Here is a 51468-nt window from a genome sequence, read left to right as displayed (position 1 = left end):
GAGTGGCCAAAGGGAGCAGACTGTAAATCTGCCGGCACTGCCTTCGATGGTTCGAATCCGTCCCCCTCCACCATATTGAAGAAGCCAGCTCATTGAGCTGGCTTTTTTCGTTTCAGGATCTTGATAGCATAGTCCTACTACAACGAACCTTTCACTCCTAACCGAAACTCTGCTCGATTGAATACCTATCACAGTAAATAAGTGATCAGAAATAGCGTAGGGAAAATGCTTGAGAACAAGGCGCAGTTATCGAGTATTTTAACAAGCTAGAATGACCAGTTATTTACTACGATTGGTATAACCTATACTCAATCTCACTAAAGCAACCAACCCCATGTGAAACTCCACAAACAAAAGGCTGAGGAGCAGATCTTTACCCTACAAACAATGTACTAGCTATTTTGATTTTGTTAGTTCGTATGGCCTTAATATGAATGTTCAATATAAATAGGAAAACACTTGAGGACTTACTAGAAAAAGTGGGCTCGCAAAATTACCAAACGGACTCAATTAGTGATGTTTGTATAAAAACACGTACAAGAAATATAAATGATAGATACAAAAAATCCCGAAGGGGATGCGGGATTTTTACTAGTGGCTAAATTGGTTTAAAGGTGACTAGCCTTGAATACCAACGATTAACCATGGCGCATTAGGCGCAGTCAAGTCACGCTCTAGGTGCCAGATATCTTCGATTTCTTCTTCAACACCTTCTACTGTGTCACGGTAACGACCGCTAAACTGCAGACTAAGCTGTGCTTTATTTGCATCGTAATCAGCACGGACGATCTCCGCATCAACGTACATTACGTCAGTATGCTGCTCACCGTCGAGCTTCGCGCGCTCTGCTTTTAGGTCTTCAAACAAGCTTGGAGAAACATATTCTTCAATAGTTTCTAGCTGGTTGTGATTCCACGCACCTTGCAGGATTCGATAGTGTTCACGAGAACCATTAATGAACGCTGCTTGGTCAAAACCCGGTGGGTAGTTATGTGGTACGTCTGTTTGAGCGCCAAAACCACCAAAGCCACCATTATTTGTGTTTGGTTGTTGCTCAAAGTTTTGCATGTTTGGTTGCTCAAACTTAGATGCGTTGCCACCAAATGCAGGCTGTTGACGATGCTGGTTCATACTGCCCTGCTTCGCACCTAGCATACCGCGCATTAGTTTAAAGATGACAAAGGCAATCAAACCAATAATTAGGATATCCATAAACTGGATACCTTCAAAAGCACCGCCAAAGAATGCAGCAAGTAGACCACCAGCAAGAAGTCCGCCTAGCAGACCACCCATAAGGCCTTTCTTACTTGAAGACTTTGTCGTCTGATCTTTGCCGACCGTATTGGTGTTTTGTTGCTGTTGTTTCGGTGCTGGTGCGGTTTTGTAGCTCTTACCGAAAGACTTACTGCCACCAAACTTCTTCGCTTCCGCGATAGGCGTTACAGCAACGGTAAACATCAACAAAGCAACAATAGAAAATAAACGTTTCATCGTTATCCTTAAAGTTAGCTATCTAAGATAGTGCCCCATTTTCAAGACGAAACAATCGTTGTTTCAAACAGTAGCACGCCAAAGATGATTTTTAAGTCATCATACTCTGTATACCGATTGATGAAAATAGCTTATAGAAGCTGACATGTATCAGAATATTGCCAAAAATGCAGACTGCTCACACTGCTTACAATTCAGCTGAAGGCGCTTGATCAATGTAAAAAAAGTATGGAATAAGTTCACTAATACTCCAGATTGTTTTACTTGAATTAGAATCAGTGACACAGCTCAGAATCCTACACCTTGAGGGCACTTGGACACATTGCCTTGTTGACGGTTAATAGGTAGCTGACTATCATATTGAACGATGTTCAATAAAGTAGTTTGAGAGTATGGCGCGCAGAAACGATCACACCCGAGAAGAGTTAGTGAATTTGACGTTAACAACGGTCAAAAACTTTTTAGATGAGAATTCTTACCACGAACTCAGTCTTCGTAAAATCGCTAACATGATTGGTTACGTGCCAAGCACATTGGTAAATGTTTTTGGTAATTATAATTTGTTGTTGCTTCATGTTGTCGCTCAAACTTTAGATGAGTTATCTCAAGAAGCACGCAAAGCGACTAATGACAGCAAAGACTCCCATCAAGCGCTTTTTGAACTCGCTTATTGCTACCACGATTTTGCTCAAAAACACCCATACCGTTGGCAGTTAGTGTTCGAACACAACATGAATGGAGCAGAACTTCCGGAATGGCATGCCAAACGTATCGATGGTATGACGGGAATGCTAGAGTCACTATTGGCTCAAATCGCACCACATCGTACTGAATCCGAAGTGATTCAAGCGAGTCGAGTCCTTTGGTCTGGCGTACATGGCATTACTTTACTCAGTGTTGATGATAAGTTTTTCTCTAGTGAACCGATTGATGGCAAAGAATTGATCAGTAATCTTCTTTCTAACTACCTCACGAACTGGTAACAAAGGATTATCCATGTCATCCGACAGACAGCCGTCGTTACTTACGCAGAGAAAGTTCCTGCCCTATTTCATTACTCAGTTTTTTGGCGCTTTCAACGACAATATTTTTAAAAACGTTTTGCTGTTGTTTGTCGCATTCGCTGGCTCCAGTGCACTACCTATTTCGAGCAATTTGTTCATCAACCTTGCGGCAGGCTTGTTCATTCTACCGTTCTTTCTGTTCTCTGCTTCCGCTGGCGTATTAGCCGACAAATATGAAAAGTCATGGTTTATTCGTAAGGTTAAACTATTTGAAATAGCCATCATGCTCTTGGGTGCCATCGGATTCATAACCGAAAGTTATGGTGTGCTTTTATTGCTACTGTTTTTAATGGGCACACAGTCAGCATTTTTTGGCCCAGTTAAATATGCCCTTTTGCCTCAAAAGTTAAATGCTAAAGAGTTAGTGCCCGGCAACGCTCTTGTTGAAGCTGGTACCTTTATCGCCATCCTTATTGGCACCTTAGGCGCTGGGATTATAGCCTCTGCAGACAACGCAAAATACCTTGCCGCATTTTGTGTCGTGATCTTCGCATTGTTAGGCTACTTGTCGAGCCGCTCAATCCCCTTTGCTGCAGCCAGCGCGCCCAATCTCTCTTTTCGTTGGCAACCATACAAGCAAACCAAACACACGCTCTCTATCGCCAAATCCGATCGAGTTGTTTTTCAATGCATAATGGCAATAAGCTGGTTTTGGTTTTTAGGCGCCGCATATCTAACACAATTCCCGAATTTCACTAAGATTTACCTAAATGGCACCGAGAGTGCGGTGTCTTTCTTGCTCGCTCTATTTTCCATTGGTATCGCGCTAGGGTCGCTACTTTGCAATTGGATCTCAAACCATCGTATCGAAGTCGGTATTGTGCCAATTGGTGCCTTTGGCATTACGGGATTTGGGTACCTAATGGCCACTTCCATTCCCAATGATCTACCTATTTTCCATAACTTTGTAGACTTCTTTAGATATGAGCCTTTTTGGCCATTATTTTTCTACCTATTGATGATTGGCGCTTCGGGCGGTTTGTTTATCGTGCCGCTTTACGCATTAATGCAGCATCGAGCAAAGGAAACCGAACGTGCTCAAGTCATCGCAGGGCTCAACATTTTTAACTCTCTGTTTATGGTCGGCAGCGCTGTCTTAGGTATTGTGTGCCTAAGTGTAATCAAGATGACAATTCCTCAGCTGTTTGCATTGTTAGCCATTTTAAATTTCTTAGTTGCCGCTTACATCTTTTTGCAAATTCCTATTTTTGTAGTTCGCTTTGTCATGTGGATGCTTACGCACACCATCTATCGAGTTAAGCATAAGAATCTACACAACCTACCCGAGCATGGTGGGGCATTGATTGTATGTAATCATGTAAGCTACATGGATGCATTGCTACTTAGTGCAGTATGCCCAAGGTTGATTCGTTTTGTGATGGAGGAAGATTACGCCAACCTACCTCCATTAAGGCGCTTTTTACGTCGAACTGGGGTAATTCCAATTTCAGCGAGTAACAGAAGCTCTATTAGACGTGCATTTAACGATGTGGAAGCCGCGCTAAGCGAAGGTCATATCGTCTGTATTTTCCCTGAAGGAAGATTAACTTCAGATGGTGAAATGAATGAATTCATGCGCGGTATTGATATCATTCTACGTCGTAGCCCAGTACCCGTCATACCTGTTGCACTTAAAGGCTTATGGGGAAGCTATTTCAGCCGCGCAAAAGGTCGCGCATGCTGTGGCTTACCGACTCGATTTTGGTCAAAGCTAGAAATTGAAGCAGGACAACCGGTGCCACCAAATGAGGCAACGGCAAAAACAATGTTCGATAAAGTGCATCAACTCAGAGGCGACTGGCGATAAATACACTTGAACACATGTTTAGGATAACTGAACATGTGTTCAAATCATTAAGACAAACTGACCACACCCAGTGCGATATACTCTCCCTTTCATTCACAACAGCGAATAAAAACCTTGAATAGAAACTACCTCCTGTTTGGATTGGCGTTACTTTTTTGTTTAACCCCCCTTGCCTCCTCTCCTATTGCTCTAGTTATCGGTTTTCTACTCGCAAGTTTTGGTTTTGTGCCTTCCGAGCTGCCCATCGCTTCTTTTACTAAAAAGCTGCTGTCTTACTCGATTATTGGCTTAGGCTTTGGCATCAACTTTGAGCAAGCACTTGCAGTCACATCGGATGGTATCGGCCTGATCATCGCCACTATTACAGGCACACTGATCATGGGCACTCTCATTGCCAGGGTAATTAAATTGGAGCGAGTAACCGCTTACTTAATCTCATCAGGTACTGCAATTTGTGGTGGTAGCGCAATTGCTGCTGTGGCACCGGCGATTAAAGCGAAAGACGAGCAGATTGGATTAGCACTGGCAACGGTATTTGTCCTGAACTCCATTGCACTCTTTGTGTTTCCTGTGATTGGACATGCTTTAGGGCTAGATCAACACACGTTTGGCACATGGGCTGCGATTGCCATTCATGACACATCTTCTGTTGTCGGGGCTGCCTCGGCCTATGGGGAAGAAGCACTAACGACGGCAACAACATTGAAACTCGCGCGCGCTTTATGGATCATTCCTGTTGCTTTGATCAGTGCCGTCATCTTTTCAAGAGGCCAAAAAGAGAATGGAAAGAAAAAACTAGCTATCCCTTATTTCATTTTTTGGTACTGTGCAGCTATCGCGTTTAGCGACTTCTTTCCTCAATTTGAAATGGTCTATCACGGCATTTTCATTGGAGCAAAGCAAGCGTTGGTTGTATGTCTGTTCTTGATAGGTTGTAGCATTTCAATTTCAAAACTAAAGTCTGCTGGAGCTAAGCCACTGTTGTTTGGTGTGACTCTGTGGGTGTTAATTTCGACCACTTCTCTAAGTTGGTTACTGTTTTAGATATTGGTGGTCTGCTTATCGCGTTGAGGGGACGGTATTTCCCGTTTGCTATTTTTGTATATAACGACCAACGCAATAGCGATCAAAAATGCCGTTAGCTCTGCAAGAGAGCGGGCTAGCCCTTCACTACTTATCGCGATACCAATTTGTAGTGCTACTGCCGCAATTAAAACTAGCTTTGCCATCCTGAACCTTATGCATTTTCTCTCCACGAAGAAGCATAATTATGATTCAGAGTTATAAGGATACGAAATTCTCTTTATGACTAATACATAGCAAAATTGACTAATGCTGAAGTGATGACAGTAGCCACTCTTTCACGGCCTTACGTGAAATTTTGATCCCACCTTCTAGTAGAGTTAGTGGCATTACATGGTATTCCACTGGCCATTTAAACTTCTCTAACTTTGATTGTAAGTGCTGGTCATACTCCGACTTGCTGCGCAATCCATTGGTCTGAATCACAGCTACTGGTCTATGACCAAACTCCGCGTCTTCGACTGGAACCACTATACTCTGCACTACACCATCAATTTGGTTCAAAGCGGCTTCAATCTCTTCACAATGGATATTCTCACCACCAGAGATAAACTGATTGTCGGCACGGCCGATTATCTTTAATTCATCACCTTGCCACTCGCCAAGATCCTTGCTGTAAAACCAGCCTTTCTCATCCAGAAATGGGGTAACATGTCCTTGATGGAAATACCCTGCCGCTAATGTCTTACCGCCAATAAAAATGCGTTGGTCAACTAATTTTATCTTACGGTGCTTCAATACATGTCCAGCATTACTGGTGCTGTCAATTCTCTTTGCGGTAACGGTAGAGGCCGCCTCCGTCATCCCATAACCTAACCATGTCTCAATGCCTTGCCCTGTTGCTCGTAGTGCCAACTCGTGATCAACGTGGCTGCCGCCCAGTAGCACATGTGTCAATGACAAATGTGCATCATCATCCAATAACCGTTTGAGCTGAGTCGCAACCAAAGAAGCGTGTGATACGCCCTGAACATCATCAACAAGTTTCCCTGAACCGACTTTTAGTGTTGCTCCGACATATAGCCAACGATAGACAATCGCTAATCCAGAGACGTGATACAGCGGAAGCGATAACAGCCAAGCATCTTGCTGAGTGAAAATGAACTCCTGCAACAAGCCCTCTGCAGACGCAAGATGCTGTCGATGTGTATGAACCACAGCTTTAGGCTCACCTGTAGAGCCAGAAGTAAATACTACTGAAGCGAGCCGGTCATGATGATAGCTATCTTCAGTCAACGAATCACTCTCTTGCGGTGATACTACAGGCGGTGAAAGCAATGTTGCCTTGAGTTTTTGTATATCATGTTCAGAAAAGGTCGAAGCGCATTCCTGAGAAAACCAGATAAACCGAGTTTGATCAGGCCTGTAAAGTGTAGCAAGCTTACCCTGCAACTTATCTAGTGGTTGTTCCATGGTCAGCGCAGCGAGCGCGCCTAACTGTTTGGAGGCAAGATAAAACAACAGTGTTTCTACTTGGTTCTTGCCAACCAAAGTCAGCACATCCCCCCGAGTTACACCCAAGTCATTCAAATAGTGAGTGTATTGGTCAATACGCTTCGAGAGTTGTTGCCAGTTTAAAACTTCTGTTGATGTCTTGAGTGCAATAGAAAAAGGGCTCGTTTGAGCCCAATATTTCCATGGTGCCTTCGCAATATTGTCTACGCAGAATGCCACACAATCTCCTGGTCTTTTAGAGGAAGAACGGGAAGTTCACACTTAGGCCAGCCCTGCTCTAGCTGAGCTTTGAATAAGCCAATCGTATCCAAACCTGGAACTTCATCAGGCAGCTGCCATTGGGCAAAGCGCGCTAATTGAGTTAAACCGAGACTGGATTCAATGCTCGAGCTAATCACTGCTTTCATCCCTAGTGACTTCGCTTTCTCTATCAGTGTAATACAAAAATCCACTGAACCAATGAGTGTGGGTTTGATAATGATCGTTTTCACTCCAGTTAGATCTTCAAGACGGAAATCTTCACGACGAACCGCATCTTGCAATGTTTCATCCCAAGCGATAGCAATACCAGTATTAATCGCAAAAGAGAGACTATCGCCAGGAGAGCGGCACGGCTCTTCCAAAAAGGTAATGCGCTGACGCAAAGACGGAGTAATGTATTTAGCAAACTGCTGCGCTCTTTCTGGTGTCCAAGCGCGATTGGCATCGAGTCGAAGCGTTAATTGAGGGATTGATTCAAGAAAAAGGTTCACAAGCATGCCATCGCGAATTGGCTCATAAAGTCCAACTTTCACCTTAGCGACTTTCTCACCTTCCATTTCGTTCAGCTTTGGAATGAGCTCATCTGGGTCGCCAGTGCATAGTGGCGCTGTTTGGTATTTACCTTGTTGTGGTAAGCCACCAGCTAATTCAAGCTGTGCCATCGATAAACCAAACGCAACCGACGGGTACATATTGGCATAATCCACATCCAACTCTGCTACCCAACGTTCCGCCTGTTCTTGTAGCTGAACACCCGCATCTTCGGTGCTCTCTAAACTAAAACTAGGAAGAGGAGCGACTTCTCCAAACCCTATTTGGTCACCTTCAGAAAGCGCAACAACATAACCAACACGTTCGGTTAGCTTGTTGTCACGTAGGATGACACCACTATCCATGGGCAAGCTATAACGATAAATTTTCGCTTCACGCATAATTCAAGTCCTATGTAATGCCTTATATTTGAGCGTTCTGACGAGCAATCCCACCAGCCTCCCAGAGGGCGAGGCGCTCAGGAAAAAAGGAACAGAGGAGCTAACACGCTCCTCATTTAGACGGATTATGGGTTGCGAGGGAATTTATCGAAGTCTGGGCGACGCTTCTCGTTAAAGGCGTTACGACCTTCTTGGCCTTCATCAGTCATGTAGAACATCATCGTTGCGTTACCCGCTAGCTCTTGCAGACCCGCTTGACCATCACAATCTGCGTTTAATGCAGCTTTCAGGCAGCGCAATGCCATTGGGCTGTGCTGTAGTACTTCACGACACCAACGAACGGTTTCTTTCTCTAGATCCGCTAGTGGTACAACTGTGTTTACTAGGCCCATGTCTACCGCTTCTTGAGCATTGTAGAAACGACATAGGAACCAAATTTCGCGAGCTTTCTTTTGGCCTACGATGCGAGCCATGTAAGATGCACCCCAACCGCCATCAAATGAACCCACTTTAGGGCCTGTTTGACCAAATTGAGCGTTGTCAGCTGCAATCGTTAGGTCACACATCATGTGCAGAACGTGACCACCGCCAACAGCCCAACCCGCTACCGATGCGATCACTGGTTTTGGACAAGTACGAATATCGCGTTGGAAGTCCAATACGTTTAGGTGATGCGTACCTTGGTCATCTTTATAGCCGCCATAGTCGCCACGGATCTTCTGGTCGCCGCCAGAACAGAATGCGTCTTCACCTAGACCTGTCAGAATGATCACGCCAACACCAGAGTCGTAACGCGCATCTGCCAACGCATCAATCATCTCTTTTACCGTTTGAGGACGAAACGCGTTACGCACTTGAGGACGCGCAATGGTGATTTTCGCGATACCATCTTCAGACTTATGGTAATGAATGTCCTCGTATTTCTCGCCGCAATCTTTCCATTGAACCGGAGCGTAAAGTTCTTCTTCAGAAATGCCTACTGTTTTAGCCATGGTGATTCCCATTGTTCTCGTTACTCTCACCAAAGTGAGACTGAATTATTTGCTTGGTATGTATCGCAAACTGTTTGGGCTGCTCTTGATGGACGTTATGACCAGCGCCTTCAACTTGTCGATACGCCAACCCGCTATGTTGTGCCAGTTGGCTAAATTTTTGGTCTTTCTCACCACACAAGTAATACACTGGTATGTTCTGCTTTTGCAGTGAGGGCAACAAATATGCCTGTTTGGCTAACGATGTCGCCATCAACATATTCGCCACCGCTGAGCCAAGATTATCACTTCGCTTCGCAATGAATGTTTGTCTTTGCTCATGGTTTAGTGAAGAAAACACCGCTTGTTGGTACCAATCGTTCAAAACACGTTCAAGTGGTTCAGTTTTGAAACGCATTGCCCAGCGAGCATCATTCTCTAATCTCACCTGTTTCTCTGACTCAGTTTGAAGCCCGAAGTTTCCCCCTTCAACAATCGCGCCCGCAATATTGAGATCTGGAAAGCATTGATGGGCAATACCATGCATCGCAATGCGGCCGCCCATAGAGTAACCAATCAAAATAAGTGGTTGTTGTGAGGGAAATAATAAAGATAGTGTGGAACCAAGAAGTTTGCAGCAATCATTCAGATCGCTGCAAGAAATAGATTGGCTGTGCCCATGACCAGGGAGGTCAACCGTAACACGTTCATACTCGGGTAACGCGTTGATACACGATTGCCAATCTTCACCGCTACCAAGCAAACCATGCAAAAACACCAAAGTGGGCAACGTTCTACTTTGGTGTTTTTCTAATACAGGGAAACGTTCAAAGTAAAGCATTCAGACTCTTATTAAATGCCTTGAGTGTCTCAGCAGCTTGATTAGGTGGGGTTTGAACCTCGACCAGCAACGTTCCTTGGCGGTGACATAAATGCTCTTTTACAGATGATTGGAATTGCTCCAGTGTAGAAACATGCAAATACGCCAAACCAAACTGCTTTGCCGCGTGTTCAAACTGATAACCATGAGGCATTTGATAATATGTCGTCCTGCGCTCTGGTGGTACTGGCAACATATCAAAAATCGCACCGCCGTCATTATTAGTAACAACAAGTACCGCCGGCAGTTTATTGTGAGAAAATAGCGCCAGAGAATTGAGATCATAAAGTGCTGCTGTGTCACCGATATACATTAGTAACGGATTACCTCTTGCCCGTTGCACGCCTGATGCCGCAGCAAACAAACCGTCAATCCCTGATGCGCCTCGATTAGTGAAAACCTCTACACCATCCAATTTTCCGTACATATCAACAAGCCGAACAAACAAGCTATTACCCAAGAAAACATCTACGTTCTTTGTGCGCTCGTTGATGTCTGCTGCCAACGCAATTTCGTCAATGGCAGACGCTGAATCAGATAGGAAGGCTTCTTCGATACGTTGATGAACTCGCTTAACGTCATTCGCTAACCTATCAGCCCACCCAGCAAATATTGACTTCTCAAAACTAATGCGAGAAACCCACGTTTTAGGAGGCTCAACCCAGTGCATTTGCGCCAGATGATTTTGGTTATTCCGGTCCATACAAGGTGAGACATACCAATACTGAACGTCTTTACTTTGTTGATTTTTCGATACTTGTTTATCAATCCATTGGTTCAAACGTTTGGAGATGATTCGGCTACCAAATTGGATAATAAGTTCACAAGATTCAAGCTCGTTTGCGAACTCGGGAAGTTGAAGCCATACATCGTAATACGCCCAATCCGAACTGAGACCACTTTGCGGGTCTGCAAGTACTGGCCATCCCATCTTTTGTGCAAATGCCTGCGCCGACTTCGCTTGTTCAAGCGGTAAGCTGCCAATTACAACCAAGCCTTTTTTGTCTGAAAAAGGCGGGATGTTCGCCTGTGACAAATGGCTAAAACGCTGAGTATAAGTGCCGCTTCCTTTTCGCCATCCGGCGACCGAATCTAAGTAGGTTTGATAATCCGCTTTTGCGCCGTTGGAATACAAAGGCTCTGGAAATGCACAATTAATATGAACGGCACTACCCTGCAATTGCTGAGTAAACATCACTTCGTCAACAGAGGTCAGCAACCAGTTAAGCGACGTTGCTAAATTTGGGCTTGGTAAATTCAAACTGGCCGAAACATGATGTGAAAAAATACCCAATTGATTTATCGCTTGGTTTGCACCACAGCCGACAAGTTCTACTGGACGATCTGCTGTCAGCAGCACCAGTTTTTCACCAGTAAGTTTGACTTCGGCAACCGACGGTAATAAGTTCGCCACTGCCGTACCAGAGGTAACGATAATTGCCACGGGTTCCTGAGTAGCTTTCGCTAAACCAAGAGCCATAAAGCCCAATCCACGCTCATCAAAATGAGTATGAATGGAAAAGTCGGACTGTTCTGCCGCTTCTAAAGTTAAAGGCGTAGAACGAGATCCGGGAGCGATACAAACATGCTTAACGCCAAATCGCTGAAGCTCAATCAATATGGTTTCTGACCAAACTCGATTGAGCACCGCTTGGTCATGACTCATGATGCGACTCCCAATGGCGGATGATCAGAAATCAGCGTAAGTAACGTCGACATTTTCTTATCAAGTTCTGCCCACTCATGTTCTGCAATGGAGCCTGGAACAATCCCTGCGCCCGCAAACAGTTGTACTTGCTCACCGAGCACAAGCGCACTTCTGATTGCGACACAAAACTCTGCACGCTCATGGCTGATGTAACCCATAGAGCCTGCATACCAGCCGCGTGCAAACGGCTCATTATCAAGAATAAACTGCATGGACTCTTGTCGGGGTAAGCCAGCAACCGCCGCTGTTGGCTGAAGCGCCGATAACAACTGAACACCATTTATCCCCGCTCTTAGACTAGCGTGAATATTTCGCTTAAGGTGCTGCACTTTTCGTAGTCTGACCAAACTCGGTTCAGCTTCCACTTCAACCATTTCAGAATGCGGTGATAGACGGTCAATGATGTCGTCCACCACATACTGGTTTTCGTTGAGGTTCTTTTGGTCTTGGGATAACCAATTCGCCAACTCCATATCTTGAGTGGCATTGTCTCCCCGACCAATCGTACCTGCTAACGCTTCGGTATGTAGCTCATGCCCTACGCGAGAATACAAACGTTCTGGCGTAGACCCCATAAAACTGTGCTTACTGTCTAAGCTCAGCATGAAATGGAAGCTATGATGGTTATTTAAGTAACTTGCTTTAAGTAGCTGTGCAGCACTTAATGTGTTATCAAGCTGCACGGTAGAGCGACGCGCTAAAACCACTTTCTTAAAATCATCATTCTCTATACCAGTCAGAACCTTATGAACTAACTCATTCCATTGAGGCTGACTTGGCGTATGAACAATAGAGCGGATGTGAGACGAAATTGGAGCTAAGGTCGCGACCTCACAAACCAGTTTATTCAACCCAGCTAGAGTTCGCGCTTTGTCTTCTGAAATATTAACTGCGAGAGACCACTGTTGGTCAAAACGAATTAACTCAATTTGAGGCAAAAAGAAAAAAGAAGGCATACAGCGACGATTCTTCTCATGCTGTCCATCAAAAGAGCGCCCGCCCCAGACTCTTTGCCCTTCACCTAGAATGGTATAAGCAGGACCTGGCTCAACAAAAGCGTGCAATTGCCCTAGTGCAACGACCTCTTCACGTGTATCGCGGGACTGCCAATAAAACTTAGGGAAAAGTGGTTGTGCATCAAGCCAATCAATAAATGAGAAATTAGGTTTCTCGCTAAGGGGCTCGACCAGACGTGTTTGATTGCCTTCCGATTGCTGAACTCGCTCGATAATTCTCTTTACGGCTTGATGGAACTGTGACAAATCAACCTCGTTGTATGTGAGGATAAATGGTAACTGACGGCTACTCTAAGTTTAGACCCAAAGCAAATCAAGGTCGTATGCGATCTTTTGCAAAATCCTGTGATAGCAAGCGAGCAAAACTTAACCAGCAGACAGATTATTTACAGATATATATTCTAATAAAAAACAAATTATTGTATTTTAATAAAGAAATTAACGAATTTTTAGGAATTAAACAATGCAAAATATCGGGATGTCGTCAAAACTCGACAATGTCTGCTACGACATTAGGGGTCCTGTACTCAAACATGCTAAGCGCATGGAGGAAGAAGGGCATAAAATCCTAAAGCTAAACATTGGTAACCCTGCCCCATTTGGTTTTGACGCCCCTGATGAGATTTTAGTCGACGTGATTCGTAATCTGCCGACTTCTCAAGGCTATTGTGATTCCAAAGGTATTTACTCTGCTCGTAAAGCTGTGGTCCAACACTATCAGCGTAAAGGTATACGCTCGCTAGATGTCGAAGATGTGTATGTAGGTAACGGCGTGTCTGAGTTGATCGTAATGGCCATGCAAGCGCTATTAAACAATGGCGATGAAATGCTGATCCCAGCACCAGACTATCCGTTATGGACAGCTTCAGTTGCACTATCTGGTGGTAAGCCGGTTCATTATCTATGTGATGAAAAGGCTGACTGGTACCCAGACCTTGAAGACATCAAAAAGAAAATCACACCAAAGACACGTGGCATTGTTCTGATCAACCCGAACAACCCGACAGGTGCGGTATACAGCCGTGACTTCCTACTTGAAGTGATTGAGATAGCACGCCAGCACAAACTGATCATTTTCGCAGATGAGATCTACGACAAAGTGTTGTACGACGGTGCAACACATACCTCAGTCGCCACACTCACTGAAGACGTGCTAGTTATGACATTCAATGGCCTTTCAAAAGCCTACCGTGTTTGTGGTTTCCGTGGTGGCTGGATGTTCCTAACGGGGCCTAAACATCTGGCTCAAGGGTACGTGAATGGCTTGGAGCTGCTTTCATCGATGCGTTTATGCGCAAACGTACCAATGCAACATGCGATTCAAACCGCGTTAGGTGGATACCAGAGTATTAATGAACTGATTTTACCTGGCGGACGCTTATTAGAGCAGCGCAACCGAGCGTATGAACTGATCAATCAGATTCCTGGTGTTTCTTGTGTCAAACCTAAGGGTGCGATGTACCTCTTCCCGAAAATCGACACTAAAATGTACAACATCAAGAACGATCAGCAGATGGTTTTAGATTTCTTAAAACAAGAGAAGGTCTTACTGGTGCAAGGTTCCGGTTTTAACTGGCCAAAACCAGACCACTTCCGCATCGTGACACTACCGCACGTTGAAGATCTAGAAATCGCTATTGGACGTTTTGAAAGATTCCTATCAACCTACAGCCAGTAATGAATCACTGGTAGTAATTAGTGCTGATCTCTCATATGCTTAGAGGAACTCCTAGTGAGTTCCTTTTTTTACACCAGAAACGGAGAAAGCCATGAAAGAAAGCCATTTTTTCGCCCACCTGGCTCGAATGAAGCTGATCCAACGCTGGCCTTTAATGCGGTCCGTCTCACCAGAAAACGTTTCAGAGCATAGCTTACAAGTTGCTTTTGTCGCTCATGCCCTTGCCCTAATTAAAAACAAAAAGTTCGGCGGCAACCTTAATCCAGAACGCATCGCTATTCTTGCCATGTACCATGATTCCAGTGAAGTATTAACGGGTGATCTTCCAACTCCAGTGAAGTATTACAACCCTGAAATTGCCAAAGAATATAAGAAGATAGAATCGGCAGCGGAACAAAAATTACTCTCAATGTTACCGGAAGAGTTCCAAGATGATTTTGCCCCCTATCTTCTTTCTCACTCTGCTCACGAAGAGGACGCAAAAATCGTTAAGCAAGCCGATTCCATCTGTGCCTATTTAAAATGTCTCGAAGAACTAAGCGCCGGTAACCATGAGTTCGCTCTGGCAAAAAAACGCTTAGACGTCACTTTGCAAGAACGCAGAACGCCTGAAATGGATTACTTTCTCAATACCTTTGCCCCAAGTTTCGAATTATCGTTAGATGAAATCAGTTAGCTTACGGAGATAATCGTGTCGTTTGAATTACACCCGCAATGGCAAGAGCGCCATGATGATGAGCATAAAATCCGTCGAGACGACCATCGGAGCCCGTACCAACGAGACCGAGCGCGCATTCTTCACTCGGCTGCATTTCGACGCCTACAAGCAAAAACCCAAGTACACGGTAATAGCTTGGAAGACTTTCACCGCAGCCGGTTAACACACTCCTTAGAAGCGTCGCAACTCGGGACAGGTATCGTCGCCCAACTAAAGAAAAAACAGCCAGAGTTCCGTGATCTATTACCATCAGACAGCTTAATTGATTCATTATGTTTAGCGCACGACATCGGGCATCCTCCATACGGTCATGGGGGAGAAGTCGCTCTAAACTACGTAATGCGCGAACATGGCGGCTTCGAGGGGAACGCCCAAACCTTTCGTATCGTCACTAAGTTAGAGCCTTATACCGAGCATTTCGGAATGAATTTATCACGCCGCACACTGCTTGGTTTGATTAAGTACCCTGCCCTCATTAGTCAAACACGCTCCGTCAAGTTACCTCAACCAGCCGAACATCAACGTAAACTAAAAGCAAAAGATTGGAGCCCAGCTAAAGGCATTTATGATTGTGATAAAGACTTATTTGATTGGGTAATTGCACCGCTTTCTGACAACGACAAGGCATTGCTTAGTCTGATGCGTTCAACGCCAGAATCGGAGTTTGAGCACAGTAAAACGCGTTTTAAATCACTCGATTGCTCAATCATGGAGCTAGCAGATGATATCGCCTACGGTGTTCATGATTTAGAAGATGCAATCGTACTTGGTATGGTGACACGTCAGCAATGGCAAGAAGGCGCAGCAAGTCAATTAGCGGACTGTGGCGACCCGTGGTTTGAAGCTCATATCGATTCCATCGGACAGATGCTATTTAGCGGGAAGCACCATGAGCGGAAAGATGCCATCGGTGGTATGGTTAACGCGCTACTGACCAGCATTTCAATCAAAGCGGTGGATGAGCCGTTTAATAACCCGTTACTGTCTTGGAATGCGTGTTTAGAACCACAGATGGCACGTGCACTTGACGTACTCAAGCACTTTGTCAGCACCTTCGTTATCCAAGTCCCGCAGGTCCAGATCGTTGAGTATAAGGGTCAGCAAATTATTATGGATATTTTTGAAGCGTTAACAGCAGACCCAGAGCGCTTACTACCCGTTCATACAAAAGATCTGTGGTGTCAGGCGAAGAGCGAGAGCAATAAGATGAGGGTCATCGCCGATTATATTTCTGCAATGACCGATGGTCACGCACAAAAGCTACACCGCCAACTTTTCTCTTCCATCGTTCTTTAGTAACACTCAACCTTTCAAATAATTCTTTTCAAAAACGCCCGGAGGCATCTGGGCGATTTGGAATTCGATCATATTTTCAAAGGCACGCATAAGCGGTGCAAAGTCGCGCTCGGGTTCAAGCAAGCGAAGCGAATGATAACCAGCCTCGACTGTCGATAAGCTATTCTCAGAGGGCGCCTTACGAATGGTGTAGTGCCCTTGTAGTTGCTTAGGCAACTGCACGGTTGGGAGTGGATGTAAGTTGCTTGAGAGTTGCCACATTTTGTACGCTTTTTTCCACGTACCATCGAGCAAAATCAAACGTATTTTCTTAGATACACTATGACTCGCTTGAGTGATTTCAGAAATGCATCGTGACTCTTCTGATGGGTAAAGAACAAAATGTTGATATGACTCATCCGCTAATAAGTGATTTAAGGCATCATCACAAGAAAAGTCCTCTCCTATCAAACAAATACAGTTATCTAAACTCAAATTGAGAATCCGTGCCGTACCAAGCGGACGATGTTCTTCACTCGTGTGCTGAAGAATGATAAGTTCTACCTCGCTTGCCAGCGGTACAATCCATTGGCAAATACACGCTTTTTGCGATTTTCCACAACGAGAACAATAACGAGACATAGAGTGAACCTTTATACCTTGCTGAGTATTATCAGCGTGATCTGTTTGATACTTCAATTTGAACCAATGGCAAGCCTAACCGAGTGGCACAGCTACAATATACGCCATGGTGAATGGTGGCGAATCGTAACAGGAAATCTCACACATACCAACTTTGCGCACTTAGGAATGAACCTCGCCGGATTGTGGATCATTACTTTTATTTTTCGCCCAAGCACTCGTAACTTCCTTATCGTTTTTCCAATCTTATGTGCATGTGTTGGTGCGCTGAATTTGTTTACCAACATGTCGGTATACGTGGGTTTATCCGGCGTATTACACGGATTGTTTGGATTTTGGGCGCTCAGAGAAGTCTTTGAAAGCAGAAGAAGCAGTGTGTTGTTAGTTGGAGGACTAATCGCCAAAGTAGCATGGGAGCAGGTCTATGGCCCATCCAGCAGTACTGCTGAGCTTATCGGTGCAAACGTTGCTATTGATGCTCATATGTTTGGCGCACTCGGTGGGTTAGTAATGGCTTTACTGGAAAAAGGCCTTCGCCGTCGTTTATTCGGATAAAAAATCCCGAACCACGAAAGAGGGGCTGGTTCGGGAAAGCAGTAATAGGGAAACAGATATTGTTCTGAATTCAGACTCAATATCTGCAATACATCAAGCTACAGTAAAATGCGGTCTTCGTTTTTCTTAACTGTCGCTTCACCTATGCCTTTTACGCTCTTCAAATCTGCTGCCGTTTTAAAAGGGCCATGTTCCTCGCGGTAGTCCACTATACTCTGCGCTTTCTTCTCACCTATACCTTTCAACATGGTCGCAATTTCTTCAGCAGTGGCCGTGTTGATATTTACAGTAATTTCAATTCCTTCATATTTGTCAGTGGCTGAATCCGCAGCCATGCTAAAAGGTGCAAAAACAAATAAGCACAATGTCAAAATCCATTTCATATTGAACATACAATCTCCAAAATAGTAGGCTAAAAACAGTCGTCGAGAGCGAGTCACTATCAAGTTTGCAATGGAAAGCAATATGGTTATGCATTTAACAAACTGAGATGACCCGGAATTCACAACGGCCGCTATCACTTAAACGCGCACTAATTTAAGTAATGCCTATTGATGATTGAAGTTCATAAAGACAAAAATAAAACGGACCGCTTATGCGGTCCGTTTTATTCAACATACAAATTACACTAATTGTGCTTAGTTGCTCACAACAAAGTACTCAATGTCAGTATTTGCACGCAGTACGGCTAGTACAGATGATAAATCTTGCTGAGAAGATGCACGCTGCATTTGCATCGCAACTTGATCTTCTAACTCACTATCTAGCTCTGCGTTTACAGCATCAAGCTCGATGATAATGATGTTACCTTCAAGATCTTTAGACTGACCGTATACTGGTTTACCATCGACTGGTTTTGCCATCGCGAATACCGTTGTTGCCAACGGAGAACGACGATCTACTGTCTCTTGTTCACCAAAGGCAAGATTGTTTTCAGCAAGCACGTTCGTCTTACCTTCTTTCAATGCCGCAACGACTTGTGTTCCAAGTTCCATCGCTTCTTGCTCACCTTTAACACGAGATAGCTCTGCAACAACCTGATCTTTCACTTCTTCTAGTGGAAGAACTGTCTCGTCACGCGCATCTTCAACACGAACAACGATAATATGCTCAGGCGCAACTTCGATAGCTTCAGAGTTTAGGCCATCTTCTTTAACTTCAGGGCTTAGGATAGCTTGCATTACCGCAGGGCTACGAAGCACTTCAGGTGCATCAACCTGAGAAATAAAGTCCGTTCTCTTCACTTCTTGGTTAACCGCTTGAGAAGCATCATACAATGAGTCTGGGTATTCAAACGCTACGCGCTCAAGCTCATTTTGCAACTCGTAGAATTGATCGATCGCTTGTTGGTCGACCATCTCTTGTTTGATTTCAGCAGCGACTTCTTCAAATGGCTTCGCCACAGAATCTTTTAGCTCTTCAAGCTTGATAATGTGATAGCCAAAGTCCGACTTTACTAGACCCGACGTATCGCCAGGATTCTTCAGTGCGAATGCCGCTTCTTCAAAAGCAGGGTCCATCACATCACGCTCAATCCAACCTAGGTCACCACCGTTTTCAGCGCTGCCAAAATCGTCAGATTTCTCTTGAGCAAGCGTCGCAAAATCTGCACCCGCGTTTAGCTCATCTAGGATAGCTTGCGCTTTTGCTTCATCGTCCCCTTCTACAAGAATGTGAGCGACACGTCGTTGCTCTTCTGAAGAGTATTTGTTTAAGTGCTCGTCGTAGTACTTTTTCACCTCAGCATCAGAAACATTAACTTGTTCCTTTAGCGCTTCAGCTGACAGTTCGATGTAAGAGACTTTAACCTGCTCTGGGCGTGTAAAGTTGTCTGGGTTTGCTTTGTAGTACTCTTGAATTTCTTCGTCGGTCAATTCAATATTTTTCGCGAACTCCGCTAAGTCGATCTGAATCGTGCGAATATCACGAGTTTGAGTGAACAGCTTGCCTTCTGCTTGTACTTCGCCCGGCAGAATAAATTCACTGTTTTGTAGCGCATTCAGCAGTTGCTCACGAACCAATTCACGACGCATGTACTCAGCAAAAGAGTCTGGCGAAAAGCCTGCACGACGCAAAGAAGCTTGATAGATCTCTTGATCAAACTGACCATTAGATTGGAACTGAGGCATGTCTAGAATCATGCTACGCACTTGAGTGTCGCTGATTCGCAGACCCAAAGCTTCAGCTTGTTGGTCAAGCAACACGTCATTGATCATTCGATCTAAAACGGATTTGCGGAAAGATTCAACATATGCAGGGTCAGCCAGCATTTGAGAGAAGTAGTCACCCAACTGAGCTTGCATACGGTTACGCTCATTTTGGTATGCCATCTCGAACTCACCACGAGGAATCTCAGTGTTACCGACTTTCGCTGCAGAGTTGTTGCTACCACCAACGATGTAGCTACCTACACCTGCAAATACGAAAGACAGGATGATAAGTCCAAGGATAATTTTGACCGCGATGCTATTCACGCCTTCGCGTAGTCGATCCATCATAATTTAACTGCTCTCCACAATTGAAGCCTACTGCTTCTATCTAATAGAAATAATGGCGCAATAATATCAGAAAAAGAAATGCGCATCAGTATGATGCGCATAATTTAAGAAAGTTCGGCTCGAAGTTTGTAAATTTTTGTTCGAAACTTATTGTTTGAGCAAAAGTTAAGCAAATGGCCGGTTACAGAAATAACGCCGTGATTAGTTACAAGCGTCTTTCAGTGCTTTACCAGCTTTGAAAGCTGGTACTTTTGCTTCTGCGATTTGGATTTCTTCACCAGTTTTTGGGTTACGACCAGTACGTGCAGCACGAGTGCGAACGCTGAATGTACCAAAGCCAACTAGAGCGACTTGATCACCAGATTGAAGAGTTCCGCTTACTGCTTCGATGAATGCATCTAGAGCACGACCCGCTGACGCTTTAGAAATATCTGCATTTTCTGCGATTTGTTCTACTAACTGAGTTTTATTCACTGTAATTTCCCCTTTGTGTCATCTGTGATTATTTTTGTGATGACTTTCGTTCCATTGTTAAGAAAATATGCTCCACCCCTTATTCATCAAGGGCTGACAGCTATCGAAACTAACTTAGCGCCCAAAAAAAACGCTGACAAGCCTTTTTGGGCTTATCAGCGTAAACTTTTACTTATTTTTGCTACACATCACTATTTTTGAGACTCAAACTCAACGCCCGTCGGGTCTCGCTCTAGTGCGACTTTCAGTACTTCATCAATCCACTGTACAGGGATAACTTTCAGATCAGCGATAACATTATCAGGAATCTCTTCCAAATCACGCTCGTTATCTTTTGGAATTAGCACTGTCTTAATGCCACCACGGTGTGCCGCAAGTAACTTCTCTTTTAGGCCGCCGATAGGTAGAACCTCACCACGCAGTGTGATTTCACCCGTCATCGCTACTTCTGCTTTCACAGGATTGCCTGTCAGAGAAGAAACCAATGCCGTACACATTGCTGTACCCGCACTTGGGCCATCTTTTGGTGTCGCGCCTTCCGGCACGTGTACGTGAATATCTTTCTTCTCGTAGAAGTCAGTATTGATACCTAGCTTTTCTGCACGAGAGCGAACCACTGTCATTGCTGCTTGGATAGACTCTTGCATCACATCACCAAGAGAACCCGTTTGTGTCAGCTTACCTTTACCTGGCATTGATTGAGTTTCAATCGTTAATAGATCGCCACCCACTTCTGTCCAAGCTAGGCCAGTTACTTGACCAATTCGGTTACTTTCATCCGCTTTACCGTAATCGAAACGTTGAACACCTAAGTACTCTTTTAGGTTGTCCATCGTTACCGTTACTGACTTGATGTTCTTATCCAACAAGATGTTCTTCACTGCTTTACGGCAGATCTTAGAAATCTCACGCTCTAAGTTACGGACACCCGCTTCACGCGTATAGTAACGAATGATGCCAATAATTGCAGAATCTTCAATGACGATCTCATCCGCTTTCAAGCCATTACGCTTCACTTGTTTATCAACAAGGTGACGTTTTGCAATGTTCAGCTTCTCGTCTTCGGTGTAACCAGATAAACGAATAACTTCCATACGGTCTAACAATGGGCCCGGGATGTTCATCGAGTTCGATGTCGCAACAAACATAACGTCAGAGAGATCGTAATCCACTTCTAGGTAGTGATCGTTGAACGAGTTATTCTGTTCAGGATCAAGCACTTCTAGTAGAGCCGATGCCGGATCACCACGCATATCTGAAGACATTTTGTCGATTTCGTCCAATAAGAACAGCGGGTTCTTCACACCAACCTTCGACATCTTCTGGATCAATTTGCCTGGTAATGAGCCGATGTAAGTACGACGGTGACCACGAATTTCCGCTTCATCACGCACACCACCCAACGCCATACGAACATACTTACGGCCTGTAGCTGAAGCAATTGAACGACCAAGAGATGTTTTACCGACACCAGGAGGACCAACAAGACAAAGGATAGGACCTTTTAGCTTGTTGATACGGTTTTGAACAGCCAGGTATTCAAGGATACGTTCTTTGACGCGTTCTAGACCGTAGTGATCTTCATTAAGAACCTCTTCTGCTTTCGCTAAGTTTTTCTTAACTTTTGAGCGCTTAGCCCAAGGAACGCTGACCATCCAATCGATGTAGCTACGAACCACTGTTGCTTCAGCAGACATTGGAGACATCATCTTAAGCTTTTGCAGCTCTTGCTCTGTCTTTTCACGTGCCTCTTGAGGCATTTTTGATTCGTCAATCTTCTTCTGTAGCGTTTCGAACTCGTCTGGTGCGTCTTCCATCTCACCAAGTTCTTTCTGAATCGCTTTCATTTGCTCATTCAGATAGTACTCACGCTGAGATTTTTCCATTTGCTTTTTAACGCGACCACGAATTCGTTTTTCAACTTGCAGCAAGTCGATCTCTGATTCCATCTGGCCCATCAGGAATTCCAGACGCTCAGTAACGTCAACAATTTCAAGTACTTGCTGCTTATCTACCAACTTCAACGGCATATGAGCCGCGATGGTATCCGCTAAGCGTGCAGCTTCGTCGATACCATTAAGTGACGTTAGCACTTCTGGTGGAATCTTCTTGTTTAGCTTAATGAACCCTTCAAACTGATTAATCGCGCTGCGAACAATCACTTCTTGCTCACGCTCATCCAATTCTGGCGTAACAACAAATTCAGCTTCAGCTAAGAAGAAGTCACTCTCTTTAAAGTGATTGATTTTTGCTCGCTGCTGGCCTTCGACCAATACTTTTACTGTGCCATCCGGAAGCTTCAAGAGCTGGAGAATGGTGGCTACCGTACCTACGTCAAATAGGTCGTCAACCGTAGGCTCGTCAGTATCCGCTTGCTTTTGTGCCACAAGAAGAACTTGTTTGTTGGTTTCCATCGCCGTTTCTAGACAGCTAATCGATTTCTCACGACCAACAAACAATGGAATAACCATGTGTGGGTAGACCACTACGTCACGTAGAGGTAGTACCGGGATCTCGATACGCTCGGAACGTTCCAAGTTCATATAATTCTCTCTTCCGCTTTCACGTTTAACGTATTACTTAAGGCAGTATATGGGGGCTAATTGTTTGGATTCAATAAGAGAAATAAAAAAAGGAGGTAATTACTTACCTCCTTTTTCATTATGGCTGAATTTACTCTGCTCCAGCTGCCTGATTGTCTGCGTTACTGTAAATAAGCAGTGGCTCTGACTCGCCATTAATGACGGACTCATCAATCACGACTTTACTAACGTCTGTTGCAGATGGTAATTCGTACATGGTTTCAAGTAGCACGCCTTCAAGAATCGAGCGTAAGCCACGAGCACCTGTTTTACGCTCCATTGCTTTTTTCGCGATAGCGCGCAGCGCATCTTCACGGAATTCAAGTTCAGCGTTTTCCAGCTCAAACAATGCTGCATATTGCTTGGTCAGTGCGTTCTTCGGTTCACATAGGATCTGAATCAACGCTTCTTCATCAAGCTCAGTCAGTGTTGTTGTTACAGGTAGACGACCAATGAATTCTGGAATGAGGCCGTACTTCACTAAGTCTTCAGGTTCAACTTGAGTAAATAGCTCACCTACCGTCTTCGATTCATTCTTCGAACGAACTTCAGCACCAAAGCCAATACCTGTACCTGTTGCAACACGCTGCTCAATCACTTTGTCTAAGCCAGCAAAAGCACCACCACAGATGAACAGGATCTTAGATGTGTCCACTTGTAGGAATTCTTGCTGAGGATGCTTACGACCACCTTGAGGTGGAACCGATGCAACCGTACCTTCGATAAGTTTTAGTAGCGCCTGCTGAACACCTTCACCAGATACGTCACGCGTAATAGATGGGTTTTCAGCTTTGCGTGAAATCTTATCAATTTCATCAATGTAAACGATGCCGCGTTCCGCTTTAGCTACATCGTAATCACATTTTTGCAGAAGCTTTTGGATGATGTTTTCAACGTCTTCACCTACGTAACCGGCTTCGGTTAGTGTCGTCGCGTCTGCCATTGTAAATGGCACATCCAAGAATCGAGCTAATGTCTCCGCAAGTAGTGTTTTACCGCTACCTGTAGGACCAATTAGAAGGATGTTACTCTTACCAAGCTCCACACCTTCGCTCGTTGTATCACCATTGCGTAAACGCTTGTAGTGGTTATATACCGCAACTGCGAGCACTTTTTTCGCGTAATCTTGCCCGATCACATAGTCATCAAGGTGTTCACGGATCTGTTTTGGCGTTGGTAACGCTTCAGATTCTTTCTTAGGGAGAACATCCTTGATTTCTTCGCGAATAATATCGTTACATAAGTCGACACATTCGTCGCAAATGTACACTGACGGACCTGCGATTAGCTTGCGAACTTCGTGCTGACTTTTGCCGCAGAAAGAACAGTACAGCAATTTACCGCTGCCACTTTCTTTGCTTTTATCTGTCATTCGCTAACCTCTTAGCCTTTACTCTTCATGAATGAGTGTATATCAATTTTTGCCAAAATGCGCTGGCTAATTACTCGCCACGGTGGCTTAACACTGCATCCACGATACCGTATTCCACAGCCTGCTCTGATGACATGAAGTTATCACGATCAGTATCGCGCTCAATGACTTCAAGAGGTTGGCCTGTATGTTCTGCTAACAACTTGTTTAGCTTCTGTTTAATCGTCAGGATTTCCTGAGCATGGATTTGGATATCAGAAGCTTGACCCTGGAAACCACCCAATGGTTGGTGGATCATTACACGAGAGTTAGGCAGTACGTAACGCTTACCTGGCGCACCACCTGCAAGCAGGAAGGCACCCATTGAACATGCTTGACCCATACACACAGTGCTGACATTTGGCTTAATGAACTGCATGGTATCGTAAATAGACATACCAGCTGTTACGCTGCCGCCTGGCGAGTTGATGTATAGGAAAATATCTTTATCTGGATTTTCAGATTCTAGGAAAAGTAGCTGAGCCACGACAAGGTTTGCCATGTGGTCTTCCACTTGACCCGTTAAAAAAATCACGCGCTCTTTCAGCAGACGTGAGTAGATGTCGTAAGAGCGTTCGCCTCGGGAAGTTTGTTCAACCACCATTGGTACTAGCGCGTCCATAATTGGCGACATTGCATTTTTTTCTTGGTAGCTCATATTCTTATGTCCCTAAAATAAATGGCCCGGATGATGACTATCATACGGACCATTGTTAGCAGAATAGTTAACGTTAAGTCAACCTTCTACGCAAGATATTGCTTATTAAGCAGCAGGTTGTTGTTGGTTAAGTAGCTCGTTGAAGCCTACTTCTTTCTCAGAAACCTGTGCTTTAGCGATGATCGCGTCGATTGCTTGCTCTTCTAGAGCTACGTTGCGCATGTTGTTCATCATTTCTTCGTTTTGCTCGTAGTAAGCAATAACTTCTGATGGATCTTCGTATGCAGTAGCCATTTCTTCGATTAGAGCTTTAACTTTCTCGTCGTCCGCTTTTAGCTCTTCAGATTTGATTACTTCACCTAGTAGAAGACCAACAACTACGCGACGTTTAGCTTGTTCTTCGAACAGTTCACGTGGAAGCTGAGCAGCAGCTTCTGGGTTACCACCGAAGCGTTGTGCAGCTTGTTGACGTAGAACTTGGATTTCTTGCTCGATAAGCGCTGATGGTACGTTGATGTCGTTTTGCTCAACTAGACCGTCAATCGCTTGCTCTTTGATGCGGTTCTTAACAGCTTGCTTAAGTTCGCGTTCCATGTTCTTACGAACTTCAGCTTTAAGTGCTTCAACACCACCTTCAACAACACCGAACTTAGCAACGAACTCGTCGTTTAGTTCTGGAAGTTCACGAGCTTCAACTTTGTTCACTTTGATTGCGAACTTAGCTGCTTTACCTTTTAGGTTTTCAGCGTGGTAATCTTCTGGGAAAGTCACGTCGATGTCGAATTCCATACCAGCAGTTTTACCTGCGATACCGTCTTCGAAACCAGGGATCATGCGACCAGCACCCATTTCTAGAGGGAAGTTCTCAGCTTTACCGCCTTCGAACTCTTCACCGTCGATAGAACCAACGAAGTCGATGCTTACGCGTTTGCCATCTTCTGCTGCTTCTTCAACTTCAACCCAAGTTGCTTGTTGCTTACGTAGAGTATCGATCATCTCTTCTACGTCTGCATCTTTAACTTCTGTTAGTGGTTTTTCAACAGTGATGCTCTCTAGGCCTTTAAGCTCAACTTCTGGGTAAACTTCAAAAGTTGCAGTGAAAACTAGGTCTGAACCTTCTTTGTTCTCTACAGGAGCGAAAGTTGGAGCGCCAGCTGGGTTGATTTTCTCTTTAACGATAGCTTCGATGAAGTGGCGTTGCATTACTTCACCAAGAACGTCTTGACGTACTGCTTTGCCGTACATCTTAGCAACCATTTTTAGAGGCACTTTACCCTTACGGAAACCATCGAAACGACGGTTTTTAGCGATGTTGCGTAGTTCAGCTGTTACAGCGTCTTCGATGTTTGCAGCTGGAACAGTAATGTTTAGACGGCGCTCTAGGCCCTCTAGCGTTTCAACAGTAACTTGCATTATATATAAACCTCTAAAGTGGCTCGGTTTTCCGAGCGTATGAGCGAAACTCAGAGGAGCTTACGCTTCATCCTTGTGTAGTGTTCTGTCCGAACACCTAATTTAAAATCGAGTATCGATACTGGTTGTCAGTACCGGACTAATCAGTGATATCTTCGATAAAATAACCAAAGGTATCTCCTATTAGCCTCAGGACAGAATTTTTAGACGCGACATTCTAGCGATCTGTCGCAACCCTGTCGAGCCAATAGCCACTATGTGGACATTGTCTGCGCTAAATTCTCGAATGCTGACCCATTTTTTCTTCAAAAATGCGATTCAGACACCGTCTAAGCATCGCCAGCATATCTAGAATGGGGACAATAGCGACTTTTTCAAGAGAATCGACCGGTTTTTTTATCGAAAAGCCTAAAAAGAGATCTTGCTCTTGTTTTACTCCACAGAGTTGAAAACTAAATCCCTAATCCTTCCTACAAACTATTAACATTTTCTTACGTGACCAAAGGAAGTTGTAAGGAGTGTAAGGATGTCGCAAAAAAAACGGATTCTGCTGACATTTTTTGCTTTCTATTTCCTGTGCGCAATTATCGGTGGCCATTGGGTTTGGCAGACCAGTTATCAATCTCTACTTGATAAACACCAATCACAGCTGGAGCAATTTTCTGGCCATATAAAAAATAAACTCGATAAGTACGCCCATATCCCAAATCTTCTCGCTAAAGATGATCCTCTTTATCAAGCGCTTCTGCACCCCAACAACAGTGCGCAACTGGAAATCACTAATCGGTATTTAGAATCCGTTAATGGCGTGATTGAAGCAGCGGATACGTACTTAATCGATCAATGGGGTACAACGATCGCGGCCAGCAACTGGCGTAAAGAGCGCTCCTTTATCGGTCGAAATTTTGCATTTCGACCTTATTTCAAACAAGCCATTGCGGGTAAACGAAGCCAATACTACGCACTGGGCTCAACATCTGGTAAACGTGGCTACTACTATTCTTATCCCATCGTATACGCTGGCGGTGTACTTGGTGTCGTCGTGGTGAAGATGGACCTAAGTAAGATAGAGGACAACTGGCAGCAACCAAACAGTGTTTTTGTCGCGAGCGACCCATACGGAATTGTTTTTATGAGTAGCCGAAGTGAATGGCTACTCAAAAGCTTACAGCCACTGACAAAAAAAGAGAAAAAGCAAGTTTGGGCAAGCCAACAATATCTTGATGCACCAATTGAAACGCTTGGATTAGTGGGTAGTTTGGACGAGGTGCATTCTGAGCTTAAACAGGGTTACCCATACAATAAAGGAACCTTGGTGGTCTCTTCGCTGCCCCTTCCCGAACTCAAACTGACTATTCGTGTGCTGTCTCCTAAACAGTCGATCGTTTGGTTCACCATGGGTTACATCTTTGTACTCACTCTAGCATTCATGGTTTTGTTTTTAATTGGTCAGCTTATCTATCACCGTCAACAGCGTCACTTGCAACTTGAACGAATTCAACAAGAAGCCAATCAAAAGTTGGAATATCAAGTCATGGCACGGACTGCCGAGTTGCAAGCGGAGATCGCACAGCGTATCGATACCGAGCAAACTTTACGCGTTACTCAAGACGAATTGGTGCAAGCAGCGAAACTCGCGGTGTTAGGACAAATGTCGGCCAGTATCAGCCACGAACTGAATAATCCACTTGCGGCAATTCGTAGCTTTGCGGAGAACGGCAAGCTGTTTCTAAAAAAAGAAAAATATGAGCGAGTGGAAGATAATCTCACTCGCATTTCTGCTCTCACTGACCGTATGGCAAATATCAGTCAGCAACTTCGCTCTTTCGCCAAAAAAACCAGTGGTGACGAGTTGGCTCAATCTCGATTGTTCCCTGTGATAGCCTCTGTAAAAGAACTGATGAAGCCCGCATTTAAATCAGGGCGCGTCACGTTAGAAACAAATTTGCCAGAGCATGATGTTGAAGTGCAGATCAATATTATTCAACTGGAGCAAGTGTTGGTCAATTTACTGACTAATGCGATAGAAGCACTCAAAGAACAACAAGACAAACAGGTAGAATTATCTGTAGAACACGATGAGCACACTGATTTAGTTTGGATTCATGTTGATGATAATGGCCCAGGACTTGGCTCTTTCTCACTTTCTGATTTATGTGAGCCGTTTCTAACCACTAAACTGAACGGTTTAGGTTTGGGTCTCTCTATCTCGCAACAAATCTTAGCCAGTATGAATGGAAAATTATGTGCCCATAATCGAGAACAAGGCGGCGCTCGATTCTCATTGTGTTTACCTATCACTTCTTACAACACTGAACCATCAAAAGGATAAGATCATGTGTCAGGTGTTTTTTATTGATGATGAGGCCGATCTCAGACTCGCTATAGAACAGACCTTTGAACTGGCGGATATCGACGCCAAGTTTTTTGTGGATGCAGAATCGGCTTTAATAGCGATGCAGCAAGGAGAAGAAGCTGGCGTCGTGGTCACTGATATCTGTTTGCCGGGCATTTCTGGTATGGATATGCTGACAACTTTGACTCAACGCGATGCAAACTTACCCGTCATCATGATCACTGGACACGGTGATATTTCCATGGCAGTGCAAGCCCTTCATCAAGGCGCTTACGACTTTATTGAGAAACCTTTTGCGCCAGAGCATTTGGTTGAAACGGTTAAGCGGGCGATTGAGAAGCGCAAACTAACCAATGAAAATGAAAAACTGCGCCTGTCACTTAAAGCCAGTAAAACCCTTGGCCCACGAGTTATTGGTGAAACCTCTAGCATCCAAATATTACGAGAGACCATCACCCAAATCGCCGATACCGACGCCGATATTTTATTGTTTGGTGAAACCGGTACAGGGAAAGAGTTAATCGCTCGTTCTTTACATGAGCAAAGCTCTCGCCGGAACCAAAACTTTGTCGCCGTAAATTGTGGAGCGGTTCCAGAGAACTTAATTGAGAGTGAACTCTACGGCCATGAAAAAGGCGCATTCACTGGCGCCGAAAGCCGTCGTATCGGTAAATTTGAGTTTGCACAAGGCGGCACACTTTTCTTGGATGAGATCGAGTCGATGCCTATCCAAGCCCAAATTCGTTTATTGAGGGTATTACAAGAGCGCGTGATTGAGCGTGTCGGTTCAAATGAATTATTGCCTTTAGATATTCGAGTGATTGCCGCAACAAAGGTCGATTTAAAACACGCAGCTGAAGAAGGTACTTTCCGTCAGGACCTCTATTATCGGCTCAATGTCGTGACCCTGGATCTCCCGCCACTACGCGAACGAAAAGAAGACATTCCCGCCCTCTTTCACCACTTTCTGTTGGTAGCAGCTTCACGTTATGGCAAAAGCTCACCTAGCTTGTCACCCCAAGATCTAGCGCAACTGATGAGCCATGACTGGCCTGGCAATGTTCGAGAACTCAGAAATGCTGCAGAGCGTTTTGTGCTATTGGGTAAGTTAATTCAGTTGGGAGAATCGAACCCAGTTGCTAAGTCTTCCTCAAGCCTTGCAGAGCAAGTGGCGGAGTTTGAGAGAGCAGCCATTGAAGGCGCTTTATTAGAAAACAACGGTAGTATTAAACAGACAATGTGCCAATTGAATGTGCCAAGAAAAACCCTTTACGACAAGATGCAGCGCTACCAAATAAATAAAGACCTTTACAAATAAAACACGTTCAAATAGCTGGCATTATATTCAACTTGAATCATAATTTTTAACAACAGGTTTATCATGGTTGTTACAGATATGAACGAAAAAGTGAGAATACCGATTGTTACAGATACCGTGCTCGTAGACGGTTGCTATCAAGAAGAGAGAAGATTCGGTGAAGAGCGTCGTAAAAATAAAAAGAGGTGGCGACACTATGAACGTCGAATTAATTCAGACCCGCGCAAAACTTGTTACAAGTCAATAGACGAAGAGGTGTGAATTCTCACACCTCTTTCTACTTTCTGGCTTCCATTACTTGGTAATGATCTCCGGCCCCATCAAGGTAGTAGGCAACCAAGTCGAAACCCATGGTACATATGTGACGATAATTAGGAATAAGAACATCACTCCAACCCAGGGTAATGCTGCCTTCACTACGTTCATCATCGACATTTTGGCAACACCAGCGGTCACAAATAAGTTAAGACCCACGGGCGGCGTTATCATTCCTATCTCCATATTCACCACCATCATTATGCCCAAATGAATTGGGTCTATGCCTAATGCAATGGCAATTGGGAACACGAGCGGCGCAACAATGATCAACAAGCCTGATGGCTCCATGAACTGACCACCAATCAGCAACAAGACGTTCACCACAATCAAAAAAGTGATTGGTCCGAGACCAGCCGAGAGCATCGACTCGGTGATCATTTGCGGGATGCGTTCTTCCGTTAAAACATGCTTCAAAATTAAGGCATTAGCAATGATGAACAGCAGCATGATGGTGAGTTTGCCCGCTTCATACAGGGTGTGTTTCGTGTCTTTATGAACAAAGGTTTGGAAGATTTTAACGAGCGCAGGTTTAGTGTTTTTCTTGTCTGCAAATGGCCCCATGTCTTTGTATACAAAGTTAGCAATAAAGAATGAGTACACAGCAGCAACCGCAGCGGCTTCTGTCGGCGTAAAGATACCGCCATAGATACCACCAAGAATGATGACGACCAACAACAAGCCCCAGCTTGCATCCTTGGCAGCATCAAAGGTTTCTTTCCAACCGACAAAAGGTTGTTTTGGAAGGTTCTTGATTCTCGCGGCAATGTAAATCGCAATCATCAACATGACACCCGCCAGCAAACCGGGAATCACACCACCAAGGAACATGCGTCCAACTGACACATCCGTTGCGGCTGCATACACCACCATCACAATCGAAGGTGGGATCAAAATCCCTAGCGTACCTGCGTTACAAATTACCCCAGAGGCAAACTCTTTTGAGTAACCGTTTTTGATCATACCTGCGATAACAATACTACCTATGGCAACAACCGTTGCAGGTGAGGAACCTGACAACGCGGCAAACATCATACACGCTACAACCGAAGCCATCGCCAAACCGCCGCGGAACCAGCCTACAATGGCAATGGCGAAACGAATGATCCGCTTTGCTACGCCACCCGTCGACATAAAGCTTGAAGCCAATATAAAGAATGGAATAGCCAATAGCGTGTAGTGGCCCGCGAATGCATTAAACAGCGTTTGAGCGACTGACGCTAAAGAGGCATCCGAATGCATTAAAAGGAAAAGAACACTGGAAAGGCCCAGCGAAATAGCAATTGGCACGCCAACCAGCATAAAGCCAATTACCATCAAAAATAGAAATAAGATATCCATGGCTTATTGCTCCTTGTTTTTAGCGTCTTGCGAGGCCTTTGGAGCCATTACGTCTTCAGCGTCACTCATCTCAGCTTTAAGAGATTCGAGCTCTTCCTCCGCTTCATGTCCTGCAATCAAGCGATCGAGCTTACCAGTAGCGATTTGCCACGTGACTTGAACAAATCTAAACGTTAGTAGCGCCATTCCAAGTGGCAAAGCGAAGTAAGGAATAAAACGTGGCAGCTTTTCATAACGCTCTCCCTCATTTAACCAGTCGGCCATGAACTGGAGTATTTCAGGCATCGGAATATCGTCCGTTTCATACCACGCTCGGTCAGTAGCGAACGGATACCAGTAGTTCCAAGCGCCAATTAACAGCAAAATAGAGAAGGCTAAGCAACACATTGCTGCAAAAAGCGCCAGGGCTTTTCGTTTACCTTCCGGAACGATGTTAATAATGACATCGACACCAATATGAAAGTGTTTTTTCACACCATAAGATGCGCCAACCAACACCATCCATGCGAACATGAAAACGGTGAGCTCAAGCGCCCAAAGAATATTGTCGTTAAAAACATAACGAAAGATGACATTGGCAAAGGTCAGCAAGGTCATGGCACCCAAGAAGAAAGCAATCAAAGTCTCTTCAATGGCATCGGTGATTCGTCCAGCCTTGGCAAAAAAAGTCTGTTCCATAATTACATCACGTCGTCTGTAGAGGGAAAGAGCCCCCTTAGTTTGAGAGGGCTAAATGTGCTAGGTGTTATTATTTTTGGTTAGACGCCAAAGCGGCTTCGATTAGGTCAGAACCAATGTCTTTTTCGAACTTCTTCCATACTGGTTGAAGTGCAGTGACCCACTCTTGGCGCTGTTCTGGCGTTAGAGTACGAACCACACCACCGGCTTCGATGATATTGTTCTTATTCGCAAGGTTTACTTTGGTTGACTCAGCATTACGCTGCGCAGTTACCTCTTGAATAATGGTATTTAACTGCTCGCGCTGATCATCTGGTAGGTTTTCCCAGAAGTCGTTTGACGTCACAACTAAGTAATCCAAAATTCCGTGGTTCGTTTCCGTAATGCCATCTTGAACTTCGAAGAATTTTTTGCCGTAAATGTTTGACCAAGTATTTTCTTGACCATCAATAACCTTAGTTTGCAAGCCGCCGTAAACTTCTTTGAACGACATTTTTTGTGGGTTAGCACCTAGCTGCTCAAACTGAGCAACGAGTACATCAGAGGCTTGAACACGGAACTTAAGTCCTTCAGCATCAGTTGGAGAAATGAGCGGCTTGTTGGCTGACATTTGCTTCATGCCGTTATGCCAAAACGCAATGCCTTGTAGGCCACGACGTTTCATTGAGTTTTTCAGCTTTTCACCCGCTTCCGAGTTTTGGAAACGGTCAACCGCGTCGACATCATCGAACAAGAAAGGGAGATCGAAAAGGCGGTACTTCTTGGTGAATTTCTCAAACTTAGAAAGAGAAGGAGCAGCGAGTTGAACATCACCATTCAGTAGCGCTTCCAACACTTTGTCATCATCATAAAGTGTTGAGTTAGGAAACACCTGCATACAGACTTTACCGTTCATCTCTTCGTTGACGCGCTTTTCAAGTAACGAAGCCGCGATGCCTTTAGGGTGTTTGTCCGCATTCGTTACATGGCTAAACTTGATGACCGTTTCACCCGGGTCACAATTTGCGGCAGCATTAAAACTGGTAACAGCAAGTGCAGAGACAGATAGTAGAGTTAGAGGCTTAAACATTATTATTCTCCTTGTTGAATCACATCCCATCCCGTCCATGAGTAACTAGGTGTTAGGCGATGGGTACGGATGTTCAACAAAGAGCAATTAATGGACCATGTTAAAATTTATATGTATTTCAAAAAATTAACAAAGCCCATTAACATGAATCCGAAGTGTAACGAGTGAATTCCACCCAAGAAAAAGATATAAATGGGTGGGAAATGACCCATTTATGAAGAACAACTTATCTCCATTTTTTTCCCCCATTCCGGCGGCAATTTCGCATAATCATCAAACTCGGGTTGCTCATCAAATGGGCGTTTTAACAGTTCGGCCAATCGGTGTAATTCGCTAAAGTCCCCTTCTTCCGCTTTATCAATCGCCAACTGAGCCAAGTAGTTACGCAAGATGTATTTGGGATTGGCTTGACGCATCTGTTTGCAACGCTGTTCGGTTGAAATCAGGCCCCCTAGTTCATCAACCTCTAGTTCACACCGAGCTAAGTACAGATCAAGCCAAGCTCGCGCAGCTTCTCGGTCGAGAAATAAATCGATTACGGCTTGGGAAGGCGCATTATCAAGGTTTGAAAGCGTTCTGAAGAAGCGAGTGTAGTCCGTTTTGTTCTGGTGAAGAAGCTCAAACATAGCTTCAAACAAACGCCCATCTTCCGCTATCTTGGTTTTTAAGCCCAACTTCTCACGCATGAGGCGGCTGAACTGCTGGCTTAAATGAACTTCAAATTGACTCAACGACGATTCTAAATCTTCTCGTTCAACGAGTGGCGATAGCGCATGCGCCAGTGCTGACAGGTTCCAAAGCGCAATTCTAGGCTGTTGATCAAATGCGTAACGACCCTGGTAGTCTGAATGATTACAAATGTAACCCGGCTCATAATCATCAAGAAAGCCAAACGGACCATAATCAAAAGTTTGCCCAAGAATTGACATGTTATCGGTATTCATCACACCATGCGCAAAACCAAAAGCTTGCCAATATGCGATCATCTCGGCTGTTTTAGTCACGATGGCGTCAAACATCGCGGCATATGGTTTCTCCGCCGATGCACAATCAGCAAAGTGCCACTCAATCACCTTATCCGCCAACAGCTTCTGCTCTGCTAACTGGTTGGTGTAAAAGAAATGCTCAAAGTGACCAAATCGAACATGGGTTTCAGCCATTCGAAGTAACAAAGAGCCCGATTCCGTTTTTTCTCGATAAACAGGTGTATCACTGACCATCATACCGAGAGCACGTGTCGTGGGAACCCCAAGGCCCGCCATGGCTTCACTGCACAGGTACTCACGGATAGTCGAGCGTAATACCGCTCGCCCATCCCCCATTCGCGAGTAAGGCGTTAGTCCTGCACCTTTGAGGTGAAGATCAAACCAAGTACCATTCTGATGCTCAATTTCTGCCAACAGTAATCCACGTCCATCGCCCAAATCTGGGTTGTAAACGCCAAACTGATGGCCTGCATATTTCATCGCAAGAGGACGAAATTGTTCGAATTCACTTAGCCCAGAAAAAACCGCCAATAACTCATCGTTTTGCTCTGCTGGTAAACCAAACTGCTGTGCAAACTCACCATTCCAAGCGACCCAGCGAGTGTTGTCCAAGGGTTGTGGCTCGACCAACGTATAGAACGCTGACGGTAATTGACTAAAGCGATGGGTGAAATTGACCCGTTGCCAAATGGACATGTAGGGTTCCTTAACAAAAAGAAGTACTGTTGTGAGTATACGTGTGAATGTCCCTGTCATTCAGCCATGAAATGGGCATGGGTATTTTGCGTGAATAACGTGAAGGCGGCAGGAAGGTATCAACCTGCCGCAGACCGTCTCCTAAACGGAGGTAGCATGTAAAAACGATCAAAGGGTTAAGCGGAAAATTCTTCACCCGTTTTTGGTGGCTGTGATGGCGTATCAAAACGAGCGCGTTCGATATCCACTACCGTTTTATAGCTCAACGATAACAATGCCAGCTGGTACGCGCCAAAAATACCATAGGCCACACCGACGAGGCTCAACATAAAGAGATTCGTAAAGTGGCTAAAGATCAGCTGACTGAGCAAGCCCGCACCCAATGGAATTAGTCCCATCAAAATGAATACTTGTTTGTTGTATGCTCTGCTCTGGTTCCACGAACGACGCAAACTGCGCGGTTGATGATCCATTGCAGTCGCTGGCAACACAAATGACCATCGCGCCATTACCCAATAGCCGGGAATGCTTGCAATCGTTGTGATAATAGCCATAGCAACAAAGTCGGCTTCACCACTTTCTGCAATGTAGATAAACGACAACACAAAGATCGGGATACCAATAACGAGCATCATCATCAGTCCAAACAGTATCCACCAGCCTATGAAACGGAATTCTCGAGCTGACAAACGAAATACATCCAACGCCGAGTGCATGTAATCGCCGACTAAATAAATTCGATGCACACGCACAGCCGCCATAGCGGCAACAAGTGGGTACAAAATAATTGTGACGAAATAAAATCCTGAGACATTGCCTTCTTGAACGTTCGCTTGATCTTGCCCCGTCATTTCAGGATACATAAAAGCAAAAATTGAGTGCACGATAATCAACGGAATACAAGCAATAACAATTGCGAGTAGATTCCTTCTGACCATCACTGCCGCTTCTCGGCATATTTCCGAAACAGAAAAGCCCTCGGTAGACATATAACATCCTTAGTTCATAAAAATCGGCCCCTAGGGTAACCGCAGAGTAGAAAAATCGCTTTAAAAATAATGAGAAACACATCTCATAAGATAATGAGAACGAAACCAAAATAAATCAGATGAAAAAAAGCCACCCAATGTGAGTGGCTTATACCGCAATTCAATACCGTTTTAGACGCGACGTCGCCAGCCTAATGTTGCAAGTAACATCAAAGCCCAATAAGAAACACTGCCGCTACCTTCTGAGTTCTTGAATGTCGTTGCCTTCAAAGAAGCAACAACCGTCACGATAACTTCACCCGTAGCAGTGGCACCATGACCGTCTGAAACCGTATATTGCAGCTTGATGCCGTCAGTAGGGCTATCCGGTGCTTGAAAACGGATTTTGCCATTCTCTACACTCGCACTTCCCACACCCGTTACGTTCTGTACACTTTCTACAACCAGTTTATCGCCGTTCACATCCGAATCATTGCTCGCTGCATCAATCAGAATACTTTCACCAACGGCAACGGTCGCCGTATCTACGAGCGTAACTGGCGCTGCGTTTTTCATGGTTAAATCGACGGTAGCACTGGACGTTTCATTACTAGGATCAGTCACGGTTAAACGGAATGTCAGAACCTCACCCGCTTTTGCACCTTGAGGCACCGTAAAGCTTGTGCTAACACTGGTTGCATTGCCAAGAGAAACTGAAGTGCCAGCCAACTGCTCCCATTTATAACTCAACACATCACCATCAGCATCCGTACTATTTAACGCAGACAACGTGACTCGCTGCCCAACCGTCATGTCTTTATTATCAACATCAATCACGGCCACTGGCGCTTCGTTGCTGCCAAGCACTTCCACCAGCACATTCACGATTGAAGATGAGTACGCACCATCAACCGACAACAAACGATATTGGAAAGTGTCCAGACCAACGAAGTTAGCTTCAGGTTGGTACTGGTTGCCAGAGATGGTGCCGTGCTCAGGCTTCTGCACAATGTCCACATTGAACTGATACCCTACCGCCATGAAATCATTGTCCATCAGGTTCAGTTTGATTGGCGTATTTTTATTGGTTTGTAACGAATCAGATTTCGCTTCAACCAAGTTGCTCGCATCCACATTTAATAATGCTGCAAACGGAATATAAGAGAACCCGGCTTTTTCTAGACCAAACGTGCCAATCTCACTGTAATCACCAGTCCACATTACAGGTAGGGAGGCTTTTTCAGTTTTTAGCAAGCGGCCGAAGTCAAAGTTTGCATCAAATTGACCGCCTTCCAATTCAACGACCAATAAGTGCTGACCCGCACTCAATTGGCTTGATTGGGGGAATAAAATTCGAGATGACTTTTGGAAGTTACCTTGTTGTAAAAGCTCAGCGTTGTTTTGATTCAATATTAATCGATAGCCAATGTTTCCAGAAAATGGGAATCGCCAAACTCGATAAGTCATGTCACTTTGAGCGCTATCTCTTTGCGCATAAAGTTGAAGGCCATCAAGCTCTGTATCACTATTCAAGTCCAGTGACACCGCCAGAGTGTTACTCCCACTCGCGTACACATAACCTTGATGAAGAGAGTTCAGCCATGCTGATTTATTTGGTTCGTTTGTATGCTCAAGAGAAAAGCTACCACCGTTGGTGTTGCTGGCAATGTTGGAAATACGAACCCCAGTATCAAACCCTGTGATCGTTCTCAGACCCGGGGTCGATGTATCTGAAATGACATTGCCACCATTAGGGTATAAATCGTCAGCGTCACTCCTACCATCATTTTCTAACTCATTCAGACCATCAGCCTGCATGATTTGAACCTGCATCGCGCCAACATCATTAAAGCGGTTCTGGACATTGACCGACGTCGCCAGGATACCTTCAGCCGCCAATGCTCGGTCGTAACCGCTAAAGGTGCGATTTTCCAAGTAAACACGTGGGCCAAACTCTTTCAAGTACGGGTCGAGATACACCAGCTTGACATCGTCGTTGTTCACAGAAATAGGCGCTGGACTTTCATGAGTTACCGTTGGTACAACAAAACCAGCAGCGTGTTTGCTCCATGCACTCATGTTCACCGGAGTGTCACCAGCGTATGAATCTCCCGGTTTCTGCGCCCATGAACCGCCACCCATCACGCCCCAAGATCCAATCGAGGCATCACTGTTCCTTGCGTACAAATCCGGTAAGCCAAGCATTAAGTGGCCAAGCTCGTGTACGATCACGCCCAAGGTCGCTTGATGATCAACTTGATAGTCAGCGAACACACAATAGTCTGTGATCTTTTTACCATCTAGTGTGACATCATCGTGAGAGAATTTGTGCGGCCAAATAGCAGGACGGTTGAGAACCCCTGTTGAACGATCGCCCCCCGCAAAAATAAACATGACAGAGAGTTCTGACGGTTCTACGGTACCATTTTGATTGCTGTCGTAGGCCGAAAGATTAAAGTATGGATCCAGTTTTTGATAAGCCTCGGTGAAAACCGCATTCAACTTGGCGGTGCATGTCTTATCAGTCGAACTAGAGTGACAGTTAGGGTGGCTTTGTGCCACAGTCACATCTATCACACCGTCATTGGCGGTGCCGTAACTCTCAAGTGCAGGAACAACTTTGAATTTACCTTGAGAGTTTTTATCAAAGTAATCCACAACGCTTTGACCATTGGTATTAAATACGCGTTGCTCAAAATCATGCACCATTGCTTGGTCATCAAACGAAACTTGCACAACCAATAGGGGCTGCTGCTTCACCGTTGAACTGCTCATCGCCTGGTAACCTTGCGCCGAACGCAGTAGGTTTTTTCGTGCCATCGGTTCAATGGTTTTTAGAGAAGATAATTGCGGTTTAACTTGTAAATCCGGGCGAAACCTCGCCGACTCAGGTGGCTCACTCGACTGCGTTTTCACCACACCTGTCGAGATCAATATTGGCGTGTCTGACTCGCGCTGAATCCGCGCGAAAAACCAAACGCCGTCTTCCTGAAGTAAGGCATTGCCCTGCTTATCTTCAAACCAGTGGAAATCTGCCGTTCCACGTAGAATTGCCTCACTGGAACTACCATCGCTCAACGCAATAGTATGCCAAACCGGTGATGGCGGAGTAGTTGCCATGCTCTTCCCTGCAAGAAGCGCAGTTAGCATAGCCATGGCGAGTGTGTTGAATTTCAAAGTACGACTCCATCTTTTCGATTCGTTAATTAATACCAAGCACAACAAACACAAAGTAACCCTATGGGCATAGAGTAAGACTGAGTGACTATTGACGAAGGCTGGTATCAATTCGCTCAGATAACACGACGTAGTTTGGTGTCACACTACAAAAGCGTCGGATTCCAAAACACTGTTATGAGCGTAGCTTCTGAGAATATAAATTGAGTGAATGAATAGTATCGAAACGAAAGGAAGAAGAAATGAACTTCTACGAATTTGTAGGTAAAACTGGGCAACATTCCACATATTCTATAAATGTACGAGCACTGCTATTAATCAATGCTCGTAATGGTCGCGCGGCCATTGTTTAACGCTATATTAACCTGTAAGCACGGCGTCTTCTGGGTATTTGACCAAGGTAGGTTCAGGACGTGCCAACATGTAGGCAAGCGTGAGCGGCCCAATACGACCAATGATCATCACCACGATCATAATGTATTTACCAGGTTCAGAAAGTTCCGCAGTCAAACCGGCGGTGAGCCCCACTGTGGCAAATGCGGAAATGGTTTCAAACATAACTTTATCAAAGCTGGCCTTCTCGGTAAGCATCAATAAAAACATTGCGCTTGTCAGGATGGCTCCGCTCACAACGATAATTGCCAATGACTTAGTCACAGTTTGCCAATTTATGGTTCGCTTAAACATAACCACATGTTTCTTTTGGCGTAAAAAGGTCCACGTAGCCATAAACGCAACAGCAAATGTGGAAACTTTAATACCGCCCCCCGTTGAGGTGGAACCCGCTCCAATTAACATCAGAACAATCATGACCAGTAAGGCCGGCTGGGTAAACAACGCCAAGTCAACACTATTAAACCCTGACGTTCGCGCACTCGCAGATTGAAAGAATGCCGCCAACCATTGCCCTGTTGCAGGTAAAGACGCCATTGTGTTTGGGTTGCTTCGCTCAAGTAACCAAAACATCATCGTTCCGACTAAGAGCAATATCGGTGTCGCAATCAGCATGATTTTGGTGTGAAGATGCAAAAAGTGGAAACCTTTGCGCCAGTTTAGCCAGATGTCACCCACAACAGTAAAACCAAGCCCGCCAAAAATGAATAGCCCCGCCAGTGTAAAGATAACCAACGGATCATTCACAAAGCTCATCATACTGTCAGAAAACAGCGCGAACCCAGCGTTGTTAAATGCAGAAATTGCATGAAACAAGGCGTAAAACATACCAGTCTGCCAGCCTATTTCAGGGACCCAGCGGATAGAGAGAAAAATAAACCCGACCGTTTCTGCAACAAGCGCGAAAACAACAATCCGCTTTACTAGTCGGTTTAGATTGACTTGCCGATCTTGCCCTAATGCTTCTTTCGCCAGCGCTTGTTGACGCAAACTCAAACGCACGCCGAACATATAGAGTAAGACTGCCGACAACGTCATCTGCCCCAACCCACCGATTTGCATTAAAAACATCAGCAAGATTTTACCCGCAAGCGTAAAGTGTTGCCCAGTATCGACAACACCAAGCCCTGTCACACTAATAGCGGACGTTGCAGTAAACAAAGCATCCGTTATCGACAGGCCCGTAACAGAAAAAACTGGCAAGGTTAGCAATACCGCAGAAGGCAGTAAAACACCGAGAAAACTGAGCAATATAATTCGCGGTTCGTTGCCTTTCGCTTTCTCTTGTTTACCATCTGGTGCGTAAAAAACACCTTTCTGATGAAAATACGTCATAGCGATTTTAATTTATTTGCGAGCGCATCTTGAGGGCCGACCACAATAATTAGGTCACCAATTTCTAGTGTGGTATTAAGGTCAGGTGCCTTGGTAATTTCTGGGCCCCGTTTAAACCCTAGCACTTGCACGCCATCGACTTTGCACAGAGCCAAATCACTTAGTGTCTTACCCATCCAACGAGAGCCAATCACAAACTCCGTCATAGCTAAGCCACTGCCTAATGGGTGGAACTCAAGAACCCGTTTATCGAGCATTTTACGCGCGACACGTATCCCCATGTCACGCTCAGGCATGATAATGTGGTCTGCGCCAATTTTTTGCAGAACACGAGCTTGGAAGCGGTCGTTGGCTTTAACCCATACTGACTTTACTCCCGCCTCTTTAACAATCAATGTCGCAAGAATACTGGCATTGACATCCGCTCCGATGGCAATCATCACCATGTCGTAATCATCAAGTTTGAGCTCAGCAACCGTCTCTTCGTGAGTACAGTTAGCCACAACCGCCTGACTAACAAAACTGGCGGCTTCTTTAACTCTGTCTTCGTTGATGTCAACGGCTAAAACTTGAGCGCCTGAATCTTGTAACTCTTTACACACTGCCAAACCAAATCGGCCAAGACCAATAACGGCGAATTGCTTATCACCTGTTTTCATTTGTGCCCCATCTTATGCATTCATTAGCAAGCAAAAAAGTTTGCGCCCATTCCTTACCTTGTGCAAACCTGCGGACAGATAATTGACAAAAGCTTAACGCACCTTGATTCACTTTACGTGTTAAGCGTATGACACTGATTAACTTTTTTCCTCATTACCGAATAGAAACCGTCGCGATGGCTACATAATTGGATGCCTTAAAACGCAAAAAGCCGCAAGAATGCGGCTTTTAGATCATGGGATAAACTGGCTATTTTGATTCGCGCTTATCGTGCGGTTTACGTTTATTCTTAGGCACGTAATTTAAAATTGAAATTGGTACTGGCTTTCTTGGCGCAAAACCTTCAATTTCCACTCGCTCTAGCAAGTGCCCTAAACGACTTTCAATCATGCAGAGGTTCTTAAAGTCGTCTTTTGAAACCAGTGATATCGCCTCACCTTTCGCGCCAGCACGACCTGTACGACCAATACGATGTACATACTCATCCGCTGGGTAAGGTAAATCGTAGTTGATGACAACTGGCAGATTATCAATATCAATACCGCGCGCAGCAACGCCGGTTGCGACTAAGTACTGGATTTCACCCGCTTTAAACTTTTCTATTAATTCCTGGCGAACACGCTGATTACGGCCACTGTGGAATGCTTCTGCCACAATGCCACGTTTCTCAAGTTGGCTTACCAGTTTGGCTGCGCCGTGTTTAGTTTCAATAAATACCAGTACTTGCGACCAGTCATTTTCTTTAAGCAAGTGACTTAACAGCGACGACTTCATGTCTTTATCGACGGTCGTGATCCACTGTTTAATATTTGATTTTGAGGCACTGTGCTTTGCAATCGTGATCTCTTCAGGATCAATAATCGCATTTTTCGCCAAGTCACGAACAGGGTTAGATAACGTCGCTGAGAACAGCAAACTTTGCACATGTTCTGGCATACAGTCGACGATTTTGTCGATCGCATCGATGAATCCCATATCCAACATTTTGTCGGCTTCATCAAGCACTAGCATTTCCACTTCATCAAAGTGAATCGCGCGTTGACCGTACAGATCAATCAAGCGCCCAGGCGTGCTTACCACAATATCGACACCCTCGATCAAGGCTTGTTTTTGTGGTGCATAATCCACACCACCAAACATGGCCATTGAGCGTAATGGTAAGTTTTTACCATAAGCTTCAATACTTTGATGAACCTGAAGCGCAAGTTCGCGTGTTGGAGTTAGGATAATCGCACGAGCGCGTTTTTTACGTTGCGTTTCGCCTCGACTAAGCTTTTCTAAGATTGGCAGAACAAAACTGGCCGTTTTACCTGTGCCCGTTTGCGCTGCTGCAATTAAATTGCGGCCACGCAATACGATTGGAATGGCTTTTTGTTGGATAGAAGTGGGTTTTTCATAACCTAGCGCTTTTACTGCATCAGCAATCGATGCGCTTAAACCAAGCTTAGAAAATGGCATAGAAAGGTCTCAACAGAGGAAATGGGCGCGTAGTGTATCAGAATCCCCGTGAAGTAACAGAAGGATTCATGCACGAAAAACTAGGAACATGACACAATCTTAGCCCATGAAATTGGGCTGCAAACCTTTTTCTAATTTTTGCCTCACTTTGTAGGAAACATCATTAAGCGTGATTTTCCCCGTGTTGTGGCGATCGATACCTGCATTCTGTCGATAGGCAATTGAGCCTTGTCTGAACAAAACGAAAGACGGCGGTTTACCAATCGCAGCAGGGTAGAGAATGGCCATGTAAGCATCTTCTAAGCTATTAATTTTATTTCGATAGGGCCAATAGTACGCTTTCACATAGTCAAGTTGTTCAAGCGCGCTCATTCTCGCAAGAGTCTTTGTGTTCACTCCTAATGATTCTGCGGTAGAGGGCATAAATTGAATTAACCCTGTAGCCCCGCTTCCGGAACCATTTTTGATGCTTGGACTGAAAGTTTCAGCAGTTTCAAATGCCATGCACGCCATAAGATGATTAGGATTGATCTTTAGCTCTTTACTAATACGGATGACTTTAGATTTGAACTCTGGAGAAACTTTGCCTCCCCACGCGACCGCGTTCTCGGGATCTGCAATCGAAGAGACCGTTGATGCGTCATGTTCTTCGACAATTTTAGAAAGTAGAGGAAGCGTTTGGCGTAGTCGATGGCTCGAACTCACCAAGCGAATTGATTTGGTAAGAAACTTGTCTTTTTTTTGATGTAGTTTTTGGAACTTTACTAACTTATACAGTTGCTTATAAACCGTTTTCACAACGAAGCCGGATGTAGGGAACACTCCCAGAATGTAATCCATTTCCTACAAATTTAATATAAATATCAGCAACAGGAATTCTAGATGTGATCAATGTCACCATAAAAATTCTCAAATTCGATACACACCGATGTAAGTGGTCAATGTGTCTCCAACACGCTAGAAGTAAAAGTAAAGAGGCATTAAAAAGGTCTTACCAATTTTTTGGTAAGACCTAGGCTTACTGATTCTCGGATAAGCGAATGTATATTCTTACAGTTCAGCTTCCCGAACCAGTTCTGCAAGCGTCGACAAACGCTGCTCACTTTGTTTTACGTAAGGATTATTCGTATCCCAAGCATATCCAGCCAAAATCGCACTAATCATCTGTTTAATACGTGGGTTCGGGTTTTGATAGAAAATCACATCTTGCAACGTGCCGTTGTACCAGCCTTCCACATAAGTGCGGAATGTGTTCACTCCCACCATTAAGCGTTGCGAGTACTCTTCTTGCCAATCAACCTTTTCACCATTCAGCTGACGAACCACGCAGTCCGCTGCAAACTCTGCCGATTTCATGGCGATAGTGACACCCGATGAAAATACAGGATCAAGAAACTCACCTGCATTACCAAGCAACGCGTAGTGCTCTGTCGCTAAACGTTTGACGTTAGCAGAATAGCCACCCAACTCGCCTGCTGGATTCGGATAATTCGCATTTCGCAACAAAGAAGCCAAACCCGGCTCTTCATTGGCTAACTGCTGCAACGCTGCAATCTTATCTTCTGGGTATTGTTCGAAAAATTCTGGCTCACCCACCACACCAAACGAACAAGTACCATTAGAGAATGGGATTAGCCAGTACCATACGTCGTGATTTTCAGGATGAACTGAAATTAAAATTTTGTTGCGATCGTATTCCGGCTCTTGGGGAGAGATATGATCTTCGATATGGGTAAAGATCGCTTTTCTAGGCGGAAGACAAGAAGGTTCTTCTAGCTCCAACAAGCGTGGCAAAACACGCCCAAAGCCACTTGCATCCAGCACAAAATCTGCTTCGATTTGATAAGCCTTCTTATTTGAGTCGAGCACTTCTAATCGAGACTTTTTCCCTTCAAACACTAGGTTGAGCAGCTCATGCTGATAACGAATCTCTACGCCTTGCTCTTCAGCGCTATCTGCCAATACTTTATCAAAGTTGGCACGTTGAACCTGAAACGTCGTGCCCGGTCCTGGTGTGTATTTGTTTGTAAAGTCGAACTGGGTGTATACGCCATTACGACGAAATGCAGCACCATCTTTATACTGGAAACCAAACTGCTTTACTGCATGAGTCATTCCTGCTTGTTCAACAACTTCCATACATGCAGGGAGTAGGCTTTCTCCTATGGAAAAACGTGGAAAAGTCGCTTTTTCTAAGACAACAACATCTATGCCACGCGATTTTAATAACGCAGAAACGGTTGAACCTGATGGCCCCGCTCCTACGACAACAACTTGCTTGAGCTCTGTTTTCATTCTGAATTTAGTTTGATTGTAGTTTTAATAAGGTATGACCAAGGCCAATATTGTCGGTTCTTTCAACGACAGATAAACCTGCCGCTTCGACAATTTCTAAGAAATCATCACTGCGATAAAAGCGACTATTACCGTTAGCTAAACAGGTAAAATAAAGAGAAGTGGCATTAAGGCTATAGGAAGCTCCCGCGTATTTTTGAGCATCCCAAAACAGCTCCAATACGTAAATAGTATCTCCCTTCGTTAACTGGGCTTTAACTTTTTTAAGGATATTGAGGATCTCAATTGGGGAAAAGCAATCCAAGAACTGGCTCATCCACCAAACGTCAGCATGCTCCGGCAATGTTTGTGCTTTATCAAGCATGTTTGCAGGGTATGGACGTACACGCTCGACGAACTGGTTTTCTGAAACATTCTTCATCGCTACTTCTAATTGCTGCGGTAAATCAACAATCGTCACTTGAACGTCAGGGTCATGTTTACAACACTGAATCGCCCATTTTCCCGTATTTCCGCCAATATCCACAAGATGCTTTGGCTTGCTTGCAAATACCTCTTTAAGCAGAAGTGGGAACGAGCGATCCGAATAGAAATGATCGAACTTAAACCAGCTCTGTTTGGCTTGTTCTGGTAACGTCGATAGACCTTGATAGATGGTCTCCCAATTGCCCAACTCTTTCAAACCAGACGGTTTACCTTCTTGAATTGCTTCCGTCAAATGCATCATCGCGGCGTAACAAACATCTGCCGTAAAATCCATGTTTGCATTCGTCATACCATCATGAAGAAGGTAAAAACCAAGGTTTGCAAGCGAATAGTTAGGTCGTTCCCATAAAACAATATGCGCACTAATCGCCATATCCAACAGTACTTTAACACCATATTCTGATACTCCCGTTTTCTCGGCAATATCTGTGGCACTCATGCCTTGAGCGCCAGCGCTGTCTAAAGCGGCTAAAATACCTAAATCTCGAAGCGTTTTGGCGGTCTGGAACACGATTGGTGCAAAAGATAACTTCTGAGCTTCTGTCTTCGCTTCAAAAGCATTAAAAGGGTCATTATTTTGATTTAACACGGAAAAACCTAACTGCAATTAATAGTTTTATTGTTGAGATTGATTGCCCAACAATGCAATAGCTCGCTGAATATCAACATTCAAGTTGTTTACCCAACGATTGTAATTGCGGTGGATTTTGCCATCACTTGCTTTGAGATTTACTGAGTTGAGATAAATAATTGAGTAATATTTATTATTGTATGGGATTTTTACTTCTGCAGAGTGTTTACGAACGTGGATTTTTGCAATAAGAACACCAGGGCTTACTTCTTCGATCGTCCAGCCTCGGTTAGTTGCTGATTGCACTATGGCCATTTTTACTTGTTTATTTTGAAGATCATAAGCAACTGGAGTATCCTCCACATTCATTACAGGTTGTACTCGTCCACAACCAACAAGAAGCAAAGTTAATAATAACGAGACATACAGCTTAAAACGCGACATGATAATTTCCTTTTTATTGTGAATTTGGGTCAACCCCAATTTGTATCGAGCTGTAAAATAAACAATTTAACCCAATATGCCAAACTCGAAGATCAACATTTCGTTCAATATTGATGCGTGGACAGCGAATTCATTCGGTTTATCCGAATCCAATGAATGGAAACAATGGGCAACAGAGATAAAATGGCCAGAAGATGGCAAAATCAATGTTGCAAATATTCCTGCGATGATGCGCAGAAGAATGAGCCCACTCAGTAAACTGGCGGTACAAACTGCAATCGAAATGCTTAATCAACATCAAGTTGATTACCTCGTATTTTCAAGCCGTCATGGTGAACTGCATCGCAGCGTCGCACTAGTTGAAGATATAATTAATGGAGAAGAGGCGTCTCCGATGGCTTTTTCTCAATCGGTGCACAATACCGCCGCAGGGCTTGCCACTATCGCAACTAAACAACCCATTCCCCTAACTTCTATCGCTGCGGCAGAAAACACATTCCAAAGCGCAATATTAGAAGCATGGCTGTTTTTGTCCGACAATCCTGACAAAAAAGTACTGCTTGTTGATTTTGATGAGCCTATGCCTGACTCTTATTTAGAATATGAAAACCAACAATACCAAGGGTTTGGACTTGGCTTAATACTTTCTCATGGAGACAAGTTCGCGATACAAAGCTCCATAAACGCAGAACGTTCCGGTCATCCTCTTCCTCAAGGTTTAGTATTTTTGCAACAATACTTGTTAGATAAAAGCCAGTGGACTATTTTCGCTCCGCAACAAGCTTGGGAATGGCACAAAAAATGACTCGCTTAAATCAGTATTGGCGTGTGCTAGCAACAGGCTTTTGTTTTTCAGTATTTGGGTTAGGTGGTTTAGTACTGAGTTTCATTGTTATTCCGACCATTCGTATTTTTGTTTCAGACCAAACGGAACGCGAATATAAAGTTCAGGGTGCGATTCGATATTCATTCAACACATTTTGTAAATTGATGAAGTTGAGTGGCGCAATCAATTATCAAATTATTGGTGCCGATATTCTTCAACAAGATCGTAATTGTTTAATTGTTGCCAACCACCCTAGTTTAATCGATTACGTTCTCATTGCTTCACAATTAAATCGCTGCGACTGTTTAGTAAAATCGGCAATATGGTCGAATCCTTTTATGAAGCACATCGTAAAAGCAGCCGGATATATTCCCAATGAAGCACCGGATGATTTATTAGCACTTTGTGATGAACGATTTAACAAAGGCAACGTGTTGCTTATATTTCCTGAAGGAACAAGAACAACACCAGGTGTAGAGCCGAAATTACAACGCGGTGCAGCACAAATTGCGGTAAGAACAGAACGAGATTTAAGAGTTGTCCATATTACGGTAACGCCAAGTTTCCTCACAAAAGAGAAAAAATGGTATCAAGTACCGGCAACAAAGCCCTTTTTCAGGGTTGAAGTTAAGGATAAAGTTGAGATTACCCCCTTTATAAAGCAAACTACGTCGCCGACAATAGCGGCGCGACGCTTACAACAGCACCTAGCTGAAAACATTTTTCCAGAAAACTTTTATTAATAAGCAGGTCCCAGTGGAACAGTTACACAACGACATTAAGCAACTTATTATTGATGCTTTAAACCTTGAAGATTTAACCGTAGATGATATTGAAACGGATGCACCACTTTTTGGAGATGGACTTGGCTTAGATTCTATCGACGCGCTTGAGCTTGGACTCGCAATAAAAAAACAATACAACATCGTTATTGATGCCGACGACTCAAATACGCGCGAACACTTTGCGTCTGTAGCAAATCTAGCGAAATACGTTTCTTCTCAAACTAATGAATAAGTTGTAGGTATATTCATGACTGATGTAAATAAAGATCAAGTATTTGAACAAGTTAAAGATGCGCTTGTTGAGCTGTTCGAAATTGACGCAGCCGACATTCAATCAGATGCGCACTTATACCAAGATCTCGATCTTGATAGCATTGACGCCGTTGATTTGGTCGTACACCTACAGAATGTCACTGGCAAAAAAATCAAGCCAGCGGAGTTTAGTGCAGTAAGAACCGTTGACGATGTGGTTAACGCTGTTACTGAGTTATTGAAGGAAAGTTAATGCGCCAATTGCTGACTGGTCTGTCTGCAATTGTACTGCTTGCCTACCCCTTCGCCGTCTATTTCGGTATAGATAAATTTGGCTTGAACTTAGTTGGGGGCTTGTTAATTGCTGCGTTACTTTTGCGTGTTTTCGTCGCAAATAAGACCCCACTAAAAGAGTTTAAATTCTTGGCGCTCGCTACGGGCGCTGTTGGCATTGTTCTAATTACACTTGGCATGGTGTTTAAACAACACGGGTGGCTTCAGTTTTACCCTGTCGTTGTCAATTTATGTATGCTGTGTGTATTTGGACTGAGCTTAAAACAGCCGCAATCGATCATAGAGAGGCTTGCTCGCTTGCAAGAACCCGACCTTCCGGCTAGTGGCGTGGCTTACACTCGCAAAGTGACGATGGTTTGGTGCGCCTTTTTTACGCTCAACGCTGCCGTTGCACTCTATACCTGTTTCCTACCAGTAAAAATATGGACGCTTTATAACGGCCTCATCAGCTACTTACTTGCTGGTGGCTTGTTCGCTGGAGAATGGATCGTGCGTCAATTTGTTCGAAAGGAACACTAATCGTATGAATACAACGTATTCGAGCTTTACCTCCCTAGCGACCTTGTTCATCGCGGAGAGGTCTGAGCAATCCCCAGTCTCTTACGATCGCGATACGGTTATCACGTGGGGTGATTTCCAACAGCACGTCGCAACACTTACTCAACAGCTAGAAACCCAACCAACGCAAAACATTGCGTTGTGTTTTGGCAACAGCTACCTGTTTGCCGTTGGCTTTTTTGCTTGTTGTTATGCAGGAAAATCCATTGTATTACCTGGTAATTACCAACCAGAAGCACTCAAAGAGCTCAGTGAGCACTACGATTTGTTGCTGCATGATGCCGATGTCTCGGCTCCAGAACTCGTGAGCTCGCTTTTGATCGAAGCTCAATCATTGCTAGAAACCACCGTGATTAGCGAGCTAGAGGCCAAACAACCTTATTTTTGGCGTGAATTAAACCTGGCAGAAATACCAGTAACGCTATTTACTTCGGGTTCAAGCGGCACACCAAAAGCCATTGCAAAAACGCTGAAACAGCTCGATATCGAAGTTGCTATTCTAGATAACCTGTGGGGCGACACGGTTGCCAGCACACACGTTGAAAGCACCGTTTCTCATCAACACATTTACGGCTTGCTGTTCCGCGTATTGTGGCCTTTGTGCTCCGCACGTCCATTTTCAGCACACAACCTTGAGTTCCCAGAGCAAATTGTCCATCACGCTGATGCTGACACCACGCTAGTAAGCAGCCCTGCGTTACTAAAACGACTCAGTGAAGAGCACAATCCGGTTGCGATTCGGTGCGTATTTTCTTCTGGTGGTCCCTTGCCAAACCAAGCCGCGCAGCACAGCCAGTTGTTGTTTGGGTCACTTCCTATTGAAGTTTTTGGCAGCACAGAAACCGGCGGCATCGCTTACCGTCAGCAGCACGAAGCCAGTACTCCCTGGACGTTATTCCCTGGTATTGAAGCCGAGCTTAACCATGAAAATTGTTTAAAGCTCCGCTCGCCACACATTGATGAAAACACTTGGTACCAAACTGCGGATGAATGCTATTTCCATGATAGTATTTCTTTTGAATTGCGTGGACGCACTGACCGAATCGTCAAAGTCGAAGAAAAGCGTATTTCCCTTGTCGAAGTGGAAAAACGTTTAGAGCAATTGCCGTGGGTTCAAGAAAGCGTGGTGATCCCAATGGAAGAATCTGGTCGCCTCACGTTAGTCTCGATCATCGTACTTAACGATCAAGGCAGCGATGTGCTTAATGAACTTGGTAAAGGCAAATTTTGGCTTGAGCTTCGCAAGGCACTGCGCAATTGGCTAGAACCGATCGCTATCCCGAGAAAATTCCGAGTGGTCGACGAAATTCCATTGAACAGCCAAGGCAAACGCCAAGTTGCTGAAATTGAAAAACTATTCCAATAAAGCTAGTAACATGGAAAAAAGAAAACCAACTATTCAGAATATTGAAGTGAGTGACCATACCGCGGAGCTGTCGCTGCGAGTGGATGCTGACATCTTAGATTTCCAAGGTCATTTCAATCACTTCCCTCTTTTACCCGGCGTCACTCAAATTGATTGGGCGCTGTTCTACGCCGTTCAACATTTGAATACTCCCAAGGTATTTAAAGGAATGGAAGTCATCAAATTTCAAGAGCCGATTCTGCCAAACGCCGACGTTTGCCTCTCACTCT

At 44.5% G+C, this 51468-nt stretch carries 46 protein-coding genes (1 of these 46 cut by a window edge); 17 read left to right on the top strand and 29 right to left on the bottom strand.

Going from position 1 to position 51468, the window contains the following annotated elements; all coding sequences use genetic code 11:
• Positions 1-618: 618 nt before the first annotated feature.
• Positions 619-1491, bottom strand: a complete 873-nt coding sequence (locus R7Z47_RS17445) for a Tim44 domain-containing protein (protein WP_005384268.1) — start codon at positions 1489-1491, stop codon at positions 619-621.
• A gap of 392 nt (positions 1492-1883) precedes the next feature.
• Here R7Z47_RS17445 and R7Z47_RS17440 point away from each other — a divergent pair, with 392 nt between their 5' ends.
• From R7Z47_RS17440 to R7Z47_RS17430, 3 genes are all read left to right on the top strand, one after another.
• The gene (locus R7Z47_RS17440) at positions 1884-2474 is read left to right on the top strand and encodes a TetR/AcrR family transcriptional regulator (RefSeq protein ID WP_005382308.1); all 591 of its coding nucleotides are present in this window, start codon (positions 1884-1886) and stop codon (positions 2472-2474) included.
• 13 nt (positions 2475-2487) lie between these two features.
• A complete protein-coding gene (locus R7Z47_RS17435) occupies positions 2488-4362 on the top strand; it encodes an MFS transporter (protein WP_262606982.1) in 1875 nt (624 codons plus the stop codon).
• A gap of 114 nt (positions 4363-4476) precedes the next feature.
• A complete protein-coding gene (locus R7Z47_RS17430; protein ID WP_005384270.1) occupies positions 4477-5406 on the top strand; it encodes a YeiH family protein in 930 nt (309 codons plus the stop codon).
• Here R7Z47_RS17430 and R7Z47_RS17425 read toward each other — a convergent pair.
• The 7 genes from R7Z47_RS17425 to R7Z47_RS17395 form a co-directional block, all read right to left on the bottom strand.
• A complete protein-coding gene (locus tag R7Z47_RS17425; protein ID WP_017634658.1) occupies positions 5403-5591 on the bottom strand; it encodes a hypothetical protein in 189 nt (62 codons plus the stop codon). The genes R7Z47_RS17430 and R7Z47_RS17425 overlap by 4 nt on opposite strands.
• Before the next feature lie 100 nt (positions 5592-5691).
• Entirely contained in the window at positions 5692-7119 is a 1428-nt protein-coding gene (menE, locus tag R7Z47_RS17420; protein ID WP_176310858.1) for an o-succinylbenzoate--CoA ligase, read from the bottom strand.
• Positions 7104-8093, bottom strand: coding sequence for an o-succinylbenzoate synthase (gene menC, locus R7Z47_RS17415; protein WP_176310857.1), 990 nt, complete (start codon positions 8091-8093; stop codon positions 7104-7106). Before menC ends, menE begins: the two co-directional genes overlap by 16 nt.
• 125 nt (positions 8094-8218) lie before the next feature.
• The gene (gene menB / locus R7Z47_RS17410) at positions 8219-9085 is read right to left on the bottom strand and encodes a 1,4-dihydroxy-2-naphthoyl-CoA synthase (protein WP_005382318.1); all 867 of its coding nucleotides are present in this window, start codon (positions 9083-9085) and stop codon (positions 8219-8221) included.
• The gene (gene menH, locus R7Z47_RS17405; protein ID WP_213899478.1) at positions 9078-9905 is read right to left on the bottom strand and encodes a 2-succinyl-6-hydroxy-2,4-cyclohexadiene-1-carboxylate synthase; all 828 of its coding nucleotides are present in this window, start codon (positions 9903-9905) and stop codon (positions 9078-9080) included. The genes menB and menH overlap by 8 nt, the downstream gene beginning before the upstream one ends.
• The gene (menD, locus tag R7Z47_RS17400; RefSeq protein WP_262606980.1) at positions 9892-11610 is read right to left on the bottom strand and encodes a 2-succinyl-5-enolpyruvyl-6-hydroxy-3-cyclohexene-1-carboxylic-acid synthase; all 1719 of its coding nucleotides are present in this window, start codon (positions 11608-11610) and stop codon (positions 9892-9894) included. The genes menH and menD overlap by 14 nt, the downstream gene beginning before the upstream one ends.
• A complete protein-coding gene (locus R7Z47_RS17395; protein ID WP_033906881.1) occupies positions 11607-12914 on the bottom strand; it encodes an isochorismate synthase MenF in 1308 nt (435 codons plus the stop codon). The genes menD and R7Z47_RS17395 overlap by 4 nt, the downstream gene beginning before the upstream one ends.
• A 217-nt stretch (positions 12915-13131) precedes the next feature.
• Between R7Z47_RS17395 and R7Z47_RS17390 the strand changes: the two genes are divergently transcribed.
• The 3 genes from R7Z47_RS17390 (at position 13132) to R7Z47_RS17380 (ending at position 16360) form a co-directional block, all read left to right on the top strand.
• On the top strand, positions 13132-14346 hold the full coding sequence (locus R7Z47_RS17390) for a pyridoxal phosphate-dependent aminotransferase (RefSeq protein WP_213874656.1): 1215 nt from the start codon (positions 13132-13134) through the stop codon (positions 14344-14346).
• Positions 14347-14437: 91 nt separating this feature from the next.
• Positions 14438-15022, top strand: a complete 585-nt coding sequence (yfbR, locus tag R7Z47_RS17385) for a 5'-deoxynucleotidase (protein WP_025766954.1) — start codon at positions 14438-14440, stop codon at positions 15020-15022.
• A 15-nt stretch (positions 15023-15037) separates the two neighbouring features.
• On the top strand, positions 15038-16360 hold the full coding sequence (locus R7Z47_RS17380; protein ID WP_005384292.1) for an anti-phage deoxyguanosine triphosphatase: 1323 nt from the start codon (positions 15038-15040) through the stop codon (positions 16358-16360).
• Positions 16361-16366: 6 nt separating this feature from the next.
• Here the strand turns inward: R7Z47_RS17380 and R7Z47_RS17375 are convergent, their stop codons facing one another.
• Positions 16367-16981: a tRNA-uridine aminocarboxypropyltransferase gene (locus tag R7Z47_RS17375; protein ID WP_115385830.1), complete on the bottom strand. Its 615-nt coding sequence runs from the start codon at positions 16979-16981 to the stop codon at positions 16367-16369.
• 3 nt (positions 16982-16984) lie between these two features.
• Here R7Z47_RS17375 and rrtA point away from each other — a divergent pair, with 3 nt between their 5' ends.
• A complete protein-coding gene (gene rrtA, locus R7Z47_RS17370) occupies positions 16985-17536 on the top strand; it encodes a rhombosortase (RefSeq protein ID WP_171346066.1) in 552 nt (183 codons plus the stop codon).
• Positions 17537-17634: 98 nt separating this feature from the next.
• Here rrtA and R7Z47_RS17365 read toward each other — a convergent pair whose 3' ends face one another.
• The 7 genes from R7Z47_RS17365 to tig form a co-directional block, all read right to left on the bottom strand.
• The gene (locus tag R7Z47_RS17365) at positions 17635-17919 is read right to left on the bottom strand and encodes a ComEA family DNA-binding protein (protein ID WP_031777211.1); all 285 of its coding nucleotides are present in this window, start codon (positions 17917-17919) and stop codon (positions 17635-17637) included.
• Positions 17920-18174: 255 nt separating this feature from the next.
• Positions 18175-20034 (bottom strand): peptidylprolyl isomerase, encoded by a 1860-nt coding sequence (ppiD, locus tag R7Z47_RS17360; protein ID WP_262606978.1) that lies wholly within the window; start codon positions 20032-20034, stop codon positions 18175-18177.
• A 201-nt stretch (positions 20035-20235) separates the two neighbouring features.
• Positions 20236-20508, bottom strand: a complete 273-nt coding sequence (locus R7Z47_RS17355) for an HU family DNA-binding protein (protein ID WP_005382341.1) — start codon at positions 20506-20508, stop codon at positions 20236-20238.
• Positions 20509-20699: 191 nt separating this feature from the next.
• Positions 20700-23051 (bottom strand): endopeptidase La, encoded by a 2352-nt coding sequence (gene lon, locus R7Z47_RS17350; protein WP_104978916.1) that lies wholly within the window; start codon positions 23049-23051, stop codon positions 20700-20702.
• Positions 23052-23181: 130 nt separating this feature from the next.
• Positions 23182-24462, bottom strand: coding sequence for an ATP-dependent protease ATP-binding subunit ClpX (gene clpX, locus R7Z47_RS17345; RefSeq protein WP_005382345.1), 1281 nt, complete (start codon positions 24460-24462; stop codon positions 23182-23184).
• A gap of 70 nt (positions 24463-24532) precedes the next feature.
• The gene (gene clpP, locus R7Z47_RS17340) at positions 24533-25159 is read right to left on the bottom strand and encodes an ATP-dependent Clp endopeptidase proteolytic subunit ClpP (RefSeq protein ID WP_005382347.1); all 627 of its coding nucleotides are present in this window, start codon (positions 25157-25159) and stop codon (positions 24533-24535) included.
• 105 nt (positions 25160-25264) lie between these two features.
• Positions 25265-26572, bottom strand: a complete 1308-nt coding sequence (gene tig, locus R7Z47_RS17335; RefSeq protein WP_005382251.1) for a trigger factor — start codon at positions 26570-26572, stop codon at positions 25265-25267.
• Positions 26573-27098: 526 nt separating this feature from the next.
• On the opposite strand from tig, the gene R7Z47_RS17330 reads away from it, so the two are divergent.
• The 3 genes from R7Z47_RS17330 (at position 27099) to R7Z47_RS17320 (ending at position 30507) form a co-directional block, all read left to right on the top strand.
• On the top strand, positions 27099-28904 hold the full coding sequence (locus R7Z47_RS17330; protein WP_262606977.1) for an ATP-binding protein: 1806 nt from the start codon (positions 27099-27101) through the stop codon (positions 28902-28904).
• A 4-nt stretch (positions 28905-28908) separates the two neighbouring features.
• A complete protein-coding gene (locus R7Z47_RS17325) occupies positions 28909-30246 on the top strand; it encodes a sigma-54-dependent transcriptional regulator (protein ID WP_017819922.1) in 1338 nt (445 codons plus the stop codon).
• A gap of 78 nt (positions 30247-30324) precedes the next feature.
• The gene (locus R7Z47_RS17320) at positions 30325-30507 is read left to right on the top strand and encodes a hypothetical protein (RefSeq protein ID WP_021034161.1); all 183 of its coding nucleotides are present in this window, start codon (positions 30325-30327) and stop codon (positions 30505-30507) included.
• A 33-nt stretch (positions 30508-30540) separates the two neighbouring features.
• Here the strand turns inward: R7Z47_RS17320 and R7Z47_RS17315 are convergent, their stop codons facing one another.
• From R7Z47_RS17315 to R7Z47_RS17255, 13 genes are all read right to left on the bottom strand, one after another.
• Entirely contained in the window at positions 30541-31902 is a 1362-nt protein-coding gene (locus R7Z47_RS17315; RefSeq protein WP_005382255.1) for a TRAP transporter large permease, read from the bottom strand.
• Between the two features lie 3 nt (positions 31903-31905).
• Positions 31906-32580, bottom strand: coding sequence for a TRAP transporter small permease (locus tag R7Z47_RS17310; protein WP_005384308.1), 675 nt, complete (start codon positions 32578-32580; stop codon positions 31906-31908).
• 70 nt (positions 32581-32650) lie between these two features.
• Entirely contained in the window at positions 32651-33649 is a 999-nt protein-coding gene (locus R7Z47_RS17305; RefSeq protein WP_130546585.1) for a TRAP transporter substrate-binding protein, read from the bottom strand.
• Positions 33650-33861: 212 nt separating this feature from the next.
• Positions 33862-35331 (bottom strand): protein adenylyltransferase SelO, encoded by a 1470-nt coding sequence (locus tag R7Z47_RS17300; RefSeq protein ID WP_213969449.1) that lies wholly within the window; start codon positions 35329-35331, stop codon positions 33862-33864.
• A 176-nt stretch (positions 35332-35507) separates the two neighbouring features.
• A complete protein-coding gene (locus tag R7Z47_RS17295; protein ID WP_213871763.1) occupies positions 35508-36320 on the bottom strand; it encodes a sugar transporter in 813 nt (270 codons plus the stop codon).
• A gap of 171 nt (positions 36321-36491) precedes the next feature.
• Positions 36492-39476: a M6 family metalloprotease domain-containing protein gene (locus tag R7Z47_RS17290; RefSeq protein ID WP_262606975.1), complete on the bottom strand. Its 2985-nt coding sequence runs from the start codon at positions 39474-39476 to the stop codon at positions 36492-36494.
• A 360-nt stretch (positions 39477-39836) separates the two neighbouring features.
• Positions 39837-41204: a TrkH family potassium uptake protein gene (locus R7Z47_RS17285; protein WP_262606974.1), complete on the bottom strand. Its 1368-nt coding sequence runs from the start codon at positions 41202-41204 to the stop codon at positions 39837-39839.
• Positions 41201-41863: a TrkA family potassium uptake protein gene (locus R7Z47_RS17280; protein WP_318130315.1), complete on the bottom strand. Its 663-nt coding sequence runs from the start codon at positions 41861-41863 to the stop codon at positions 41201-41203. Before R7Z47_RS17280 ends, R7Z47_RS17285 begins: the two co-directional genes overlap by 4 nt.
• A 250-nt stretch (positions 41864-42113) precedes the next feature.
• Positions 42114-43322 carry a DEAD/DEAH box helicase gene (locus R7Z47_RS17275; RefSeq protein WP_005382264.1) on the bottom strand — a complete coding sequence of 403 codons (1209 nt, stop codon included), beginning with the start codon at positions 43320-43322 and terminating at the stop codon, positions 42114-42116.
• 99 nt (positions 43323-43421) lie between these two features.
• Positions 43422-44162, bottom strand: coding sequence for a transglycosylase SLT domain-containing protein (locus R7Z47_RS17270; protein WP_238843471.1), 741 nt, complete (start codon positions 44160-44162; stop codon positions 43422-43424).
• Between the two features lie 210 nt (positions 44163-44372).
• Positions 44373-45617: an NAD(P)/FAD-dependent oxidoreductase gene (locus tag R7Z47_RS17265; protein WP_005388294.1), complete on the bottom strand. Its 1245-nt coding sequence runs from the start codon at positions 45615-45617 to the stop codon at positions 44373-44375.
• Positions 45618-45624: 7 nt separating this feature from the next.
• Positions 45625-46692, bottom strand: a complete 1068-nt coding sequence (locus tag R7Z47_RS17260; protein ID WP_318130314.1) for a class I SAM-dependent methyltransferase — start codon at positions 46690-46692, stop codon at positions 45625-45627.
• Positions 46693-46719: 27 nt separating this feature from the next.
• Positions 46720-47118 carry a hypothetical protein gene (locus R7Z47_RS17255; RefSeq protein WP_005382272.1) on the bottom strand — a complete coding sequence of 133 codons (399 nt, stop codon included), beginning with the start codon at positions 47116-47118 and terminating at the stop codon, positions 46720-46722.
• A 76-nt stretch (positions 47119-47194) separates the two neighbouring features.
• Between R7Z47_RS17255 and R7Z47_RS17250 the strand changes: the two genes are divergently transcribed.
• The 7 genes in view from R7Z47_RS17250 to R7Z47_RS17220 are tightly spaced (at most 15 nt apart) and all read left to right on the top strand, a layout consistent with a single transcriptional unit that may run on beyond the window.
• The gene (locus R7Z47_RS17250; protein ID WP_017819930.1) at positions 47195-47923 is read left to right on the top strand and encodes a beta-ketoacyl synthase chain length factor; all 729 of its coding nucleotides are present in this window, start codon (positions 47195-47197) and stop codon (positions 47921-47923) included.
• Positions 47920-48687 (top strand): lysophospholipid acyltransferase family protein, encoded by a 768-nt coding sequence (locus R7Z47_RS17245; protein ID WP_042524003.1) that lies wholly within the window; start codon positions 47920-47922, stop codon positions 48685-48687. Before R7Z47_RS17250 ends, R7Z47_RS17245 begins: the two co-directional genes overlap by 4 nt.
• 13 nt (positions 48688-48700) lie before the next feature.
• Positions 48701-48961: a phosphopantetheine-binding protein gene (locus tag R7Z47_RS17240; protein WP_005382278.1), complete on the top strand. Its 261-nt coding sequence runs from the start codon at positions 48701-48703 to the stop codon at positions 48959-48961.
• 15 nt (positions 48962-48976) lie between these two features.
• On the top strand, positions 48977-49234 hold the full coding sequence (locus R7Z47_RS17235; protein WP_005382279.1) for an acyl carrier protein: 258 nt from the start codon (positions 48977-48979) through the stop codon (positions 49232-49234).
• Positions 49234-49794: a hypothetical protein gene (locus R7Z47_RS17230; protein ID WP_042524001.1), complete on the top strand. Its 561-nt coding sequence runs from the start codon at positions 49234-49236 to the stop codon at positions 49792-49794. Before R7Z47_RS17235 ends, R7Z47_RS17230 begins: the two co-directional genes overlap by 1 nt.
• A gap of 4 nt (positions 49795-49798) precedes the next feature.
• Positions 49799-51199, top strand: coding sequence for an AMP-binding protein (locus R7Z47_RS17225; protein ID WP_318130311.1), 1401 nt, complete (start codon positions 49799-49801; stop codon positions 51197-51199).
• Between the two features lie 10 nt (positions 51200-51209).
• Positions 51210-51468: the 5' portion of a 3-hydroxyacyl-ACP dehydratase gene (locus R7Z47_RS17220; protein WP_042523997.1), read on the top strand. Its footprint extends 110 nt past the window's final position; 259 of the gene's 369 nt are visible here — the first part of the coding sequence; the start codon lies at positions 51210-51212; its stop codon lies beyond the right edge, outside the window.

This window comes from Vibrio sp. 1641 (assembly GCF_033339995.1).
In the GTDB taxonomy this organism is placed as follows: Bacteria; Pseudomonadota; Gammaproteobacteria; order Enterobacterales; family Vibrionaceae; genus Vibrio; species Vibrio alginolyticus.
The sequence above is the reverse complement of the archived record's forward strand: the minus strand, read 5'-3'. Positions and strand labels throughout refer to the sequence as shown.

Coding starts and splice junctions, on each gene's coding strand:
- R7Z47_RS17445 (WP_005384268.1), bottom strand. CDS start 1,491: ATGAAACGTTTATTTTCTATTGTTGCTTTGTTGATGTTTACCGTTGCT.
- R7Z47_RS17440 (WP_005382308.1), top strand. CDS start 1,884: ATGGCGCGCAGAAACGATCACACCCGAGAAGAGTTAGTGAATTTGACG.
- R7Z47_RS17435 (WP_262606982.1), top strand. CDS start 2,488: ATGTCATCCGACAGACAGCCGTCGTTACTTACGCAGAGAAAGTTCCTG.
- R7Z47_RS17425 (WP_017634658.1), bottom strand. CDS start 5,591: ATGGCAAAGCTAGTTTTAATTGCGGCAGTAGCACTACAAATTGGTATC.
- menC (WP_176310857.1), bottom strand. CDS start 8,093: ATGCGTGAAGCGAAAATTTATCGTTATAGCTTGCCCATGGATAGTGGT.
- menB (WP_005382318.1), bottom strand. CDS start 9,085: ATGGCTAAAACAGTAGGCATTTCTGAAGAAGAACTTTACGCTCCGGTT.
- menH (WP_213899478.1), bottom strand. CDS start 9,905: ATGCTTTACTTTGAACGTTTCCCTGTATTAGAAAAACACCAAAGTAGA.
- menD (WP_262606980.1), bottom strand. CDS start 11,610: ATGAGTCATGACCAAGCGGTGCTCAATCGAGTTTGGTCAGAAACCATA.
- R7Z47_RS17390 (WP_213874656.1), top strand. CDS start 13,132: ATGCAAAATATCGGGATGTCGTCAAAACTCGACAATGTCTGCTACGAC.
- yfbR (WP_025766954.1), top strand. CDS start 14,438: ATGAAAGAAAGCCATTTTTTCGCCCACCTGGCTCGAATGAAGCTGATC.
- R7Z47_RS17375 (WP_115385830.1), bottom strand. CDS start 16,981: ATGTCTCGTTATTGTTCTCGTTGTGGAAAATCGCAAAAAGCGTGTATT.
- R7Z47_RS17365 (WP_031777211.1), bottom strand. CDS start 17,919: ATGAAATGGATTTTGACATTGTGCTTATTTGTTTTTGCACCTTTTAGC.
- ppiD (WP_262606978.1), bottom strand. CDS start 20,034: ATGATGGATCGACTACGCGAAGGCGTGAATAGCATCGCGGTCAAAATT.
- lon (WP_104978916.1), bottom strand. CDS start 23,051: ATGAACTTGGAACGTTCCGAGCGTATCGAGATCCCGGTACTACCTCTA.
- clpX (WP_005382345.1), bottom strand. CDS start 24,462: ATGACAGATAAAAGCAAAGAAAGTGGCAGCGGTAAATTGCTGTACTGT.
- clpP (WP_005382347.1), bottom strand. CDS start 25,159: ATGAGCTACCAAGAAAAAAATGCAATGTCGCCAATTATGGACGCGCTA.
- tig (WP_005382251.1), bottom strand. CDS start 26,572: ATGCAAGTTACTGTTGAAACGCTAGAGGGCCTAGAGCGCCGTCTAAAC.
- R7Z47_RS17330 (WP_262606977.1), top strand. CDS start 27,099: ATGTCGCAAAAAAAACGGATTCTGCTGACATTTTTTGCTTTCTATTTC.
- R7Z47_RS17325 (WP_017819922.1), top strand. CDS start 28,909: ATGTGTCAGGTGTTTTTTATTGATGATGAGGCCGATCTCAGACTCGCT.
- R7Z47_RS17320 (WP_021034161.1), top strand. CDS start 30,325: ATGAACGAAAAAGTGAGAATACCGATTGTTACAGATACCGTGCTCGTA.
- R7Z47_RS17315 (WP_005382255.1), bottom strand. CDS start 31,902: ATGGATATCTTATTTCTATTTTTGATGGTAATTGGCTTTATGCTGGTT.
- R7Z47_RS17310 (WP_005384308.1), bottom strand. CDS start 32,580: ATGGAACAGACTTTTTTTGCCAAGGCTGGACGAATCACCGATGCCATT.
- R7Z47_RS17305 (WP_130546585.1), bottom strand. CDS start 33,649: ATGTTTAAGCCTCTAACTCTACTATCTGTCTCTGCACTTGCTGTTACC.
- R7Z47_RS17300 (WP_213969449.1), bottom strand. CDS start 35,331: ATGTCCATTTGGCAACGGGTCAATTTCACCCATCGCTTTAGTCAATTA.
- R7Z47_RS17295 (WP_213871763.1), bottom strand. CDS start 36,320: ATGTCTACCGAGGGCTTTTCTGTTTCGGAAATATGCCGAGAAGCGGCA.
- R7Z47_RS17285 (WP_262606974.1), bottom strand. CDS start 41,204: ATGACGTATTTTCATCAGAAAGGTGTTTTTTACGCACCAGATGGTAAA.
- R7Z47_RS17280 (WP_318130315.1), bottom strand. CDS start 41,863: ATGAAAACAGGTGATAAGCAATTCGCCGTTATTGGTCTTGGCCGATTT.
- R7Z47_RS17275 (WP_005382264.1), bottom strand. CDS start 43,322: ATGCCATTTTCTAAGCTTGGTTTAAGCGCATCGATTGCTGATGCAGTA.
- R7Z47_RS17270 (WP_238843471.1), bottom strand. CDS start 44,162: ATGGATTACATTCTGGGAGTGTTCCCTACATCCGGCTTCGTTGTGAAA.
- R7Z47_RS17265 (WP_005388294.1), bottom strand. CDS start 45,617: ATGAAAACAGAGCTCAAGCAAGTTGTTGTCGTAGGAGCGGGGCCATCA.
- R7Z47_RS17255 (WP_005382272.1), bottom strand. CDS start 47,118: ATGTCGCGTTTTAAGCTGTATGTCTCGTTATTATTAACTTTGCTTCTT.
- R7Z47_RS17250 (WP_017819930.1), top strand. CDS start 47,195: ATGCCAAACTCGAAGATCAACATTTCGTTCAATATTGATGCGTGGACA.
- R7Z47_RS17245 (WP_042524003.1), top strand. CDS start 47,920: ATGACTCGCTTAAATCAGTATTGGCGTGTGCTAGCAACAGGCTTTTGT.
- R7Z47_RS17235 (WP_005382279.1), top strand. CDS start 48,977: ATGACTGATGTAAATAAAGATCAAGTATTTGAACAAGTTAAAGATGCG.
- R7Z47_RS17230 (WP_042524001.1), top strand. CDS start 49,234: ATGCGCCAATTGCTGACTGGTCTGTCTGCAATTGTACTGCTTGCCTAC.
- R7Z47_RS17225 (WP_318130311.1), top strand. CDS start 49,799: ATGAATACAACGTATTCGAGCTTTACCTCCCTAGCGACCTTGTTCATC.